The sequence below is a fragment of the Paraburkholderia sp. BR10937 genome, from assembly GCF_040965695.1.
Classification (GTDB): Bacteria; Pseudomonadota; Gammaproteobacteria; order Burkholderiales; family Burkholderiaceae; genus Paraburkholderia.
On the sequence record NZ_JBFRCL010000043.1, the window covers coordinates 1 to 55014 of the forward strand.

Annotated in this window: 60 protein-coding genes and 3 pseudogenes (1 of these 63 only partly in view); 9 read left to right on the plus strand and 54 right to left on the minus strand. The window is 64.1% G+C overall.

Going from position 1 to position 55014, the window contains the following annotated elements; genetic code table 11:
- Positions 1–451: FAD-dependent oxidoreductase (locus AB4Y44_RS29220; RefSeq protein WP_368701554.1), on the plus strand; the 451-nt coding region annotated here is incomplete at its 5' end.
- A 36-nt stretch (positions 452–487) separates the two neighbouring features.
- On the opposite strand, the gene thpR is transcribed toward AB4Y44_RS29220, so the two are convergent.
- From thpR to AB4Y44_RS29240, 4 genes and pseudogenes are all read right to left on the minus strand, one after another.
- Positions 488–1048 (minus strand): RNA 2',3'-cyclic phosphodiesterase, encoded by a 561-nt coding sequence (gene thpR / locus AB4Y44_RS29225; protein WP_368701555.1) that lies wholly within the window; start codon positions 1046–1048, stop codon positions 488–490.
- 158 nt (positions 1049–1206) lie between these two features.
- Positions 1207–2673, minus strand: coding sequence for a glutamate synthase subunit beta (locus AB4Y44_RS29230; RefSeq protein ID WP_069268240.1), 1467 nt, complete (start codon positions 2671–2673; stop codon positions 1207–1209).
- Between the two features lie 104 nt (positions 2674–2777).
- Positions 2778–7478, minus strand: coding sequence for a glutamate synthase-related protein (locus tag AB4Y44_RS29235; RefSeq protein WP_368701556.1), 4701 nt, complete (start codon positions 7476–7478; stop codon positions 2778–2780).
- A gap of 651 nt (positions 7479–8129) precedes the next feature.
- Positions 8130–8819, minus strand: a pseudogene (locus AB4Y44_RS29240) (transposase); the annotation flags it as partial.
- A 189-nt stretch (positions 8820–9008) separates the two neighbouring features.
- Between AB4Y44_RS29240 and AB4Y44_RS29245 the strand changes: the two are divergent.
- A complete protein-coding gene (locus AB4Y44_RS29245; RefSeq protein WP_368701557.1) occupies positions 9009–9728 on the plus strand; it encodes an OmpW family protein in 720 nt (239 codons plus the stop codon).
- Positions 9729–10102: 374 nt separating this feature from the next.
- Positions 10103–10477: a DUF883 domain-containing protein gene (locus AB4Y44_RS29250; protein ID WP_342924250.1), complete on the plus strand. Its 375-nt coding sequence runs from the start codon at positions 10103–10105 to the stop codon at positions 10475–10477.
- A 35-nt stretch (positions 10478–10512) separates the two neighbouring features.
- Here the strand turns inward: AB4Y44_RS29250 and ugpQ are convergent, their stop codons facing one another.
- From ugpQ to pilM, 8 genes and pseudogenes are all read right to left on the minus strand, one after another.
- Positions 10513–11271, minus strand: coding sequence for a glycerophosphodiester phosphodiesterase (gene ugpQ, locus AB4Y44_RS29255; protein WP_368701558.1), 759 nt, complete (start codon positions 11269–11271; stop codon positions 10513–10515).
- A 49-nt stretch (positions 11272–11320) separates the two neighbouring features.
- Positions 11321–12454: pseudogene (locus tag AB4Y44_RS29260) on the minus strand (deoxyguanosinetriphosphate triphosphohydrolase); the annotation flags it as partial.
- 127 nt (positions 12455–12581) lie between these two features.
- On the minus strand, positions 12582–13664 hold the full coding sequence (gene aroB / locus AB4Y44_RS29265) for a 3-dehydroquinate synthase (RefSeq protein ID WP_368701559.1): 1083 nt from the start codon (positions 13662–13664) through the stop codon (positions 12582–12584).
- Positions 13665–13739: 75 nt separating this feature from the next.
- A complete protein-coding gene (gene aroK / locus AB4Y44_RS29270; protein ID WP_342924280.1) occupies positions 13740–14294 on the minus strand; it encodes a shikimate kinase AroK in 555 nt (184 codons plus the stop codon).
- A gap of 131 nt (positions 14295–14425) precedes the next feature.
- On the minus strand, positions 14426–16051 hold the full coding sequence (locus AB4Y44_RS29275) for a type IV pilus secretin PilQ (protein WP_368701560.1): 1626 nt from the start codon (positions 16049–16051) through the stop codon (positions 14426–14428).
- Complete coding sequence (locus AB4Y44_RS29280; RefSeq protein ID WP_368701561.1) at positions 16048–16923, minus strand: hypothetical protein; 876 nt, start codon at positions 16921–16923, stop codon at positions 16048–16050. The genes AB4Y44_RS29275 and AB4Y44_RS29280 overlap by 4 nt, the downstream gene beginning before the upstream one ends.
- On the minus strand, positions 16920–17609 hold the full coding sequence (locus AB4Y44_RS29285; protein ID WP_368701562.1) for a fimbrial assembly protein: 690 nt from the start codon (positions 17607–17609) through the stop codon (positions 16920–16922). The genes AB4Y44_RS29280 and AB4Y44_RS29285 overlap by 4 nt, the downstream gene beginning before the upstream one ends.
- Positions 17606–18586 (minus strand): type IV pilus biogenesis protein PilM, encoded by a 981-nt coding sequence (gene pilM / locus AB4Y44_RS29290; RefSeq protein WP_368701563.1) that lies wholly within the window; start codon positions 18584–18586, stop codon positions 17606–17608. Before pilM ends, AB4Y44_RS29285 begins: the two co-directional genes overlap by 4 nt.
- A gap of 289 nt (positions 18587–18875) precedes the next feature.
- Here pilM and AB4Y44_RS29295 point away from each other — a divergent pair, with 289 nt between their 5' ends.
- Entirely contained in the window at positions 18876–21311 is a 2436-nt protein-coding gene (locus AB4Y44_RS29295) for a penicillin-binding protein 1A (protein ID WP_342924244.1), read from the plus strand.
- Positions 21312–21395: 84 nt separating this feature from the next.
- On the opposite strand, the gene cyaY is transcribed toward AB4Y44_RS29295, so the two are convergent.
- Positions 21396–21713 carry an iron donor protein CyaY gene (cyaY, locus tag AB4Y44_RS29300; protein WP_028206540.1) on the minus strand — a complete coding sequence of 106 codons (318 nt, stop codon included), beginning with the start codon at positions 21711–21713 and terminating at the stop codon, positions 21396–21398.
- Positions 21714–21748: 35 nt separating this feature from the next.
- On the opposite strand from cyaY, the pseudogene AB4Y44_RS29305 reads away from it, so the two are divergent.
- The 3 genes and pseudogenes from AB4Y44_RS29305 to lysA all read left to right on the plus strand — a co-directional run.
- Positions 21749–21871, plus strand: a pseudogene (locus AB4Y44_RS29305) (lipoprotein); the annotation flags it as partial.
- Positions 21872–22108 carry a hypothetical protein gene (locus AB4Y44_RS29310; protein ID WP_368701570.1) on the plus strand — a complete coding sequence of 79 codons (237 nt, stop codon included), beginning with the start codon at positions 21872–21874 and terminating at the stop codon, positions 22106–22108.
- Between the two features lie 9 nt (positions 22109–22117).
- Positions 22118–23389 (plus strand): diaminopimelate decarboxylase, encoded by a 1272-nt coding sequence (gene lysA / locus AB4Y44_RS29315; protein ID WP_368701564.1) that lies wholly within the window; start codon positions 22118–22120, stop codon positions 23387–23389.
- Positions 23390–23465: 76 nt separating this feature from the next.
- On the opposite strand, the gene msrQ is transcribed toward lysA, so the two are convergent.
- The 5 genes from msrQ to AB4Y44_RS29340 all read right to left on the minus strand — a co-directional run bounded on the left by msrQ (position 23466) and on the right by AB4Y44_RS29340 (position 29779).
- The gene (gene msrQ / locus AB4Y44_RS29320; RefSeq protein WP_342924241.1) at positions 23466–24173 is read right to left on the minus strand and encodes a protein-methionine-sulfoxide reductase heme-binding subunit MsrQ; all 708 of its coding nucleotides are present in this window, start codon (positions 24171–24173) and stop codon (positions 23466–23468) included.
- 24 nt (positions 24174–24197) lie between these two features.
- Positions 24198–25199, minus strand: coding sequence for a protein-methionine-sulfoxide reductase catalytic subunit MsrP (msrP, locus tag AB4Y44_RS29325; protein ID WP_368696492.1), 1002 nt, complete (start codon positions 25197–25199; stop codon positions 24198–24200).
- A 206-nt stretch (positions 25200–25405) separates the two neighbouring features.
- Complete coding sequence (gene ccsB / locus AB4Y44_RS29330; protein WP_342924239.1) at positions 25406–26656, minus strand: c-type cytochrome biogenesis protein CcsB; 1251 nt, start codon at positions 26654–26656, stop codon at positions 25406–25408.
- Positions 26657–26702: 46 nt separating this feature from the next.
- A complete protein-coding gene (locus AB4Y44_RS29335; RefSeq protein WP_368701565.1) occupies positions 26703–28940 on the minus strand; it encodes a cytochrome c biogenesis protein ResB in 2238 nt (745 codons plus the stop codon).
- Positions 28941–29104: 164 nt separating this feature from the next.
- A complete protein-coding gene (locus tag AB4Y44_RS29340; RefSeq protein WP_342924236.1) occupies positions 29105–29779 on the minus strand; it encodes a c-type cytochrome in 675 nt (224 codons plus the stop codon).
- A gap of 238 nt (positions 29780–30017) precedes the next feature.
- Here AB4Y44_RS29340 and yihA point away from each other — a divergent pair, with 238 nt between their 5' ends.
- Together yihA and hemB are read left to right on the plus strand one after the other, a co-directional pair.
- On the plus strand, positions 30018–30677 hold the full coding sequence (yihA, locus tag AB4Y44_RS29345; protein ID WP_342924235.1) for a ribosome biogenesis GTP-binding protein YihA/YsxC: 660 nt from the start codon (positions 30018–30020) through the stop codon (positions 30675–30677).
- Between the two features lie 395 nt (positions 30678–31072).
- On the plus strand, positions 31073–32071 hold the full coding sequence (gene hemB, locus AB4Y44_RS29350) for a porphobilinogen synthase (protein WP_342924234.1): 999 nt from the start codon (positions 31073–31075) through the stop codon (positions 32069–32071).
- Positions 32072–32176: 105 nt separating this feature from the next.
- On the opposite strand, the gene dsbD is transcribed toward hemB, so the two are convergent.
- The 36 genes from dsbD to recQ all read right to left on the minus strand — a co-directional run.
- The gene (gene dsbD / locus AB4Y44_RS29355) at positions 32177–34144 is read right to left on the minus strand and encodes a protein-disulfide reductase DsbD (RefSeq protein WP_368701566.1); all 1968 of its coding nucleotides are present in this window, start codon (positions 34142–34144) and stop codon (positions 32177–32179) included.
- Entirely contained in the window at positions 34137–34448 is a 312-nt protein-coding gene (gene cutA, locus AB4Y44_RS29360) for a divalent-cation tolerance protein CutA (protein WP_321927929.1), read from the minus strand. Before cutA ends, dsbD begins: the two co-directional genes overlap by 8 nt.
- A 248-nt stretch (positions 34449–34696) precedes the next feature.
- Positions 34697–35089: a 50S ribosomal protein L17 gene (rplQ, locus tag AB4Y44_RS29365; protein ID WP_027797304.1), complete on the minus strand. Its 393-nt coding sequence runs from the start codon at positions 35087–35089 to the stop codon at positions 34697–34699.
- Between the two features lie 128 nt (positions 35090–35217).
- Positions 35218–36195: a DNA-directed RNA polymerase subunit alpha gene (gene rpoA, locus AB4Y44_RS29370; RefSeq protein ID WP_254337073.1), complete on the minus strand. Its 978-nt coding sequence runs from the start codon at positions 36193–36195 to the stop codon at positions 35218–35220.
- A gap of 124 nt (positions 36196–36319) precedes the next feature.
- Positions 36320–36943 carry a 30S ribosomal protein S4 gene (gene rpsD / locus AB4Y44_RS29375; RefSeq protein ID WP_069268217.1) on the minus strand — a complete coding sequence of 208 codons (624 nt, stop codon included), beginning with the start codon at positions 36941–36943 and terminating at the stop codon, positions 36320–36322.
- Between the two features lie 163 nt (positions 36944–37106).
- Positions 37107–37511, minus strand: a complete 405-nt coding sequence (gene rpsK / locus AB4Y44_RS29380; protein ID WP_006052224.1) for a 30S ribosomal protein S11 — start codon at positions 37509–37511, stop codon at positions 37107–37109.
- Between the two features lie 28 nt (positions 37512–37539).
- Positions 37540–37905 (minus strand): 30S ribosomal protein S13, encoded by a 366-nt coding sequence (gene rpsM, locus AB4Y44_RS29385; RefSeq protein ID WP_028213337.1) that lies wholly within the window; start codon positions 37903–37905, stop codon positions 37540–37542.
- Positions 37906–37940: 35 nt separating this feature from the next.
- Positions 37941–38057 carry a 50S ribosomal protein L36 gene (gene rpmJ / locus AB4Y44_RS29390; protein WP_027819338.1) on the minus strand — a complete coding sequence of 39 codons (117 nt, stop codon included), beginning with the start codon at positions 38055–38057 and terminating at the stop codon, positions 37941–37943.
- A 21-nt stretch (positions 38058–38078) separates the two neighbouring features.
- Positions 38079–38297: a translation initiation factor IF-1 gene (infA, locus tag AB4Y44_RS29395; protein ID WP_004521905.1), complete on the minus strand. Its 219-nt coding sequence runs from the start codon at positions 38295–38297 to the stop codon at positions 38079–38081.
- A gap of 8 nt (positions 38298–38305) precedes the next feature.
- Positions 38306–39652, minus strand: coding sequence for a preprotein translocase subunit SecY (secY, locus tag AB4Y44_RS29400; protein WP_028206524.1), 1347 nt, complete (start codon positions 39650–39652; stop codon positions 38306–38308).
- 59 nt (positions 39653–39711) lie between these two features.
- Positions 39712–40146: a 50S ribosomal protein L15 gene (rplO, locus tag AB4Y44_RS29405; RefSeq protein ID WP_028206523.1), complete on the minus strand. Its 435-nt coding sequence runs from the start codon at positions 40144–40146 to the stop codon at positions 39712–39714.
- Positions 40147–40176: 30 nt separating this feature from the next.
- Positions 40177–40359, minus strand: a complete 183-nt coding sequence (rpmD, locus tag AB4Y44_RS29410; RefSeq protein WP_010106952.1) for a 50S ribosomal protein L30 — start codon at positions 40357–40359, stop codon at positions 40177–40179.
- An 11-nt stretch (positions 40360–40370) separates the two neighbouring features.
- Positions 40371–40889, minus strand: coding sequence for a 30S ribosomal protein S5 (gene rpsE, locus AB4Y44_RS29415; RefSeq protein WP_028206522.1), 519 nt, complete (start codon positions 40887–40889; stop codon positions 40371–40373).
- A 14-nt stretch (positions 40890–40903) separates the two neighbouring features.
- Entirely contained in the window at positions 40904–41269 is a 366-nt protein-coding gene (gene rplR / locus AB4Y44_RS29420) for a 50S ribosomal protein L18 (protein ID WP_027819343.1), read from the minus strand.
- Positions 41270–41281: 12 nt separating this feature from the next.
- Positions 41282–41812 (minus strand): 50S ribosomal protein L6, encoded by a 531-nt coding sequence (rplF, locus tag AB4Y44_RS29425; protein ID WP_368701567.1) that lies wholly within the window; start codon positions 41810–41812, stop codon positions 41282–41284.
- Between the two features lie 18 nt (positions 41813–41830).
- The gene (gene rpsH, locus AB4Y44_RS29430; protein ID WP_069268215.1) at positions 41831–42226 is read right to left on the minus strand and encodes a 30S ribosomal protein S8; all 396 of its coding nucleotides are present in this window, start codon (positions 42224–42226) and stop codon (positions 41831–41833) included.
- Between the two features lie 14 nt (positions 42227–42240).
- Positions 42241–42546, minus strand: a complete 306-nt coding sequence (rpsN, locus tag AB4Y44_RS29435; protein WP_069268214.1) for a 30S ribosomal protein S14 — start codon at positions 42544–42546, stop codon at positions 42241–42243.
- Positions 42547–42553: 7 nt separating this feature from the next.
- Complete coding sequence (rplE, locus tag AB4Y44_RS29440) at positions 42554–43093, minus strand: 50S ribosomal protein L5 (RefSeq protein WP_069268213.1); 540 nt, start codon at positions 43091–43093, stop codon at positions 42554–42556.
- Between the two features lie 16 nt (positions 43094–43109).
- Positions 43110–43418 carry a 50S ribosomal protein L24 gene (rplX, locus tag AB4Y44_RS29445; protein ID WP_103706961.1) on the minus strand — a complete coding sequence of 103 codons (309 nt, stop codon included), beginning with the start codon at positions 43416–43418 and terminating at the stop codon, positions 43110–43112.
- A 9-nt stretch (positions 43419–43427) separates the two neighbouring features.
- Positions 43428–43796: a 50S ribosomal protein L14 gene (gene rplN, locus AB4Y44_RS29450; protein ID WP_028206517.1), complete on the minus strand. Its 369-nt coding sequence runs from the start codon at positions 43794–43796 to the stop codon at positions 43428–43430.
- Between the two features lie 346 nt (positions 43797–44142).
- On the minus strand, positions 44143–44415 hold the full coding sequence (gene rpsQ, locus AB4Y44_RS29455; protein WP_028206516.1) for a 30S ribosomal protein S17: 273 nt from the start codon (positions 44413–44415) through the stop codon (positions 44143–44145).
- The gene (gene rpmC, locus AB4Y44_RS29460; protein WP_028206515.1) at positions 44412–44606 is read right to left on the minus strand and encodes a 50S ribosomal protein L29; all 195 of its coding nucleotides are present in this window, start codon (positions 44604–44606) and stop codon (positions 44412–44414) included. The genes rpsQ and rpmC overlap by 4 nt, the downstream gene beginning before the upstream one ends.
- Before the next feature lie 10 nt (positions 44607–44616).
- The gene (rplP, locus tag AB4Y44_RS29465) at positions 44617–45033 is read right to left on the minus strand and encodes a 50S ribosomal protein L16 (protein ID WP_042269753.1); all 417 of its coding nucleotides are present in this window, start codon (positions 45031–45033) and stop codon (positions 44617–44619) included.
- Between the two features lie 2 nt (positions 45034–45035).
- On the minus strand, positions 45036–45830 hold the full coding sequence (rpsC, locus tag AB4Y44_RS29470; protein WP_028213348.1) for a 30S ribosomal protein S3: 795 nt from the start codon (positions 45828–45830) through the stop codon (positions 45036–45038).
- Between the two features lie 11 nt (positions 45831–45841).
- The gene (gene rplV, locus AB4Y44_RS29475; protein WP_004199272.1) at positions 45842–46171 is read right to left on the minus strand and encodes a 50S ribosomal protein L22; all 330 of its coding nucleotides are present in this window, start codon (positions 46169–46171) and stop codon (positions 45842–45844) included.
- A gap of 12 nt (positions 46172–46183) precedes the next feature.
- Positions 46184–46459 (minus strand): 30S ribosomal protein S19, encoded by a 276-nt coding sequence (rpsS, locus tag AB4Y44_RS29480; protein WP_006998484.1) that lies wholly within the window; start codon positions 46457–46459, stop codon positions 46184–46186.
- A 10-nt stretch (positions 46460–46469) separates the two neighbouring features.
- The gene (rplB, locus tag AB4Y44_RS29485) at positions 46470–47297 is read right to left on the minus strand and encodes a 50S ribosomal protein L2 (protein ID WP_069268211.1); all 828 of its coding nucleotides are present in this window, start codon (positions 47295–47297) and stop codon (positions 46470–46472) included.
- A gap of 2 nt (positions 47298–47299) precedes the next feature.
- Positions 47300–47614 carry a 50S ribosomal protein L23 gene (gene rplW / locus AB4Y44_RS29490; RefSeq protein WP_028206513.1) on the minus strand — a complete coding sequence of 105 codons (315 nt, stop codon included), beginning with the start codon at positions 47612–47614 and terminating at the stop codon, positions 47300–47302.
- Positions 47611–48231 (minus strand): 50S ribosomal protein L4, encoded by a 621-nt coding sequence (rplD, locus tag AB4Y44_RS29495; protein WP_028206512.1) that lies wholly within the window; start codon positions 48229–48231, stop codon positions 47611–47613. Before rplD ends, rplW begins: the two co-directional genes overlap by 4 nt.
- On the minus strand, positions 48231–48890 hold the full coding sequence (gene rplC / locus AB4Y44_RS29500; protein WP_052406167.1) for a 50S ribosomal protein L3: 660 nt from the start codon (positions 48888–48890) through the stop codon (positions 48231–48233). The genes rplD and rplC overlap by 1 nt, the downstream gene beginning before the upstream one ends.
- A 199-nt stretch (positions 48891–49089) precedes the next feature.
- Positions 49090–49401: a 30S ribosomal protein S10 gene (gene rpsJ / locus AB4Y44_RS29505; RefSeq protein ID WP_017777154.1), complete on the minus strand. Its 312-nt coding sequence runs from the start codon at positions 49399–49401 to the stop codon at positions 49090–49092.
- 137 nt (positions 49402–49538) lie between these two features.
- Positions 49539–50729, minus strand: coding sequence for an elongation factor Tu (tuf, locus tag AB4Y44_RS29510; protein WP_028371383.1), 1191 nt, complete (start codon positions 50727–50729; stop codon positions 49539–49541).
- Between the two features lie 95 nt (positions 50730–50824).
- Positions 50825–52927 carry an elongation factor G gene (gene fusA / locus AB4Y44_RS29515; protein WP_342924231.1) on the minus strand — a complete coding sequence of 701 codons (2103 nt, stop codon included), beginning with the start codon at positions 52925–52927 and terminating at the stop codon, positions 50825–50827.
- 148 nt (positions 52928–53075) lie between these two features.
- Complete coding sequence (rpsG, locus tag AB4Y44_RS29520) at positions 53076–53546, minus strand: 30S ribosomal protein S7 (protein ID WP_006053291.1); 471 nt, start codon at positions 53544–53546, stop codon at positions 53076–53078.
- A 186-nt stretch (positions 53547–53732) separates the two neighbouring features.
- Positions 53733–54113 (minus strand): 30S ribosomal protein S12, encoded by a 381-nt coding sequence (rpsL, locus tag AB4Y44_RS29525; protein WP_027797953.1) that lies wholly within the window; start codon positions 54111–54113, stop codon positions 53733–53735.
- 267 nt (positions 54114–54380) lie between these two features.
- On the minus strand, positions 54381–55014 hold the 3' end of the coding sequence (gene recQ, locus AB4Y44_RS29530; RefSeq protein WP_368701568.1) for a DNA helicase RecQ. It continues 1214 nt past the right edge of the window; 634 of the gene's 1848 nt are visible here — the last part of the coding sequence; its start codon lies off the right edge, out of view — the gene reads right to left on this strand; the stop codon is at positions 54381–54383.

The window sequence follows — 55014 nt, forward strand, 5'->3', positions numbered from 1 at the left end:
GCTGTATCCGGTGAAAGGCTATTCGGCCACGCTGCCCGTGGTCGACGTGCAGAAGGCCCCGCGAGCCGCGCTCATGGACGAGTCGCTCAAGACGGCGATCACGCGCTTCGGCCCGTATCTACGTGTAGCGGGGACGGCGGAGCTGGGCGACCACCGCGCAACGCTGCGCGAGCAGGCGCTGCAAACGCTCATGAAGGTGCTCGACGACTGGTTCCCGCACGCCGCGACGCCTTCGTCGGCGCAATTCTGGGTGGGGCGCCGGCCGATGGTGCCGGACGGCGCGCCGCTGCTCGGCACGTCGGGCGTGGATGGCCTGTGGCTGAACGTCGGACACGGCTCGACGGGCTGGGCGATGTCGATGGGTTCGGGCCGCGTGCTCGCGGACCTCGTCACGCAGCGCCCGCCGGAAATCGATCTCGATGGATTGACGCTGGCGCGGTATCGCCACTGAGCGTCGGTCGAAACTCCAATGTGTGGCGCCGACGCCTCAATCGAGCGCGACGCTCGCCAGTGCCTCGTAGCGCGCGCCCTGCCTCGCCAGCGTGCTCGAATACAGCACCAGCGACTCGAAGCGCAACGGCGGCAGCGCTTCCCCGCCGCTTGGCGCCGGCGCGCCGACGGCGTCGCGCGCGAAGCGCGCAAGCGTCACGTGCGGACGGAACGCTCGCGCGTCGAGCGGCAATCCCACGTCTCCCATGAGTGAGCGCACGTGCCAGTCGAGCGCCGTGAATGCATCCGACATCGCGAGCACCGCCACCATGAGGCGCGGATGCGCGCGTCCCGGCCAGCATTCGATATGCGTGACCTGCGCGGGCGGGAGGAGCGGTGCGTGCTCGGCGAGCCGCCGCGAGAGCACGTGTCCCTGGTCGAACGACATCGCGCCGATGAACGTCACTGTCAGATGGAGTTGCGCATAGGGCACGCGCCGCGCATTGGGCGGCACGTCGAGCGCGGCGAGCGCATCGCGCGACGCCGCAGTGGGCGAAAGCGCGATGAAGCAGCGCCGCCATTGCTGCGTGTCACGATCGGTCTCGCGAGCTTCGGACATGATCGGCGGGCCTCGTTCGGTCGGGCAATCGCGTCATGGTAATCCTCTCGGGCGCAGACGTAAAAAAGCCGGGTCATCCTTGCGGATGCCCGGCTTTCCAGCTTCGTGTCTCCTGCCGTCTCCCGTGCGTCCCGTCGAATCAACGGGACACACCGGATTTAACGCGGCAACTCCGAGCTGCCCATCAGGTACGCGTCGACGGAGCGCGCGCACTGACGGCCCTCACGGATCGCCCACACCACGAGCGACTGGCCGCGGCGCATGTCACCGGCGGTGAAGACCTTGTCGACCGACGTGTAGTACGCCTTCTCGCCTTCGGTCGAGGCACGCACGTTGCCGCGCGCATCCTTCTCGACGCCGAATGCTTCGAGCACCGGCGAAACCGGCTGCGTGAAGCCCATGGCGAGCAGCACGAGATCGGCCTTCATTTCGAATTCCGAGCCCGGCACTTCGACCATCTTGCCGTCCTTCCACTCCACGCGCGCGGCGATCAGCTTCTCGATCTTGCCGTTCTTGCCTTCGAGGCGCTTGGTGGCGACCGACCAGTCGCGCGAGCAGCCTTCGTCATGCGACGACGACGTGCGCAGCTTGATCGGCCAGTACGGCCACACGAGCGGCTTGTTCTCTTCCTCGGGCGGCTGCGGCAGCAGTTCGAACTGCGTGACGCTCTTCGCGCCGTGACGGTTCGAGGTGCCCACGCAGTCGGAACCCGTATCGCCGCCGCCGATCACGACCACGTGCTTGCCCTTGGCGAGCAGCTGGTTCGGCAGCTTGTCGCCGGCGTTGACCTTGTTCTGCTGCGGGAGGAACTCCATGGCGTAGTAGATGCCTTCGAGTTCGCGGCCCGGCACGGGCAGGTCACGCGGCGTTTCCGAACCGCCCGCGATGACCACGGCGTCGAACTGGTCCTTCAGCTCGTCCGGCGAGATGGTTTCCTTCGCCGTGTTGCCGATGTACGCAGGCAGCTCGCCACGGCCGATGAACACGTTGGTGCGGAACGTCACGCCTTCGGCTTCCATCTGGCGCATGCGGCGGTCGATCAGCCACTTCTCCAGCTTGAAGTCGGGAATGCCGTAGCGCAGCAGGCCCCCGATGCGGTCGTTCTTCTCGAACACCGTCACGTCGTGACCGGCGCGTGCAAGCTGCTGGGCGGCGGCGAGGCCCGCGGGGCCCGAACCGACCACGGCAACCTTCTTGCCCGTCTTGTGCTTCGCGACTTGCGGCGCGACCCAGCCTTCGGCCCAGGCCTTGTCGATGATCGCGTGCTCGATCGACTTGATGCCGACCGGATCGTCGTTGATGCCGAGCGTGCACGCCGCTTCGCAGGGCGCCGGGCAGATGCGGCCCGTGAACTCGGGGAAATTGTTCGTGGAATGCAGGACGTCGATCGCGCTCTTCCAGTCCTGGCGGAACACGAGGTCGTTGAAGTCCGGAATGATGTTGTTGACCGGGCAGCCGTTGTTGCAGAACGGGATGCCGCAGTCCATGCAGCGTGCGCCCTGGATCTTCGCGTCGGCGTCGGAGAGCGCCGCCACGAATTCCTTGTAGTGCTTCACGCGCGTGAGCGGTGCTTCGTACGCCTCATGCTGGCGCTCGAACTCGAGAAAACCGGTTGCCTTACCCATAGGGTTCTCGTCTATCTCTATCTATTCGGTGAGGGGACCGCGCCCGCCGCCGCTTCAGTGAGCGCGGCGGGCGCTTCGTCTTCGTTCAGTCGTCGTCTTGCGGATCAGGCGGCCAGTTCTTCCTGGCTCGCCTTCTTCGCGCCGAGTTCGCTCAGTGCGCGCTTGTATTCCGTCGGGAACACCTTCACGAACTGACGGCGCGCCGCATCCCAGTTTTCGAGCAGCGCCTTGGCGCGCGGCGAGCCCGTGAACTGGAAGTGACGCTCGACGAGTCCCTTGAGCAGCGCTTCGTCGGTCTGGCCCGAGTGCCACAGTGCGCGGTCCACGGTGCGCTCCTGTTCGGCCTGCTGCAGGACCGGGTCGAGCGCGACCATCGACTTGTTGCACTTGCCGGCGAAGGTGCCGTCCGGGTCGTACACGTAGGCGATACCGCCCGACATGCCCGCCGCGAAGTTACGGCCCGTTTCGCCGAGCACGACCACCGTGCCGCCCGTCATGTATTCGCAGCCGTGGTCGCCCGTGCCTTCGACGATTGCCGTCGCGCCCGAGTTACGCACCGCGAAACGCTCGCCCGCCACGCCGCGCAGGAAGGCTTCGCCTTCGAGTGCGCCGTACATCACCGTGTTGCCGCAGATGATGTTTTCTTCGGACTTGCCGCGGAAGTCGTTGGTCGGACGGATGATGATGCGGCCGCCCGAGAGGCCCTTGCCGACGTAATCGTTGCCGTCGCCCACGAGGTCCAGTGTGATGCCGCGTGCGAGGAAGGCGCCGAAGCTCTGACCCGCCGTGCCCTTCAACTGGATATGGATCGTGTCTTCCGGCAGACCGTCGTGGCCGTATTTCTTCGCGACGACGCCCGAGAGCATCGCGCCGACCGTGCGGTTCACGTTGCGCACCGGCTGGATGAACGAGACGTGCTCGCCCGTTTCGATCGCAGCCTTGGCCTTCTCGATCAGCGTGTGATCGAGCGCGCGGTCCAGACCGTGGTCTTGCGACTCCACATGCAGGCGCGCGACTTCGGCGCCAACTTGCGGCTGGTAGAACACGCGCGAGAAGTCGAGTCCCTTCGCCTTCCAGTGCTCCACGCCACGGCGCGTGTCGAGCAGATCCGCGCGGCCGACCAGATCGTCGAACTTGCGGATACCCAGTTGCGCCATGATTTCGCGCACTTCTTCAGCGATGAAGAAGAAGAAGTTGACGACGTGCTCGGGCTGGCCCGAGAACTTCGCGCGCAGCACCGGATCTTGCGTCGCAACGCCGACCGGGCAGGTGTTCAGGTGGCACTTGCGCATCATGATGCAGCCCTGGACGACGAGCGGCGCCGTCGCAAAGCCGAATTCATCCGCGCCGAGCAGCGCGCCGATCACCACGTCGCGGCCCGTCTTCATCTGGCCGTCGGCCTGCACGCGGATGCGGCCGCGCAGCTGGTTCAGCACCAGCGTTTGCTGCGTTTCCGCCAGACCGAGTTCCCACGGCGTGCCGGCGTGCTTGAGCGACGAGAGCGGCGAGGCGCCCGTGCCGCCGTCGTGACCGGCGATCACGACGTGGTCGGCCTTGGCCTTCGCCACGCCGGCTGCCACCGTGCCCACGCCCACTTCCGACACGAGCTTCACCGAGATCGACGAAACCGGATTCACGTTCTTCAGATCGTGAATCAGCTGCGCCAGGTCTTCGATCGAGTAGATGTCGTGGTGCGGCGGCGGCGAAATGAGGCCCACGCCCGGCACCGAATAACGCAGCTTGCCGATGTATTCCGAAACCTTGTGGCCCGGCAGCTGACCGCCTTCGCCCGGCTTCGCGCCCTGCGCCATCTTGATCTGGATCTGGTCCGCCGACGACAGGTACTCCGCCGACACGCCGAAGCGGCCCGACGCGACCTGCTTGATCTTCGAGCGCAGCGAGTCGCCATCCTTGAGCGGGATGTCCTTGACGACTTCCGGCCCGATGATCGACTGCATCGTGTCGCCGTTCTTGATCGGAATGCCGCGCAGTTCGTTGCGGTAGCGCTTCTCGTCTTCGCCGCCTTCACCCGTGTTCGACTTGCCGCCGATGCGGTTCATCGCGACGGCGAGCGTAGCGTGCGCTTCGGTCGAGATCGAGCCGAGCGACATCGCGCCCGTGGCGAAGCGCTTGACGATTTCCTTGGCCGGCTCGACGTCGTCGATCGAGATCGCTCGCGCCGGGTCGAGACGGAATTCGAACAGACCGCGGAAGGTCATGTGGCGCTTCGTCTGATCGTTGATCAGGTGCGCGTATTCCTTGTACGTCTGGTACGAGTTGCTGCGCGCCGAGTGCTGGAGCTTGGCGATCGCGTCCGGCGTCCACATGTGGTCTTCGCCGCGCACACGGTAGGCATACTCGCCGCCCGCGTCGAGCATGTTGGCGAGAACCGGGTTGTCGCCGAAGGCGTCGCGGTGCAGACGGATCGCTTCTTCGGCCACTTCGAACAGGCCGATGCCGCCCACCTTCGAGGCCGTACCCTTGAAGTACTTGGCGATGAGATCGTCAGCCAGACCGACGGCTTCGAAAATCTGTGCACCCGTGTACGACATGTAGGTGGAGATGCCCATCTTCGACATCACCTTGAGCAGGCCCTTGCCCACTGCCTTGGTGAAGTTATAGACGGCCTTCTCGCCCGACAGGTCGCCCTTGAGGCCCTGCGCCATTTGCGCGAGCGTTTCCATCGCGAGGTACGGGTGCACGGCTTCCGCGCCGAAACCGGCGAGCAGCGCGAAGTGGTGCGTTTCACGCGCCGAACCCGTTTCCACGACGAGACCCGTGCTCGTGCGCAGACCGTGCTGCACGAGGTGCGAGTGGATCGCCGAGGTGGCGAGCAGCGCCGGGATCGCGACGTTGTCGCGGTCCGCGCGGCGGTCCGACACGATCAGGATGTTGTAGCCAGACTTGACCGCATCGACGGCTTCCGCGCACAGCGACGCGAGGCGCGCTTCGATGCCTTCCTTGCCCCAGGCCACCGGGTAGCAGATGTTCAGCTCGTAGCTGCTGAACTTGCCGCCCGTGTACTGCTCGATCGCGCGGATCTTCGCGATGTCCTTGAAGTCGAGCACCGGCTGCGACACTTCGAGACGCATCGGCGGGTTGATGTTGTTGGTGTCGAGCAGGTTCGGCTTCGGGCCGATGAACGACACGAGCGACATCACCATGTTTTCACGGATCGGGTCGATCGGCGGGTTCGTGACCTGCGCGAACAGCTGCTTGAAGTAGTTGTAGAGCGTCTTGTTCTTGTTGGACATGACCGCCAGCGGCGAGTCGTTGCCCATCGAACCGACCGCCTCTTCACCCGACATCGCCATCGGCGCCATCAGGAACTTGAGGTCTTCCTGCGTGTAGCCGAACGCCTGCTGACGGTCGAGCAGCGCAGCGGCTTCGGCGCGCGCGGTCGCGACGTCTTCCGCCTTCGGCTCGATCTCGTCGAGCTTGATGCGCACGGCGTCGATCCAGCTCTTGTAGGGCTTGGCGTTGGCGAGGTTGTCCTTGAGTTCCTTGTCGTCGATGATGCGGCCGTGTTCCATGTCGATCAGGAACATCTTGCCCGGCTGCAGACGCCACTTCTTGACGATCTTCGACTCGGGGATCGGCAGCGTGCCGGCTTCCGACGCCATGATGACCAGGTCGTCGTCCGTGACGATGTAGCGCGCCGGACGCAGACCGTTACGGTCGAGCGTCGCGCCGATCTGGCGGCCGTCGGTGAACGCGATCGCGGCGGGGCCGTCCCACGGCTCCATCATCGCAGCGTGGTATTCGTAGAACGCCTTGCGGTTCTCGTCCATCAGCGTGTGCTGTTCCCAGGCTTCCGGGATCATCATCATCATCGCGTGGACGAGCGGGTAGCCCGCCATCACCAGCAGTTCGAGACAGTTGTCGAACGAAGCCGTGTCGGACTGGCCCGGATAGATCAGCGGCCAGAGCTTCGGCAGGTCGTCGCCGAGCACGTGCGAGGCGATCGCGCCGGTACGGGCGTTCAGCCAGTTCACGTTGCCCTTCACGGTGTTGATTTCACCGTTGTGGGCGATCATGCGGTACGGGTGAGCCAGCTCCCACGCCGGGAACGTGTTGGTCGAGAAGCGCTGGTGCACGAGCGCCAGTGCCGAGACCACGCGCTCGTCCTGCAGGTCGCGATAGTACACGCCGACCTGGCCGGCCAGCAGCAGGCCCTTGTAGACGACCGTGCGCGCCGAGCACGACGGCACGAAGTATTCCTTGCCGTGCTTGAGCTTGAGCGCCTGAATACGGTGGCTCGCGGTCTTGCGGATGATGTACAGCTTGCGCTCGAGCGCGTCCGTGACCATCACGTCCTTGCCGCGGCCGATGAAGATCTGGCGGATCAGCGGCTCGCTCGCCTTTACCGTGGGCGAAATCGGCATGGCGTGATCGACCGGCACGTCGCGCCAGCCCAGCACGACCTGGCCTTCGGCGCGCACCGTGCGCTCGAGCTCCTGCTCGCAGGCGAGGCGCGAGGCGTGTTCCTTCGGCAGGAAGATCATGCCGACGCCATATTCGCCGAACGGCGGCAGCGTCACGCCCTGCTTGGCCATCTCTTCGCGGTAGAACGCGTCCGGAATCTGGATCAGGATGCCCGCGCCGTCGCCCATCAGCGGATCGGCGCCCACGGCGCCCCGGTGGTCGTGGTTCTCGAGAATCTTCAGGCCTTGCTGAATGATTTCGTGGCTCTTCTTGCCCTTGATATGGGCGACGAAGCCGACGCCACAGGCGTCGTGTTCGTTTTGCGGGTCATAGAGACCTTGCGCGGCGGGCACCGCGGCGCGCTGCTGGTGATCGTTCATGGGGACACCGTCAGAGTGGGGGCCGTTGCCAGCCGTTGAATCCGTTTTCTTGATTTACGCCGCTTACGTGACCGCTGTACGGCGTTGCGCGGGTACTACGTGCTTCCCGCGTTATGCGCCCAGGAGAGCCGAAAGGCGAATATACGCGACGAATCAAGGAGATGCAAATAAAACTTGATGTTCGAACCCCAATTATCGAGTTGGTGCATTCGCACATTTTTTTATTGGGGCCATATTAAAATCAGACAAAAGAAAACGGCATCCGGAGATGCCGTTTATCTCGTAAACAATTGATCCAAAAAGCAATCAGTGAGTGCCGGTGCCCGGCTTGCGCTCGTCGTGTTCCGAACTCGAACCGGAGGAGCCGCCGTTACCGGAACCCTGCGAACCACCGGAATGGCCGCTCGAGCCACCCGGATTTACACCCGATGTTGTAGCCGAACCACTACCCGCGTGGCCGCCTCCATGCGTCGAGGTCGAGCCGGCCGGATTGGCGCCGTGATGCGAAGTAGAATGGGGGCCAGATTGAGCGGCGCCATGGCCCGCCGGCTGACCGCCAGCCCCGCCCGATCCGGCCGCAGGCGTCGAAGCCGGGCTTGCGGTGGCCGCGGCGCCAATGCCGCCCGGCGTTGCCGCAGGCGTGCCCGGCGCTTCGCGCACCTTGCGCGGGCGCCCGCGTGGCAGCGGCGAGACACGCCGGTTCGCCGTGCGCGACGCCCAATCGCGGTACGTGTCGCTGCCCAGCACCCAGCCCTTGAGCGTGGCCTGCATGAGCTGCGTCGTTTCGCGTTCGTCGAGCACCTGCTCGCAGAGTTCGCGATACGCGCGCTGACGCTCGAACGGCGTGTTGCCGAGCGCCCAGTAGAGCGGATGGTCGGTGATGAGGCTGTCGACGGTCAGGCCGATGTGGTGCCGGTAGCTCGACCATCGATAGTCTTCGGGCGCCGTCACGAGGTGGCTGCGCACCGGTGCGAGCTCGACGACGCGGCTCGCCAGCAGGAAGAAGCGCTCGCCCTCGATGACCGTCGCGCGGTAGCGCCCCTCCCAGAGCGTGCCGCGACGCGCATAGCGCCGGTTGAAATGCGCCACGTAGCGCCGGCCGACCGCCTGCATTGCCTTGGGCAGGCTGGATTCGTCGGAAGGCGTGACGAGCAGTTGCACCGCGCCGGGCATCAAAACCCACGCATGCACCGCCAGATGATGATCGCGCGCCGCGGCCTTCAGGCAGTCGATGAACAGTTCGTAGTCCTGGTCATCGACGAACGCGGGCTGCTGATCGAGTCCGCGCAGGATCACATGCTGTGGCTGATCGGGAACATAAAGACGTGCAAGCCGTGCCATGCTCGATTTTCCTGGTTCCGTTGGTGAATACCCGCAGACCCGCCAGGCCCCATCAGCGCTAGTTCTCGCTGGCATGCGGCTTCGGCGGAAAGCTCGCGGCGCTTAGTAAAAAAGCTCTAACGGTCGCGTCTGGTTTGTTGCAAACGTTGTGTTCATAATGAGCGGGCCTTTCATGGAGGAGCAATTAATATGAAATTAAAACAGGCGCTGGCAGGGGTCGCCGCGCTCGCCAGTTTCACGGCAGCACACGCACAATCCGCAAACACGTTCTACGTCACCACCGGCTGGTTCCGCTTCATGCCGCAGGACACCAGCGATCCGCTCAAGATCGACAGCGTCGGCGGCACGCCCGTCAACATGGCCGTTCCGAATACGGGCGCCAGTGTCGGCTCGGCCGACACCGTGGGCTTCTCCCTCGGCTACTACATCACCGACCACTTCGCGACCGAAGCCGAACTGGGCATTCCGCCGAAGTTCGATATTTCCGGCGGCGGCAGCTTCAGCAGCTTCGGCAAGGTCGGCTCGGCGAAACTGTGGAGCCCCGCGCTGCTGTTCAAGTACTACTTCAACAGCCCGGAAGCAAAATTCCGTCCTTACCTCGGCGTCGGCGTGACCTACGCCTGGTTCACCGACGCGAAGATCACCAACGGCTCCTTCGAACAGGGTGTGCTTGGGGGTCCGACCAGTGTTTCGACGGATCGTTCCTGGGCCCCCGTGTTTAACCTGGGCTTCAACTACAACTTCACGAAGCACTGGTTCGCCGGTTTCTCGCTCTCGTACATTCCGATCAACGTGACGGCCACGTACCACACGACGCTGAACAACCAGTTCGGCACCCAGCGAGTCGCGGAATCGAAGATTCACCTGAACCCGCTCGTGACGTACCTGAAGGTCGGCTACAACTTCTAACGCGCTGCGGCGCCACGCACCACCTCGCGCCGGCCCTTCGCCTCGCCCTTGCGGCGTCTGGCGGAGGGCGGCGTTTCCCGCCCGGCCGTGCCCTTCCTGTCTTCGCGTCTCCATCGATTTTCCCCGCCTTCGCATGGGCTTATCCTGATTCTATGCCTCTGCGAAAAAGCGTGCTGTCCCCGTAATCACCTGTTTTGTCACCAGAGAGCGGAGCCCCGCCTGGCGGGCATTTGCGCCCGGCTCGCTGCGCTCGTTCAAGGCTCGGGCACTGGAATTGCGCAATACTGGCACTCCGGTCCTCGCCCTCCCGCGCCCTTTTTCGTGCGCCCCGCGGCGAGCCTTTTACCTGTGACTTTTCAACGACGGAGCCATAAATGAGCGCCTTTCCGAACACGCGAGAAGCCCTCGGAGATTCCTGGACGCGCACGAGCCGACATGCGCGGCGCATCGCGCGCCGCGGCCGCAGCGCCGCCGCCGATATCACCGACGAGTTGCGTGATCTGCTCGCCGAGCTGGAAAACACGCTGGGCGAAGGAACCCAGGCCGATGCAGCTGCGCTGCGCGCCGACATCCGCAAGCGTCTCGACGCCGCTCGCGAGCGGCTCGAAGTCGCGCGTGCCGCCGCGCGCGACCATACCGACGCGGCCATCGCCGGCGCAGACGACTACGTGCACCGCAATCCCTGGCAGGCCGTCGCGATCGCCGGCGGTGTAGCGCTGGTAGTGGGCGCGCTGCTCGCGCGCCGCTGAAGGAGGAGCCTGGCGTCGGCCGCCCGGCCTGGGCCTCAGGCGTCGAGCGCGTGCGGCCCGATCAGGTCGATGCGGTCGGTGCAGACCGTATCGACACCCCAGCTCACGAGCTGGCGAGCGCGGTCGAGGTCGTTCACCGTATAGGCGAGGATGAAAAGCCCCGCCGACTTGATGCGCTCGACGAGCGCCTCGTCCAGATGGCGATGGCTCGCATGGAGCGACACACACTCGAGCGCCGCGGTCTGCTCGCGCCAGTCGGCGGGCACCCGCTCGAATAGCAGGCCGCGCGGCAGTTGCGGCGCGCTCTCGCGCGCCGCCTCGAGCGCCGCGTAGGAAAACGACGAGAGCAAGGGCGGCATGCCCGCCTGCGTTTCCTGCTCCCACAGGCGCGCCGCTTCGGCGCCGACCATGCGCCCTGTCTCCACGTCGCGGCCCGCGCAGGGCTTGATCTCGACGTTCGCCGCAAGCCCCAGCTCACGACAGCACACTGCGACCTGAGCGAGCGTGGGCATTGGCTCGCCCGTAAAACGCGCATCCCGCCAACTGCCCGCGTCCAGCGTCGAAAGTTCCGCGTAGCGCATGCATGCCGCGGCGCCGTGCCCGTTCGATGTGCGGTTCACCGTGTCGTCGTGCAGCAGGAACGCGACGTTGTCGACGGACAGCCTGGCGTCGAACTCGACCAGCGTATGGCCGAGGCTCGCGCCCGTGCGCAGACCCGCCAGCGTGTTTTCGGGCGCGAGCGTGCCACCCCCTCGGTGCGCGGCAACGCGCGGATATGGCCAGGACTTGATCAAATGGGCTCCCGGAATCGGCAGGGGCGGTGGGAGGGGGCGAGCCGCGTCCTCAAACGTCGTCGGCGACGACGAAGAGACGGCGGTACTCCTTCAGGGCATAGCGGTCGGTCATGCCCGCAATGTAATGCGCGATCAGCCGCGGCTGCACGGCGGCGTCCTGCGTCTGGTACGGCGGCGGCAGCAGGCGCGGGTCTTCGCTGAACGCCTCGAACAGCCCCTTCACCACACGGCGCGCCTTGTTGGCCATGCGCATCACGCGATAGTGGCGGTACAGGTTGCGGTAGAGAAAGCGCTTGAGCGCAGCCGCCTGCGCGGCCACGCGCTCGCTGTGCGCGACGAGCGCGGGCGCCGCGCGCACGTCGTCGAGCGACTGCGGCGCGCACTCGGCGAGATTGCGCCGCGTCTGCCCGATCAGATCGACGATCAGCGTGTTGATGATCCGCCGCACCGTCTCGTGAACCAGCCGTCGACCCTCGATCTGCGGATATTCGTCGCGCGCGGCGTCGTAGTGCGTTTGCCAGAGTTCGACCTCGGCGAGCTGCTCGATGGTGAGCAGGCCCGAGCGCAAGCCGTCGTCGACGTCGTGGTTGTTGTAGGCGATTTCGTCGGCGATGTTGGCGATCTGCGCTTCGATGGACGGCTGCCGGCCGAGCAGAAAACGCTCGCCCAGATCGCCCAGATGGCGCGCATGCTCGCGCGAGCAGTGCTTGAGAATGCCTTCGCGCGTCTCGAAGCACAGGTTCAGGCCGTCGAACGCGCCGTAGTGCTCTTCGAGCTCGTCCACGACCGCGAGGCTCTGGAGATTGTGCTCGAAGCCACCGTGCTCGCGCATGCACTCGTTGAGCGCGTCCTGGCCCGCATGGCCGAACGGCGTATGGCCGAGGTCGTGGGCGAGCGAAATCGCCTCGACCAGATCCTCGTTCACGCGCAGGTTGCGGGCGACCGAGCGGGCGATCTGCGCGACTTCCAGGCTGTGCGTGAGCCGTGTGCGAAAGAGATCGCCCTCGTGATTCACGAACACCTGGGTCTTGTACTCCAGGCGGCGAAACGCCGTCGAGTGGACGATGCGGTCGCGGTCGCGCTGGAACTCGCTGCGCGCGGCGGGGGGCGGCTCGGGGTAGCGCCGCCCGCGCGAGCGCGAGGCGTGCGCCGCGTAAGGCGCGAGACCCGCCTCGAATGACGCGACCAGCGCGGCGCTGGCGTCGCCGCCATGCGCGTCGCTACGTTCCTGAACACTACGGGGATCACTACGGTTATCGCTGCGGGTGTCGCTCACCGTTCCTCCGCAAGGGGTTGTCGCCGGCGCCGCCTCAGTTCTGCGTCGCGGCGGCGAGCGTGGCCTGCACGGCTTCGTCGGGCGCGCGGCCGATGTGCGTCTCGCCGAAGCGCTTGAGCAGGATGAACTTGATCGCCCCGCCCTCGGCCTTCTTGTCGACCTGCATCAGCTCGACGTAGCGCTCGGCGCCGAGCGCCGGTGCACGCACCGGCAGCTTCGCGGCCTCGACCACGCGCACGAGGCGCGTGCGCGAGGCTTCGTCCAGCATGCCCATGCGCACCGAGAGGTCCGCCGCCATCACCATGCCGCAGCCCACCGCCTCGCCGTGCAGCCACTCGCCGTAGCCGAGCCCGGCCTCGATCGCATGGCCGAACGTATGGCCGAAGTTGAGGATGGCGCGCAGGCCGCCTTCGCGCTCGTCGGCGGCCACGACCGATGCCTTGATCTCGCACGAGCGCTTGACCGCGTGCGCGAGCGCTGCGGGCTCGCAACGGTGGAGCGCTTCGACGTTGGCTTCGATCCAGTCGAAGAATTCGGCGTCGGCAATCGCGCCGGTCTTGATGACCTCGGCAATGCCGGCCGCCAGTTCGCGCTCCGGCAGCGTGGCCAGCGCGCCGATGTCGGCGATCACGGCCTGCGGCTGATAGAACGCGCCGATCATGTTCTTGCCGAGCGGATGATTGATGCCCGTCTTGCCGCCCACCGACGAATCGACCTGCGAAAGCAGCGTGGTCGGCACCTGGATGAACGGCACGCCGCGCATGTAGCAGGCGGCCGCGAAGCCCGTCATGTCGCCCGTCACGCCGCCGCCCAGCGCGATGAGCGTGGTCTTGCGGTCGGCGCGCGAGGTGAGCAGCGCGTCGAAGATCTCGTTGAGCGTTTCCCAGTTCTTGTGCGCCTCGCCGTCGGGCAGCACCACCGTGTTGACGTCCTTGCCGAGCGGCGCGAGCGCGGCGCGCAGCGTCTCGCCGTAGAGCGGATCGACGACGGTGTTCGTCACGATCGTCACCGACTTGCCGGCGATATGGGGCGCGAAGAGCGCCGTCTGACCGATCAGGCCGGAGCCGATATGGATAGGGTAGGCGCGGTCGCCCAGTTCGACGTTGACGGTAATCATGCTCTGAATCTTTTGGGTTTCCGATGCGCTGCGTGCTGCACGACTCACTGCGCGACTCACCGGGCGACCTGCGCCCTACTCGCGCGCCGTGGCCCGCACGACGCCGGCCATGTCGAGCTGCATCAGCACCATGTTGACGAGTCCGTTGACGGAAGGCCGGCCGGTTTCGATCACGAAATCCGCGACTTCGCGATACAGCGGGTCGCGCACTTCGTACAGCGCTTCGAGCCGCGCCTTGGGGTCTTCGGTTTGCAGGAGCGGACGATTCTTGTCGCGCCGCGTGCGCAGCCACAGGTCGTGCGGATGCGCACGCAGATACACGACGAAGCCGCGCGCCTTGAGCGCTGCGCGATTCTCGGGCCGCAGCACCGCGCCGCCGCCCGTCGCGAGGACGATGCCTTCGCGCCCCGTGAGCTCTTCGATCACCTGGGCCTCGCGGTCGCGAAAGCCCGCTTCGCCTTCGAGTTCGAAGATCACCGGGATGCGTGCGCCCGTGCGCGCCTCGATCTCGTGATCGGAATCGAAGAACGGACGCTCCAGCCGGCGCGCGACCGCCCGGCCCACGGTCGTCTTGCCGGCGCCCATGAGCCCTACGAAAAATACATTGGCGTTTGCGTCCCGCACTTGCAGCGTTTCCTACGAAAGGTTGGTGCCGCAGCTTACTGGCAAAGCGGCGGCATTGTCGAGCCTGCGGCCCCGTTGATCGGACCCCGTAAACATGCGGCTGCCCGCTTGCGGCCGGTTTGACCGGTCAAGGAGGGTCAATTCGGCTCCACGACGCGCGGCGTGATGAAAACCACCAGCTCGCTGCGCTGATCCCGGTGCGCGCGATGCGAAAAAAGCGCGCCCAAAAACGGTATTTTGCCCAGGAGTGGCACGCGCGTCACATCATCGCGGTCATCGGTCGCGTCGATGCCGCCAATCGAGACCGTGCCGCCGTCCTCGATTTCCACGCGCGTCTGCACGTGCTTGGTGTTGATCGCAGGCCCAGCGGCCGTTTGCTCGCCGACACTGTCCTTCGCCACGTCGAGGTCGAGTATCACGCGGCCATCGGGTGTGATCTGCGGCTCGACTTCGAGTTTCAGGCTGGCGCGCCGGAATTGCACGCCCGAAACGCCCTGCCCGACCTTGGCCTGATAGGGCAGCTCGGTGCCCTGCTCGACGACGGCCTTCGTGCGGTCGGCGGTGACCACGCGCGGGCTCGACACCACGCGCCCGCGCCCTTCGGCCTCGAGCGCGCTCAACTGGATGTCGAGCAGGCGGGTGGCGCGCGCGGCCAGCAGCGTGAGCCCAAGGCCGGCGGGCTCGAAGCCGGCGATCGGGCCCGCCGCGAGGTCGTACACCGTGCCGTCGGCTTTGGTGGTCAGGCCGCGGGGGGCCGTTGCGTCCACGCTCACCGGCGTGACGCCAAGACGCACGCCCAGCTCGCGCGACAGCCCCTCGTCCCCCTCGACGATACGCGCCTCGATCAGCACCTGGCGCGCGGGCGCATCGAGCCGCCACACGAGTTCGCCGATCTGGTCGAGTCGCGCCGGCAGGTCGGTGACGAAGAGGACATTCGTGCGCGCGTCCGCCACCGCCGTGCCGCGCTTCGAGAGTGCGCGCTGTGCGCCCGTGCCGGTCAGGAAGCGGCGCAAATCCTCGGCGCGCGCGTAATGCAACTCGAACGAGCGGCTCGCGAGCGGTTCCAGCTCCGCGGCCCGGGCGTGCGCCTCGTAACGCTGCCGCTCGCGCGCCGCCACCTCCGCGGCGGGCGCGACCCAGATCACGTCGCCGATGCGCGACATCGCAAGGCCGTTTGCTTCCAGCAGCAGGTCGAACGCGGTACGCCACGGCACGCGCTCGAGGCGCAACGTCACCTGGCCGCGCGCCCGTTCGCTTGCGACGATATTGAGCTTCGTGAACTGGGCGAACGCATGCAGAACGGCCGTGAGTTCAGCGCGCTGGAAGTTGAGCGTGATCGGCCGGTTTGGCGGCAACCCATCGTTGGCCGCCGCGGCGTCGCCAAGGCGCATTGGCGCGCGCATGGGTACAGGCGGCCCTTCGAGCGGCCCGGCCGCTGGTAAGTCGCTGCCGGATTCGCGTGAAGGCTGGGCGGCGCGTTGGGACACGCCAGCGTCACCGTCCGCGTCTGCCCGCGAAACGTCTTCGGGCGCGACTTCGGTCATAGAGGCATCGCTGCCTTCTATGAACGGATTGCCGATCCACTGTTTCGCTGCGGGCTCCCCCGCCCCGTCGGGCAACGGCGGCACTTCGTAGCGCCCGAGGGCCACGGGCGAACGTGCCCACCCAGGTTGAGGCGGCGGGACCGCAGCCCATGCAGCGCACGCGGCAACGCTCATCATCAACGCGGCGAGGACAACAACGTTCCGCTCGGGCGCGCTCATTTCGCCGGCTCCGCCCAGCCGAGCGCGCGCGTCGTCCCACCCGCCGCGACGACGACCCGCGCCGGCCCGATTGCCAGCACGCGCGCATTGCCGATCGCCTCGCCCGCCTGTGCGGTCACGACGCCCTCGGGCGTTTCCAGGAGCGCGAGGATGCGCAGCCGATCCTGCAGGATGCCGGCAAGGCGCCAACCGTCTTCCGCCCTCCCGGCCGCAGCCGCATGCGTGAAGGGATCGCGAGTCGCCGCTGTGGCGGACGCCACCGCCAGCGGCACGGCGGGAAGCGCATCGTATACGCGCAACGTTGCCGAGACCGACAGACCGGTTCCCGTGCGCCGGATGGCAAGCTCGAATGGCACCGTGAGCGCCGCCTCGCGCGCCAACTCTTCGAGCAGTCGGCGCAGTTGCGCAAAGCTGCCTTGCGCGACCAGCCTGATCGACCGGAACGCCTCGGCTTGCATGCCGCCCGCGACGCCTGGCTCCAGCACTTGCAGCACGAGGCCCGATCGCGCGGCGAGTTGCGAGATGCGGCGAATGTCGTCGGCGGAATTGCCTGCACGCGGCGCACGCGAAGGCATTCGCGCCGCAGCTTCGCGCAGCGCGGGCAGACGCGCCAGGACTTGCTGGGCATCGCCGTAGCGCTTTTGAGCGGCTTCCAGCGCGGCGCTTGCCGCCTGCACGCCAAGCGGGTCCCCGACAATGCAGGCGCCGCTTGCAGTGGCGAGAGCCAGCACGGCAATCGTCAACGCGACAACCAGCCGGCGGTGCGGGCTCCACGCGTGCAGCGGCGGCCATCCGCGTAATACCGTGCCCGCGCCTGGCCAAGACGAGACGAGCGCCCGCTCCTGTCCAGCGTGCGCAGGCATCGTGCTCATGTGGCCTCCTTCGCTGCGACACCGCTCGACGCTCGCGGCGCCTCGTGCGCTCGCGGTGCGCCGGCCCTGGGCACGGTACTCGCGCCTTGCCAGACGAGATGAGCCGCCACGCGAATCGGTTCGCCGTCGGACGCACGCTCGCGTGCGGCGCCGGCCGGCGCGCCACGCTTGAGTTCGCGCACGCTCACGGCCTCGATATCGGGCAGCGAGCGCAGCCGTCCGAGCCAGGCCGCAGCCGCCGATTCGTCCGCCGCGCTCGCCTGCAGATCGGTTTCATCGGCGAACTGCGCGAGGTGCTGCAATCCGACGCCCGGCAGAGGGTCGCTTGCCAACGCGTCCGCGAGAGCGAAAAAGCGCGCCGTAGCCAGCGCGTGCTGCCGGGCGAGTCGCTCGCCGTCACGCCGCGCTTCGCTCTCCAGCGTGAGGCGCTGCGCTTCGGCGAGCGGTGCACGCCACTGCGCCAGCGGTCGCTCCAGCACCGCGCGCCGAGCCTCGAGCGCGCTGCATTCGACGCGCTGCCAGAGCACGACACCCAGCGCACACGCGCCCCCGCCTAGCGCCGCTGCGCCCCATTCGAGCAGGCGCCAGCAACGCCGCCTGCGAATGGCGCGCTGCCGCCACGGCAGCAGATTGAATCCGCCGACGGCCCGGCGCGGTAACTCGCGCACGGCGCGCGCGAGCGTCATTCCGCCACCCCGCGCAACGCGAGTCCGAACGCCACCGCGCACGCCGGATCATGCAACAGCGCCGCCGCGAGCGGCCACTCGATGTCGGCCAGCGGTGCGCATTCGAAGGGCAGCACTGGCGCGCCCAGCGCGTCGCCGATGTCGGCCATCGTGAAGTTCGCGCCGCGCAGCATGGCAAGCTCGCCCGAGACCTGCACGCAGCCGGCCTGCTCGCCGTCGACGAGGTCGCGCAGCGCCTCCACGAGATCGGCATGTTCGAGCGCGGGAAAGCGCATGTGCCGGATGATCGAATCGTCGACGAGCAACCAGCCGTGCACGCCTTCCGGGCCGACCCAGATCGCCACCCAGGGTTCGTGCGGCGGCAACTCGTAGACCGCCGCGTGCCGCATCGCGCGCAACGCGGCGTGCGCCTCGCCGTCCACGGCACACAACGTAATGCCCGCCATGGCCGCGCATTCGATGCGCGCTTCGAGATGTTGCCGCGCCGTCGCCGCGATCGTCACCTGCGCTTCGTGGCTGCGCGGCGTGGCCGGCAGCACGCTCCAGTCGACCGCCAGCTCGCCGCGCTCCACGCCCGCCACGCGTTCCGCCTCCGCCAGCACGAGCGGCTCGAGCGCCGCGTGAATACCCGACTCGTCCATTGCACCCACCGGCGCAAGACGCGCGAGCGGCACGGTCGCGACGAGCGTCGCGCTCGCGGGCAGCGCCATGGCGCAACGCAGCGACGCCGCGGCGCTGGCGCGCGGCAACTCGCCAAACACGCCGCGAAGCGCCGCGACGATGGCCGCCCGGTCGACGATCTCCGCGCCGGCGAGCGCCTCGCGCGCGAGCGGCGCGCCCGCCAGCCATTCGAGGCGGACCGGCCCCGCCCCGACAATACGCTGGCTCAACACCACCAGCGTGACCCCGCGCGCGCTTAAATCCACACCCGCGGCAAAGCGGCGAGCGCCCAACAACAGCGGATTCCCGAAACCCATCGCATCCCTCCCGTCTGTCCGCGCGCCGCAAACCGTTCGCAGCGCGTCGATGGAGAAATTGTGCGAACCAGAGCGGCGCACGAATACTCGGCCGAACGGCCAACGATCGCCACCAGCGCTATTCACGCGCGAGGGGCACGTCTACAGTGCGAATATCAGCAATAAGCGTCAGCAGACGCGTCGACAGAAACAGCGGGTTGCGTGCTCGCATGCGCCGTCCATGTAAGCATCTCGAAAGCCCGCGAGCGAGCGGCGGCTATAATCGCGGGACCGTTTTTCTGGTGTTCGTATGCAAGATCAGCTTCCTTCGTCCGTACCGCCTTCCACGCCGCCCGAGCCGCCCCGGCGGCGCAAGCGCCCGTGGTGGGCCACGCTGCTGATCGCCTTTTTCGGCCTCATCTTCGCTGGCGTGGTGTGCGTCGCGCTGGTGCTCGGCTACGCGCTCGTCGTGGCGACGCCCAACCTGCCGTCGCTCGAGGCGCTCACCGACTATCGTCCGAAGGTGCCGCTGCGCATCTACACGCGCGACCACGTGCTGATCGGCGAATTCGGCGAGGAGCGGCGCGACATCGTCCATTTCAGGGACGTGCCCGACAACCTCAAGAAGGCCATTCTGGCCATCGAAGACGCGCGCTTCTACGATCACGGCGGCGTCGATCTCGCCGGCATCGCGCGCGCGGGCTTCGTCGCGCTCACCAATGGCCACGCCACCCAGGGCGCCAGCACGATCACCATGCAGGTGGCGCGCAACTTCTTCCTTTCGAGCGAAAAGACCTACACGCGCAAGATTTACGAGATGCTGCTCGCCTACAAGATCGAGTCGAAGCTCTCGAAGGATCAGATTCTCGAGGTGTACATGAATCAGATCTATCTGGGCCAGCGCGCGTATGGCTTCGCGAGCGCCGCGCGCGTGTACTTCGGCAAGGATCTGAAAGACCTCACGCTCGCCGAGTGCGCGATGCTGGCCGGGCTGCCCAAGGCGCCGTCGGCCTACAACCCGGTCGTCAACCCGAAGCGGGCGAAGGTGCGCCAGGAGTACATTCTCCAGCGCATGCTCGAGCTGCACTACATCACCCAGCAGCAGTACGACGAGGCTGCGGCGCAGCCGCTCGTCGTCAAGGGCGCGGGCAAGGAATTCAGCGTCCACGCCGAGTACGTCGCGGAAATGGTGCGCCAGATGATGTACGCGCAGTACCACGAGGAGGCGTACACGCGCGGACTGAACGTCGTCACCACCATCGACTCCGCCGACCAGGACGTCGCCTATCGGGCGCTGCGCAAGGGGCTGATGGACTACGAGCGGCGCCACGGCTACCGCGGGCCCGAGGCGTTCATCGACCTGCCCTCGGACAGCGACGAGCGCGAGCAGGCCATCGACGACGCGCTCGTCGAGCACCCCGACAACGGTGAACTCGTGGCGGCGGTCGTGACGGCGGCTAGCCCGAAGGAAGTACGGGTCACGTTCATGGACGGCAACACCACGAGCATCACCGGCGACGGGCTGCGCTTCGCGCAGTTCGCGCTCTCCGCGCGCGCGCAGCCGTCGCAGAAGATCCGGCCCGGCGCCATCATCCGCCTCGCGCGCAACAACGCGGGCGAGTGGTCGATCACGCAGTTGCCCCAAATCGAAGGCGCGTTCATCTCGATCGTGCCGCAGGACGGCGCGATCCGCGCGCTCGTCGGCGGCTTCGACTTCAACAAGAACAAGTTCAACCACGTCACCCAGGCGTGGCGCCAGCCGGGTTCGAGCTTCAAGCCGTTCATCTACTCGGCGTCGCTCGACAAGGGGCTCGGGCCGGCGACCGTCATCAACGACGCGCCGCTCTTCTTCAGCGCCGCCGAAACGGGCGGGCAGCCGTGGGAGCCGAAGAACTATGGCGGCGGCTTCGACGGCCCGATGAGCATGCGCACGGCGCTCATGAAGTCAAAGAACCTCGTGTCGATCCGCATCCTCAACCACATCGGCACGAAGTACGCGCAGCAGTACATCACGCACTTCGGCTTCGACGCCGACCGGCACCCCGCCTACCTGCCGATGGCGCTCGGCGCCGGTCTCGTCACGCCCCTGCAGATGGCCGCCGGCTACTCGGTATTCGCCAACGGCGGGTATCGCGTGAATCCGTATCTGATCGCCGAGGTCACCGACCAGCGCGGCATGGTGGTCGCCCAGGCCCAGCCGCTCGTGGCCGAGCGGAACGCGCCGCGCGCCATCGACCCGCGCAACGCGTACATCATGAACAGCCTCTTGCAGAGCGTCGCGCAGCGCGGCACGGGCGCGAAGTCGAACGCCCTCAAGCGCACCGACCTGGGCGGCAAGACCGGCACGACCAACGACTCGCGCGACGCGTGGTTCGCGGGCTATCAGCACACGCTGGCCGCGATCGCGTGGATCGGCTACGACAACCCGCGCAGCCTCGGCGACAAGGAAACGGGCGGCGGTCTCGCGCTGCCGGTCTGGATCGACTACATGCAGAAGGCGCTCAACGGCGTGCCCGAGTACAGGATGGCGATGCCGGACGGCATCGTCACACTCGGCGACGAGCTCTACTACGCCGACGCCACGCCGGGCCACGGCTTCGTCTCGACCGTGGGCATCAGCCAGGCAGCGCTCGAGGCGTCGGCGAGCGGTGCATCGGGCGCGGACGATGCGGGCGCCGCGCCTGCCCCGGAGCACGTGAATGCGAAGGAGAAGGAAGACATCATGAATCTGTTCCGCGGGCACTGAGGCTCGCGGCAACGGTGGCAATGAAAAACGGGCGCCAGTTTTTCGACTGGCGCCCGTTTCTTTTACGAACTCACACTTGCGAGCTTATGGCTCGAACCGCACCGGCTCGCCCGCCTGCTCCGTTGCATACGCCGTGAGCGCCGAGAAGAATTCGGTGCCCGTGCGCGTGTCGCGCCATTCGCCATCGATGAAGCGATAGTGGAAACCGCCTGCCTTCGCCGCGATCCAGATTTCGCGCATCGGCGGCTGCAAATTCACGATGATCTTCGTGCGATTCTCGAATTCGAGCGTCAGAACGTTGCCGCTGCGCTCCAGTTCGATGTCGGCTTCCGCCTCGTCCACGGCGCGCTCCACGGCCGCCAGCACGGCCTCCGCGCGGCTCAGGTAGTCATTGTCTGGCATGCTAAACTCCACCGGTTATTCATTCAGGGACAATTATGCGTGTCATTTCCCGGACGCGCGCAGCGGCCCCCAGCGCATGGACGCCCCGCGCGATTCTAGCGGCTTTTGCGATCGGCGCCGTCGCCCTTGCAGGCTGCGGCCAGCGCGGCGCGCTCTACATGCCCACCGTGCCGCCGCTTCCGCCCAAGCCCAATTTCGAAACCACGCAGCCGGAAACCGGCGCGACGCCTGCAGGCGCGCCCGCGAGTGCGCCCGAATCGGCATCGGCGCCCGTCGGCACGATCCCGGACACCTCCGGCACGCCGCTGTCGTTGTCCCCGGACACCGAACTCGGCACCCCGCCCGCGACCAACGGCAGCCCGCAACCGGCTTCCGACGCCACGCCAACCCAGTAAAACACTCGCATGACCCAGTCCGCTTTTCACCGCGATAACGGCACGCTCTTCGTAGAAGGCGTCTCGGCCGCAGATCTCGCCGCACAGTACGGCACGCCGCTCTATGTGTATTCGCGCGCGGCGCTCACCGCCGCATGGCACGCCTACGCCGACGCCTGCGCCGGCCGCCGCGCCAAGGTGCACGTCGCGGTCAAGGCGAACAGCAACCTCGCCGTGCTCAACGTGTTCGCTCGCGAAGGCGCGGGCTTCGACATCGTTTCGGCGGGCGAGCTCGCCCGCGTGCTCGCGGCAGGCGGCAAGGCAGAGGACGTGGTGTTCTCGGGCGTTGGCAAGACCGCCGGTGAAATGCGCGAGGCGCTCGAAGCGGGCGTGAAGTGCTTCAACGTCGAATCGATTCCCGAACTCGACCGCCTCAACGACGTGGCGGGCAAGCTCGGCAAGAAGGCGCCGGTTTCGCTGCGCGTGAACCCGGACGTCGATCCGAAAACGCACCCGTACATTTCCACCGGTCTGAAGGCCAACAAGTTCGGCGTGGCGTTCGAGGAAGCACGCGCGACCTATCGCACCGCCGCGGCCATGGCACACCTGGACGTGGTCGGCATCGACTGCCACATCGGCTCGCAGATCACCGAAATCGCGCCGTATCTCGACGCCATCGACAAGCTGCTCGAACTCGTCGACCAGATCGAAGCCGACGGCGTGAGCATCCGCCACATCGACGTGGGCGGCGGCCTCGGCATCACCTACGACGACGAAACGCCGCCCGACATCGGCGAGTTCGTGCGCACGGTGCTCGACCGCATCGAGGCGTATGGCGCGAAAACGGGCAAGGCGCGCGAGGTGTACTTCGAGCCGGGCCGCTCGCTCGTGGGCAATGCGGGCATCCTGCTCACCACGGTCGAGTTCCTGAAGCCGGGCTCGGAGAAGAACTTCGCGATCGTCGACGCCGCGATGAACGACCTCGCCCGTCCCGCCATGTACGACGCGTATCACGCGATGGAGCCGGTCGTTGCGCGCCAGTCGGCACCGCAAACCTACGACGTGGTCGGCCCGGTGTGCGAAAGCGGCGACTGGCTGGGCCGCGCCCGCTCGCTCGCGATCGAACCGGGCGACGTGCTCGCGATCCGCTCCGCGGGCGCCTACGGCTTCGTGATGAGCTCGAACTACAACACGCGGGCGCGCGCAGCCGAGGTGATGGTCGACGGCAAACGCGTGCATCTCGCGCGCGAGCGCGAAAGCGTGGCGCAGTTGTTCGCGAGTGAACGCGTGCTGCCGGACTGAGTCTGTCGTCCGCCCGCCCATGAAAAAAGCGACGCTACGGCGTCGCTTTTTGTTTGCCTGCCTGCGCGCGCTGCGCCTACGCGGCGCCCGCCCCCGCGCGCGCGGCACGCCAGCGCGCAAGCAGCCACACAGCCACACGCCAGCCGAGCAGCGCCAGCATGATCGCGCCGTAGAGCTTGGGCAGCACGAGGTCGTGCTTGCCCGCCTTCATCCACCAGAAGTGCAGGATCGCCAGCACGCCGATCGCGTAGATGAGCCGATGCAGCATCTGCCAGCGGCGTCCGAGCCGGCGCGCCATCGCGCGCGTGGACGTCACGGCGAGCGGAATCAGCAGCACGAACGCCGCGAAACCCACCGTGATGAACGGCCGCTTGCCCACGTCCTTGAGCATCGCGGCGACGTCGAACCACTTGTCGAACCAGATGTAGGTCGTGAAGTGCAGCGTCGCGTAGAAAAACGCGAAGAGGCCCAGCATGCGCCGAAAGCGGACCAGCGTATTCCAGCCCGTGAGTCGTCGCAGCGGCGTGACCGCGAGCGTGATGCAGAGGAACACCAGCGTCCACAGGCCCGTGGAGCGTGTGATGAACTCGATCGGATTCGCACCGAGCCCGTCCGTGAAGCCGAACAGCACGAGGCGCGCGAGCGGATACAGCGCCGCGACGAACACCGCCACCTTCGCCCACGGCAGCCAGCGCGGACCCGTCACGCTCCCCGCCTTTCGCGCAGGACGCGCCTGGCCCGCCCCCACGCGCGCGGCGGCCTGTGGTGTCGTCGTCGATTCCATCTCTCGCTCCATCTAGCGCGTTGCTCAGAAGTTCTTGCGCAGATCCATGCCCTGATACATCGACGCGACGAGGTCGCCGTAGCCGTTGTACATGAGCGTCTTGCGCTTGGGCTGGAAGAAGCCGTCCTCGCCGATGCGCCGCTCCGTGGCCTGGCTCCAGCGCGGGTGATCGACGTTCGGATTCACGTTCGAATAAAAGCCGTATTCGTTCGGCGCGTACTTGTTCCAGCTGGTGGGCGGCTGGTTCTCGACGAAGCGGATCTTCACCAGCGACTTCGCGCTCTTGAAGCCGTACTTCCACGGCACCATCACCCGCACGGGCGCGCCGTTCTGGTTCGGCAGCACTTGCCCGTAGAGGCCGACCGTGAGCAGCGTGAGCGGATTCATCGCTTCGTCCATGCGCAGGCCTTCGGAATACGGCCAGTCGAGAATCGGCTCGGCGAGGCCCGGCATTTGCGAGGGGTCGGCGAGCGTGATGAACTGCACGTAGCGTGCGTTGCCCGTGGGCTGGGCGCGGCGGATCAGTTCGGAAAGCGAAACACCGATCCACGGCACGACGATCGACCAGCCCTCCACACAACGATGCCGGTACACGCGCTCTTCGAGCGGCGCGAGCTTGAGGATCTCGTCGATGTCGTAGACCTTCGGGTTCTTCACCTCGCCCTCGACGCTCAGCTTCCACGGGCGCGGCCGCAGCGTGTGCGCGTTTTGAGCCGGATCGCCCTTGTCCGTGCCGAACTCGTAGAAGTTGTTATAGGTCGTGATGTCCTTGTACGGCGTGACCTTGTCGAGCGCGACGAACTTCGTGTTCGTCTGCGCGGCGAGCTTCTGCGCCTTCGGGTCGCCGGGGGCGTATTCCGCAAGCGCCTGCGTCGCACCGAACGGCCCCGCGATACCGCCGAGCGCGAGCGCGCCGGCTGCGCGCAGAATGCGCCGACGCTGTTCGTACACCTTTTGCGGCGTGATTTCGCTCGCGGGGATGTCGTCACCGTTGAGCAAGATCCTGCTGCTCCGCTTGATCCACATATCGCTGCTCCTGCTTCTTGCGTGGCGTGCGCCGCCAGCACATTGATCGTATCTCGACCCGTCCCGCCGTGCTGTGCACGACGTGGATCGACTGGATGACCTCAAGCGGGCAAACGCGCAATTCGCAGAAAACTTCCCGGCGGACGAAAAAAAACCGTCGGAGCGCGAGGCATCCGACGGTTAATTCGTCTTGCGGGCCGATTCGGTTACAGCTTGCCGTAGCTGTGCAGGCCCGAAAGGAACATGTTCACGCCGAGGAACGCGAAGGTCGTGACGAGCAGACCCGTGAGCGCCCACCAGGCCGCCACGCCGCCACGCAGGCCCTTCATGAGGCGCATGTGCAGCCAGGCGGCGTAGTTGAGCCACACGATCAGCGCCCAGGTTTCCTTCGGGTCCCAGCTCCAGTAGCCGCCCCAGGCTTGCGCCGCCCACAGCGCGCCAAGAATGGTCGCGATGGTGAAGAACGCGAAACCCACGGCGATCGACTTGTACATGACGTCGTCGAGCACCTCGAGCGCGGGCAGGCGGTCCGCCAGCACGCCGCGCTCCTTCATGATGTACGCCACGCCCACCATGGCCGAAAGCGCGAAGCTGCCGTAGCCGATGAAGTTCGCCGGCACGTGGATCTTCATCCACCAGCTCTGCAGCGCGGGCACGAGCGGCTGGATCTGCTGCGCGTCGCGCGAGATCGAGTACCACATCAGGAAGCCCACGGCCGCGCTGATCACGAGCAGCACGAACGCGCCGAGCGCGCGCGTGTCGTAGTGCCTTTCGTAATACAGATAGAAGAGCGCGGTGATGAGGCTGAACAGCACGAACACTTCGTAGAGGTTCGAGATGGGAATGTGCCCGACGTCCGCGCCGATGAGGTAGGACTCGTACCAGCGCACCATCAGGCCGACGAAGCCCATGAGCACCGCCGCCCACGTGAGCTTCGAGCCGATCGAGCCGCCCGAGGGCGAGCGCGAGAGCAGGCCGATCCAGTAGAACAGCGTGGCGAGCACGAACAGCGCGCTCATCCACAGGATGGCCGACTGGCTGGAGAGGAAATACTTGAGGAAGAACGCCTGGTCCGCGCGCGCGAGGTCGCCCTGATAGATCTGGATCGCAAAAATCGCGAGCACCGCGATGCCGGCCATGAGCAGCCGCGCCGGCTTCCAGCGCCAGCCCAGCACGACGAGCGCCGGCGTCGTGCCGCACAGCACCAGCTTGTCGTAGTAGTTCATGTGCGCGTGGTAGCGCGAGAGCGCGAAGCCCGCGCCCGCCACGAGCGCCAGCGCGAACAGCCAGTCCACCACCGTCAGGCGGCGCAGAAAGGGGCGTTCGTCGAACAGGCCGTCGGCGAGGGGATCGCGGTCGCGGGCAGTCGCGGCGCCATGCGCCACAGCGGCATTGGCCACCTGCGCACGTTCGGCGCGGCGGGCCTTCGCGGAGGAGGAAACCTGAGACAAGTCCATGGGCTTACCGGTGTTGATCGTGAGTGGCTGCAATCACGTGCGTGGATCAGGGCGCACGGTCCGTGCCGCTGCCGTTCGTGTCGCCCGCATTGTCCGCGGTGCCCGTTTGCGGCGCCGCGCCTAGCGCACGGCCGACCGCGTCGCGGGTACGGGCGAACTCCTTCTCGAAGTCGAGGGTACGGCGGGCGGTCGACATCGCCATGATGACGTCGACGCCGTGGTCCTGACCGTCCTGACCCTTCCGGTCCTTCAGCCAGAACCACAGACGCCGCTCACGCACGTAGAACATCGAGAAGATGCCGAGCACGAGCAACAGGCTGCCAAGATACACGACTTTCTTGCCCGGCGCGCGCGTCAACTGAAATACCGAAGCTTGCACCTGCTTGAATGAATCGAGCTGTAGATAGACAGGAGATCCATACAGGAAACTGTCGGAAATTGCGTTGATCGAGTCCTGTACGAAGCGCGCGGCGTCGGCATCGGGCTTCAGGTCGGGCTCGCCGGCCTGCTCGCGCGCGAGCTGCCAGAGGTCCCATGTCGCACCCTCGAGCATGCGCAGCAGAAGGCTCGCCGCCTTTTCCTGCTGCTCCTTCGGCACCGACTTGTCGATGAACGCGGCCACGGCCTGGAAGCCGCCTGCGGCGCCCGCAGCACCCGCAGCGCCTGCCTGCGGGGCGTCCGATCCCGCGAACAGGGTCAAGACGCGCTCGGCGCTGTCTTCGAGATGCTGTTGCAGCTCGCGGTTCGAATCGGGAACCGAGCGCGCGGCGAAGCGCTTCGCGGCCTGCGCGCGCAAGGCGGGGTCCTCGAAGGCCGCGCGCAGCATCATCCACTCCTTCGGCGTGCCGCCGGTGTCGGCGGGAATACGCAGGTAGCGGAACGGATCGTCGGGATTCTCGCGCATGCCCGCAAGGAACATGCGATCGCCGCCGCCCACGTCCACGGGCAGCATGTAGTTGTTGTACTCGCGCGCCTGGCCGTTCTTGTCGCGCACCTTGTACTGCACCGAGGGGCCGACGTTGTGCAGGTCGAGCGGCTTCGAGCTCTTCGCACCGGAGCCGAGGCGCTCGTCGAACGCTTCCTTGAGCGACTGGTGCGCCACGCCGCGCGCGTCGTTCGCGCCGCTGCCGTTCGAGATGTTCTCGACGTTGATCGCGCGGAAGTCCGCGAATTCGATGGTCTGACCATCCACGCCCGGCACCGTCTGGCCAGCGGGCACCGCGAGCGGCGCCGAATTGCCGATCGTGCCGCCGAACGGGAAGTGCTTCGCGCTGGCGCCCGACATGGGCCACGCCGTCATCGACATCTGCGAGCCGCCGTCCTGGAAGCTCGACTGATAGATCGACACGCCGTCGTACTCGAACGGCTCGTTCACCTCGATGCGCGCCGGAATGCGCTGGCCCGTCTTGTGGTCGATCACGACGATGTCGCTCGCGAACAGCTTGGGCATGCCGGTCGAGTAGTAATCGACGATGAACTTGTTGAGCTGGATCGAGAACGGCAAGTCCTGGATCAGCGAGCCGTCGGGCTGGTTGAGGATGGCCGTGGAGACGAACTGGCCCTCGGGCACCCAGGCGTAGCCGCGGAACGTTGGGTTCGACTGCGAGAGCCGGTGCTCGGGCGCAATGTCGTTGATGACCGCGTTGCTGCGGATCGGCGTCTTGTCGAACAGCCACATCTGGAATTTGATCGGCAGATTGCTGTCCAGCAGGCCGCCGAGGCAAATGATCACGATCGCGAGGTGCGCGAAGATGTAGCCGATCTTCGTGAGCGCACCGCGCTTGGCCGCGATCAGCGTGGCGCCCTCGCTCTCGCGCGTGACGAACCGGTAGCCCATGCGCACCGCCAGCTTGCCGAGCGTGGCGGCCGTTTGCTCGCGCGAGCCGCCCTCCACCGCGAACTCGCCCTTGTGATGGAACGCGCGCAGGCTGCCTTCGCGGACCTTGTCCTTCCAGCTCTTCATGTCGGCGAGCATCTTCGGCGCGTTGCGGATCACGCACAGCGAGACCGACACCACGAGAAAGCCGAGGATCGTCATGAACCACCACGCGCTGTAGACCGTATAGAGGCTCAGCGAGCGGAAGATATCGGCCCAGAAGGGGCCGAACTGGTTGACGTAGTTCGGGTACGGGTCGTCCTGCGTGAGTACCGTGCCGACGATGCTCGCGATGGCGAGCACGACGAGCAGCGCAATCGCGAAGCGCATCGAGCTGATCAGCTCGACGGCGCTTTTCACCGCCTTCTGGCGAACATTCAACTGCAAACCCTGCGTGGTGACGCTCATTCAAACTCCGCTTTTTCGCTCTTGCTGCTTTCTTGCCGATCAGGCGCTACAGCAAAAAAGGGTGCAGGCGCGCCGTCAGCGTGACGACGCCCTCACCCTTTTCTTGTTTTCCGGCCGGCCGCGCCGTGAAACTGCTGATCAACCGCGCGGCAAACCTGCTGCGCTCAATGCAGGCCGGCCGCGTAATCGGCAACGGCCTTGATCTCGTCGTCCGAGAGCCGGTGCGCGATGGTTCGCATCGGATCGTTATTGTTACGCGTGCCCTGCTGGAAAGCATTGAGCTGTGCAACGATATACTCCGACCACTGGCCCGAGAGGCGCGGATACTGGATCGGAATCCCCTGACCCGTGGGTCCGTGGCACGCCGCACAGGCCGGCACTCCCTTGTCGGCGATGCCGCCCCGCCAGATCGACCGGCCGAACGGCACGGTCTTCGCGTCGCGCGCGTAGCCGGGTTTGGGTGTCTGGGAGGCGAACCAGGCTGCGACGTTGATCATATCCTGGTCTGACAGGGCGGCAGCGAAGCCGGCCATGATGGGGTTTGCGCGCGCCGCCGGCTTGCCGCCGGGCTGCGGTTTGAAGTCCTTGAGTTGCTTGACGAGATAGTCGGCGTGCTGGCCGGCGAGCTTGGGATACGCGCCGCCGGTGCTGTTGCCGTCGGCCGCGTGACAGGCCGCGCACACCTGCGCGGCAATGGCTTGCCCCCGGGCGACGTCGGGCTTGGCCGGCGTTCCCTGATCCGCCGCGTTTGCCTGCCCCGCCATCATGAATAAACCTGCTGTAAGACCTGACGCTATCGCACTCTCGAACACCTTCAAGCACTTGCCCAGTCGATTCATTCGCGCACCTTGTTTCGTCTTGTGGGAATCAGGTTCTGCAATGTACGACAGCGACCGATCTACCTCGAAAGGCCCGCGCCGGCCTTGCTGGTATTCAGTAAACCATCGCATTGTACAATAGCGCGCAAGGCGCCACGGCGCCAGTCGGGCCTGCCCCCGATATCCCAGAATCCATCCCGGGCACTTCCGGGCCCGGCGGGCCACCCGCCGCGTTGTCTCACATTGTGGTCCTTTTCCGATGGCCTTCCTGCTGCACCAAGCCCGCTTCTTCACGACGGTGAATCATCTGCGCGACGTGCCCGCTACGGCGCGGCCCGAGGTTGCGTTCGCCGGCCGTTCGAACGCCGGCAAGTCCACCGCCATCAATCTGCTGTGCAACCAGAAGCGGCTCGCCTTCGCCTCGAAGACGCCAGGCCGCACCCAGCATATCAACTACTTCTCGGTCGGCCCCGCCGACGAACCCGCGGGCTATCTCGTCGACTTGCCCGGCTACGGCTACGCCGAAGTGCCGGCCGCTGCGAAGGCGCACTGGGAGCAGTTGCTTTCGCTTTATCTGCAAACGCGCGCGCAACTCTCCGGCCTCATCCTGATGATGGACGCCCGCCGCCCGCTCACCGACCTCGACCGCCGCATGATCGAGTGGTTCGCGCCTACGGGCAAACCGATCCACGCACTCCTTACGAAGTGCGACAAATTGACGCGTCAGGAAAGCGTGCTCGCGCTGCGTACGACCAGCAAGGCGTTCGACGAGTACAGCAAGCAAGGTTACGAAGGGAAGCTGAGCGCCCAGCTCTTTTCGGCGCTCAAGCGCGTGGGGCTCGACGAGGCGCACGCCGTGATCGAGAGCTGGATCGTGCCGCAGGCATCTGTCGGCGAAACCGACGCGCAAGCGGAGTAACGCCCCTCGGGTCAGTCGCTTCAGGCCGGCCCTCAATCGTGCAAAAGCCCACACCGTCGGGCTTTTCACGCGCATTCATCAGATCTTTTCGCAGCGCCGGCGCGGCATCTGCCGCGTTATGTGCGCTAGCGCACACAGACCACGCCAACGCCGGGCATAAGCGCCCTTTCCGGCCTGCGCCGCGGGTCTTGCTACGCCCCTTCCGGCGCACATAAAAAAACCCGCCGTGGTTTCCGGCGGGTTAAACAGCCTTATCGAAAAACGACAGGCACCCGCTCAGGGAGGAGAAGCGGGGAGCTCGGCGCCAGGCGCCTCGCTCGATCGGTATGATATACCATTGTCCCGAAAAGTTTCCTGCGCCCCGGGACCCATCCCGTTTCAAGATATCCGCCGACATGAGCTTCTATCCGCATCATCGTCCGCGCCGCATGCGACGTGACGATTTCTCGCGCCGTCTGATGCGCGAAAACCTCCTCACCACGAACGACCTGATCTACCCCGTATTCGTTATTGCGGGCAACAACGTGCGCGAAGCCGTGCCGTCGATGCCCGGCGTCGAACGCGTGTCGATCGATCTGCTGATGGGCGTCGCCGAACAGTGCGTCGAACTCGGCATTCCGGTGCTGTCGCTCTTCCCCGTTGTCGATCCGGCGCTCAAGACGCCCGATGGCATCGAGGCGACGAACCCCGACGGCGTGATTCCGCGCGCCGTGCGCGAACTGAAGAAGCGTTTCCCCGAGCTCGGCGTGCTGTGCGACGTCGCGCTCGACCCGTACACGAGCCACGGCCAGGACGGCGTGCTCGACGAGAACGGTTACGTCATCAACGACGAGACCATCGAGATCCTCGTCGCGCAGGCACGCGCCCAGGCGGAAGCCGGCGTCGATATCGTCGCGCCTTCGGACATGATGGACGGGCGCATCGGTGCGATCCGCGAGATGCTCGAAAGCGAGAACCACATCCACACGCGCATCATGGCGTACTCGGCCAAATACGCTTCGGCGTTCTATGGTCCGTTCCGCGATGCCGTGGGCTCGGCATCGAATCTGGGCAAGGGCAACAAGATGACCTACCAGATGGACCCGTCGAACTCCGACGAGGCGCTGCGCGAAGTGCGCCTCGACATCGAGGAAGGCGCCGACATGGTGATGGTGAAGCCCGGCATGCCGTATCTCGACATCGTGCGCCGCGTGAAGGATGAATTCCGCTTCCCGACCTACGTGTACCAGGTGAGCGGCGAGTACGCCATGCTCAAGGCCGCCGCGCAGAACGGCTGGCTCGATCACGACAAGGTGATGATGGAATCGCTGCTCGCGTTCAAGCGCGCGGGCGCCGACGGCATCCTCACGTATTTTGCGCTCGACGCCGCGCGTTTGCTGCGCGCACAGAAGTAAGCGCCGCACGCATCGCATGAAAAAAAGGCACGTCCGCGGACGTGCCTTGTTGCTTTTGGGCCGATGCGCGTTCTCGCACACGCGCAAGGCCGCCGGTCAGGCCAATCAGGTCGATGGCGCTGCTGGCGTCTGCGGCGCCGGCGCCGCCACGCGATCGAGGCGCGCGAGGAAGCGGTCGGCATTCTCGTAGCCGACCACGCGCAGTACTTCGTGCCCTTGCGTATCGAAGAAGATGATGCCCGGCGGTCCGAAGAGGCCGAAGCGCTTGAGCAGTGCCTGGTCGTCCGAATTGTTGGCGGTCACATCGGCGCGCAGCAGCCCCAGCTCCGCGAGGCGCGCCTGCACACGCGGGTCGCTGAACGTGAACTTCTCCATTTCCTTGCAGCTCACGCACCAGTCGGCGTAGAAGTCGAGCATCGACGGCTTGCCCGCGGTCTTGAGCGCCGCGTCGAGTTGCGCAGGCGAGCGCACGGGCGCGAAGACCAACGCGTTCGCTTCGTTGGCGCCGGCGGACTGCGCCGCGCCGGCAGCGGCAACATCGCTCGCGCCGCCCACGCGCGCGGCCAGCACCGCGAGCGGACGCAGCGGATCCGTCGAACCCGCCGCAAGACCGACGATCAGCGTCGCGGCCCAGATCGCGAACGCCGCGCCGAGACCACGCCCAAGGCGCCGCCAGACGTTAACCGCACCTGCGTTCGGCGTGAAAAGCCCGAGCGCGGCGGCCGCGAGCAGCAGCCAGAGGGCGGCGAGCAGCATCTGCGCGGTGGCGCCGAGCACCGGCCAGACGATCCACAGCGCGGCCGCGAGCAGCACGACGCCGAAGAACACCTTCACGCCATCCATCCATGTGCCCGCACGCGGCAGCAGCGAACCCGCGCCGAGGCCGAGGATCATCAGCGGGACGCCGAGACCGAGGCCCATGGCAAAGAGTGCCGCGCCGCCCAGCACGGCGTTGCCCGTGTGCGCGATGAACGCCAGCACCGCGAAGAGCGGCGCGGTCATGCAGGCGCCCACCACGAGCGCGGAAAGCGCGCCCATCACGGCGACGGCGGCGAATTTGCCGCCGGAACGGCCCTGGGTGGCGCGCGAGGCGCCGTCCTGCCAGCGCTGCGGCAGCGCGATGTCGTAGCCGGCGATCAGCATGACGGCGAACGCGGTCAGGAGCACCGCGAACACGCCCAGCACCCACGGGTTCTGCAGCCAAGCGCCAAGGCTCTGGCCGACCAGCGCAGCGGCAATGCCCAGCACCGTGTAGACGAGCGCCATGCCGAGCACGTAGACGAACGAGAGCGCGAAGCCGCGCGAGCGCGTGACGCGGGCGCCCTCACCGACGATGATCGCCGACAGGATCGGGATCATCGGGTACGAGCAGGGCAAGAGGCTCAGCACCATGCCGGCCACGAAGTACAGGCCGACCACGGCGAAAAAGCCGCCGCCTTGTAGCAGCGATTGCGCGTAGTCGGCGCTCGTGGCGCGCTCGTACCAGGGCTCCTCGGTGTCGCCTGCTGCGGGTGCTGCGCTGGTGTGCGGCTGGGGCGTGGGCGTCGGGTTCGCTGCGCCCGGCACGGGGCTCTGGCCAGCCGTCGCGGCCTGCAAAGCCGCGCCGCTGACGTGGAACACGTGTTCCGCGGGTGGATAACAGATGCCCGCATCGGCGCAGCCCTGCGATGTCACCGCGAGATCGAACGGACCGCTCGCCTTTTGCACCGGCACGCGGATCGTCAGCTCGCCTCGATAGGTTTCGACGTTCTTCTGGAAGGTCGGATCGAACTTCACGTGGCCGGGCGGGATCTGCGCCTCGCCCAGTTGTGCCGTGCCGTTGCGCGCGACGAAGGCGAAGCGCTCGCGGTACATGTAGTAGCCGTCGGCGATCTTGAAGTGCACGTCGACCATGCCCGGCGCTTCGCTCGCGCTGAACGTAAAGGCCTGGTCGGGCGGCAGGAAGTCGTCGTCGGCCGCACGCGCGAGCGACGCACCGATCAGCATCGGCAGCAGAGCGCAGACGAGCAGGAGAAAGCCGGACAGCGAAGCGTACGGCGCGGCGCGCGAGCGCCGATCGAAGCGGTTAGACATGAAGGGTGCGCTGAGTCTCGGCATTGACCCATTGCCCGTAGGCATTCGACGCCGTGGCTTGCCACGAGAGAATCTCGGGCGTCTCGTAGGGATGCTGGGTCTGGATGAACTGTTCGAGCTCGGCCGCGCGGGCGAGGCTCGTCTTGAAGAGCAGCTGGATCTCGTTGCCCGACTCGATGTTGCCCTGCCAGTGATACTGCGAGTGGACGGCGCCCAGGCGCGTCACGCACGCGGCGAGGCGCTGCGCGAGCGCCCCGGCGGCGAGCGTTTCGGCGGCGCCCTCGTCGGGCACCGTAGTCAGCATCAGGGTCACATTGAGGGTCACGACGAACTCCGGCGTGGCGCCCGCGTGCGACGGCAAACGGGCTTCGGGGCAGAACGTAATCGTACCATCGGCGCCGACCGGCTTCTCTCGTGCACCGTGAGGCAAAAGGGGACTGCAACCGGTAAACACGCTTCAACGCACTTTCATCCGCGCCCGAAAACAAAAAAGCCAGGCTAGGCCTGGCTTTTTCGCATGCCGCTCAATCCGGGGATCGAGCGACGGAAAGCTTATTCCGCTTCCTGGACGTTCTCTTCCGCGACTTCCGGACGGTCGAGCAGTTCGACCAGTGCCATCGGTGCGTTGTCGCCAACACGGAAACCGAACTTCAGGATACGCAGGTAGCCGCCCGGACGGTTCGCGAAACGCGGACCGAGCACGTCGAACAGCTTCGTGACCGAGTCACGATCGCGCAGGCGGTTGAACGCCAGACGACGGTTTGCGAGCGACGGCTTCTTGCCCAGCGTGATGAGGGGCTCGACAACCTTACGGAGTTCCTTCGCCTTCGGCAGCGTCGTCTTGATGACTTCGTGCTCGATGAGCGAGTTGGACATGTTACGGAGCATTGCCAGACGGTGGCTGCTCGTGCGGTTCAGTTTCCGCAGACCATGACGGTGACGCATTTCAATTTCCTTGAAACAAAGTTTTGGTCCAGCTCTTCTATCGCCTCGCAACTATCGAGGCACGGGCCGGTACGTGAAAAAGGCAAGACGCGGATTCTAAAGGAAAATCCGCGTCCGTGCCAGACTTCTTACTTGTCGAGACCAGCCGGCGGCCAGTTTTCGAGCTTCATGCCGAGCGTGAGACCGCGCGAAGCGAGCACTTCCTTGATCTCGTTGAGCGACTTGCGGCCCAGGTTCGGGGTCTTGAGCAGCTCGTTCTCGGTGCGCTGGATCAGATCGCCGATGTAGTAGATGTTCTCGGCCTTCAGGCAGTTCGCCGAGCGAACCGTGAGTTCGAGATCGTCCACCGGACGCAGCAGGATCGGGTCGATCTGCGGGGCGCGCGAAGGCGCTTCCGCGGCCGTTTCCGTGCCTTCCAGCGCCGCGAACACCGACAGCTGATCCACGAGGATGCGGGCCGACTGGCGGATCGCTTCCTCAGGCGAGATCACGCCGTTGGTTTCGATGTTCATCACGAGCTTGTCGAGGTCGGTACGCTGTTCGACACGCGCGCTTTCCACGGCGTAGCTCACGCGGCGAACCGGCGAGAACGACGCGTCCAGCACGATGCGGCCGATGATCTTGGCCGACTCGTCGCCGTAACGGCGCACGTTGCCCGGCACGTAGCCACGGCCCTTTTCGATCTTGATCTGCACGTCGAGCTTGCCGCCCTTCGTCAGATGCGCAACCACGTGATCCGGGTTGATCACTTCGCAGTCGTGCGAGAGTTCGATGTCGCCAGCGGTGACAACGCCTTCGCCTTCCTTGCGCAGCGTAACCGTCACTTCGTCACGGTTATGCAGCTTGAAAACGACACCCTTCAGGTTCAGCAGCAGGTTGACCACATCCTCTTGCACACCATCGAGCGTCGAGTATTCGTGCACGACGCCTGCGATCGTCACTTCGGTCGGCGCGTAGCCCACCATCGACGACAGCAGCACGCGCCGGAGCGCGTTACCCAAGGTGTGGCCATAACCGCGTTCGAACGGCTCCATGACCACTTTCGCGTGGTTGTCGCCGAGCGATTCCACAGCGATGATCTTGGGTTTCAGCAAACTGGTTTGCATAGGTTTTCCTTTTCAATACCCTCGGCTCGTTACACCGATAAGGCTGAGATGGCAACAACCTGAAAAAAACGGCCGAGGCCGCCTCCTGCGCGAAGCACAGAGGTTACCCCGGCCGTCAATCCGATTACCGCGAATACAATTCGACGATCAGGCTTTCGTTGATGTCGCCAGCGATGTCGCTGCGCTCAGGCATGCTCTTGAACGTGCCTTCGAACTTCTTCGCGTCGACCGACACCCAACCTGCCATGCCGCCTTGCTCTGCGAGCGAGAGGGCTTCGACGATACGCGCCTGCTTCTTCGCCTTTTCGCGAATTGCGACGACGTCGCCAGCCTTCACTTGCATCGACGGGATGTTCGAAACGACGCCGTTCACCGTGAGCGCCTTGTGGCTCACGAGCTGACGCGCTTCAGCGCGGGTCGAAGCGAAGCCCATGCGGTACACGACGTTGTCGAGACGCGATTCGAGCAGTTGCAGCAGGTTTTCGCCGGTGTTGCCCTTGATACGGTCAGCTTCCGCGAAGTAGCGGCGGAACTGGCGCTCGAGCACGCCGTAGATGCGCTTCACTTTCTGCTTTTCGCGGAGCTGCGTGCCGTAGTCGGACGTACGTGCGCCCGAGGTGCGGCCGTGCTGACCCGGCTTGCTGTCGAGCTTGCACTTGTCGGCGAGCGAGCGGCGTGCGCTCTTCAGGAAGAGGTCGGTGCCTTCACGGCGGGACAGCTTGGCCTTCGGGCCGATATAACGTGCCACGTTGCTTTCCTTCGATAATTGATCACGCGAGGGCTAAACGGGAAAACCCGGCCTTCGCGCTAGTCCGGCTCTTTGAACCGAACGGTGGACTTAGTCAATTCAATAACGCCGAGAGCCTGGGTCGCCGTTTCCGGCGGCTCAGGCGTTCGGCTAAAACGACGCCTTAGATACGGCGGCGCTTCGGCGGACGGCAGCCGTTGTGCGGGACCGGCGTAACGTCGGAGATCGCGGTGATCTTGATGCCAAGACCATGCAGCGCGCGCACCGCCGATTCGCGACCCGGGCCGGGGCCCTTGATACGCACTTCGAGGTTCTTGACGCCGTATTCCATTGCAACACGGCCAGCCGATTCGGCTGCGACCTGAGCTGCGAAGGGCGTCGACTTACGCGAACCCTTGAAGCCCTGACCGCCCGACGTTGCCCAGGCAAGCGCGTTGCCTTGACGGTCGGTGATCGTGATGATCGTGTTGTTGAACGACGCGTGAACGTGAACCACGCCCTCGGCGACGTTCTTCTTAACCTTCTTGCGAACGCGTTGCGCCGCGGAGTTGTTCGAAGCCTTAGCCATTACGTTTTCCTGTAACTTTCAGTTCCGCTTACTTCTTCAGCGACTGTGCTGCGCGGCGCGGACCCTTACGCGTACGTGCGTTGGTACGCGTACGCTGGCCACGCAGGGGCAGGCCCTTGCGATGGCGCACGCCGCGGTAGCAGCCGAGGTCCATCAGGCGCTTGATGTTCATCGTCACTTCACGGCGGAGATCGCCTTCGACGACAAACTTGCCCACTTCCTCACGCAGCTTTTCCAGATCCGCGTCGTTCAGGTCCTTGACCTTCTTGTTGAACGGCACACCGGCGGCCACGCAGATGTTGCGCGAACGCGTGCGGCCAACACCAAAAATTGCCGTCAGGCCGATTTCGGTGTGCTGGTGGTTCGGGATGTTAACCCCTGCAATACGAGCCATTGTTTTTCCTCAAACAAAAAGCGCAAGCGCGCTAATCAGCCTTGGCGCTGCTTGTGGCGCGGGTCCGAGCTGCAGATCACGCGAACGACGCCGTTGCGCTTGATGATTTTGCAGTTGCGGCAAATGCGCTTTACCGATGCCATCACTTTCATGATATTACCCTTTTTCCTAAATCACTTCGCCCGGAACACGATCCGCGCACGCGACAGATCGTAAGGCGTCAACTCAACCGTCACCTTGTCGCCCGGGAGGATGCGGATGTAGTGCATCCGCATCTTTCCGGAAATATGTCCCAGAACGACATGGCCGTTTTCCAGCTTCACCCGGAAGGTCGCGTTGGGGAGGTTTTCGATAACCTCGCCTTGCATCTGGATTACATCGTCTTTGGCCATAGGTCCTTTTAACGCATCGGGACGCCGCCGCCCTTGAAGTTGGCCTTCTTGAGCAGCGATTCATATTGTTGCGACATCACGTACGACTGCACCTGCGCCATGAAGTCCATTGTGACGACGACAATGATCAGCAGCGACGTTCCACCAAAATAAAACGGCACATTCCAGCGCAGCACCAGAAACTCCGGCAGCAGGCAAACGAACACGATATAGATCGCACCGGCCAGCGTCAGACGCGTGAGGATGCGGTCGATATAGCGTGCCGTCTGATCGCCCGGACGGATGCCAGGTACGAACGCGCCACTCTTTTTCAGGTTGTCGGCCGTTTCCCTGCTGTTGAACACCAGTGCGGTGTAGAAGAAGCAGAAGAACACGATCGCCAACGCATACAGCAACACGTACACGGGCTGGCCAGGCTTGAGGGCTTCGGCCACATTGTGCAGCGTGTCCGCAAACCAGCCGGTTCGCGAACCCGAACTGAACCAGTTCAGGATGGTTGCCGGGAACAGGATGATCGACGACGCGAAGATCGGCGGAATCACACCCGACATGTTCAGCTTGAGCGGCAGGTGGGACGACTGCCCGCCGTAAATCTTGTTACCGACCTGGCGCTTCGCATAGTTCACGAGGATCTTGCGCTGGCCGCGTTCGATGAACACCACCAGGTACGTCACGGCTGCGATCAGAACGACCACGATGATCGCCGAGATGATGCTCATCGAGCCGGTGCGAACCAGTTCGAAAAGCCCACCGAGCGCATTCGGGAAGCCTGCCGCGATCCCGCCGAAGATGATGATCGAGATACCGTTGCCAAGCCCGCGTTCCGTGATCTGCTCACCAAGCCACATCAGGAACATCGTGCCCGTTACGAGCGTCACGACCGTCGTCAAGCGGAACACCATGCCCGGATCGATCACGAGGCCGGGCTGGTTTTCCAGCGCGACCGCGATGCCGAACGCCTGAAACGTCGCCAGCACCACCGTGAAGATCCGCGTGTACTGCGTGATCTTGCGTTGTCCAGCCTGCCCTTCTTTCTTCAGCGCTTCCAGCTGCGGCGAGACGATCGCCATCAGCTGCAGGATGATCGACGCCGAAATATACGGCATCACACCCAGCGCGAAGATCGTGAACCGAGACAGTGCGCCACCCGAGAACATGTTGAACATGCCAAGGATGCCGCCCGACTGGCTCTGAAAGAGCTTCGCCAGTTGGTCCGGATCGATACCCGGAACCGGAATATGCGCGCCGATACGATAAACGACCAGCGCCAGCAGCAGGAACACTGCACGCCGACGCAGGTCGCCGAACTTCGGTGCGCTGCGACCGGTTTTTGCGAGACTCGGGCTGTTAGCCAAGTAGCTTCTCCGATGCAGATGCTAGTGACGGCGGGCAAGCCCGCACGCACCACTCACAATCACTCGGCAAAAGAACCGCCTGCTGCTTCAATCGCAGCACGCGCATTCTTCGTCGCACCCAGACCCTTGACGACGACCTTACGCTTGATCTCGCCGGTAGCGATGATCTTCGCGCTGCGGGTCAGTTCGCCAACGAGGCCTGCCTGCTTGAGAGCCAGCAGATCGATTTCGTCGACCGGCAGCTTCTCGATGTCGGCGAGGCGCACTTCACCGACGAATTCCTTCGTCAGCGAGGTGAAGCCACGCTTCGGCAGACGACGCTGCAGCGGCATTTGACCGCCTTCGAAGCCAACCTTGTGAAAGCCGCCCGAACGCGATTTCTGACCCTTGTGACCACGGCCAGCGGTCTTGCCGAGGCCGGAGCCGATGCCGCGGCCGACGCGACGCTTTGCGTGCTTCGCGCCTTCTGCCGGCTTCAGGTTATTCAATTCCATTTTCAACTCCTGGAGTCTTTGGTCGACCGCTTAGCCGATGACCTTAACGAGGTACGAGACCTTGTTGATCATGCCGCGCACAGCCGGCGTGTCCTGCAGCTCGGAGACCGAGTTCAGGCGGCGCAGGCCGAGACCGCGCACAGTGGCACGGTGCGTTTCGCGGGTCCCAATCAGGCTCTTGACGAGCTGAACCTTGACAGTTTTTTCAGACATGGTGCCCACCCTTAGCCCAGAATGTCTTCGACGGACTTGCCGCGCTTCGCCGCGATGTCAGCCGGGGTCGACTGCTTGCGCAGACCGTCCAGCGTGGCGCGAACGAGGTTGTACGGGTTCGTCGAACCGTGGCTCTTGGCCACGACGTTCTGCACGCCCATCACGTCGAACACTGCGCGCATCGGGCCGCCGGCGATCACGCCCGTACCTGCCTTCGCCGGAGCGAGGAGGACGACCGATGCGCCATGCTTGCCGTGCACTTCGTGTTGCAGGGTGCCGTTCTTCAGGGGCACCTTGAACATGTTGCGGCGAGCTTGTTCCATCGCCTTCTGGACAGCAACGGGCACTTCCTTCGACTTGCCCTTGCCCATACCGACGCGGCCATCACCGTCGCCAACCACGGTCAGTGCGGCGAAGCCGAGAATACGGCCACCCTTCACGACCTTGGTCACGCGATTGACCGAAATCATTTTTTCGCGGAGGCCGTCGTCGCGTTCGTCAGCCTGAACTTTCGCTTGCATCTTTGCCATGACGAATTCCTTCCTTAGAACTTGAGCCCGGCTTCGCGCGCAGCATCAGCCAGCGCCTTGACGCGGCCGTGATAGCGGAAACCCGAGCGGTCAAAGGCGACGGATTCGATGCCGGCGGCCTTAGCCTTTTCTGCGATACGCTTGCCGATCAGCGAGGCTGCGGCGACATTGCCGCCCTTGCCCGACTGGTCAGCCAGTTGCGCACGCACTTCAGCTTCGAGCGTCGACGCGCTGGCCAGCACCTTGGTGCCGCAGGGCGAGAACACTTGTGCATAGATGTGCGTGTTCGTGCGATGCACGGCCAGACGCGCGACCTGCAGCTCAGCGATCTTGAGACGCGTCTGACGAGCGCGGCGCAGGCGAGATTGAGTCTTATCCATGATTGCGCACCCTTACTTCTTCTTCGTTTCTTTGAGGATCACAACCTCGTTGGCGTAGCGCACACCCTTGCCCTTATAGGGCTCCGGCGGGCGGTAGCCGCGGACTTCCGCAGCGACCTGGCCAACTTGTTGCTTGTCGATCCCCTTGATCACGATTTCCGTTTGCGACGGGGTTTCAGCCTTCACGCCTTGCGGCATCTGGTGCACCACGGGGTGCGAGAAACCCAGCGACAGGTTCAGCTTGTCGCCTTGCGCTTGAGCACGATAACCAACGCCAACCAGCGTCAGCTTGCGCTCGAAACCCTTCGTCACGCCTTGCACCATGTTCGCGACAATCGCGCGCATCGTGCCCGACATCGCATTGGCTTCGCGGCTTTCGTCGGTCGGCTCGAACTTGAGCGCACCGTTGTCGTTCACCACCTTCACGAGGCGGTTCGCAGCTTGCGAAATCGTACCCAGCGGGCCCTTGACGGTAATCTTCTCGTCGCTGAGCGTCGCTTCTGCGCCTTGCAGCGCGATCGGGCTCTTACCTACTCGAGACATGTTTCTTCTCCTTAGGCCTTAAGCGACGTAGCAGATAACTTCGCCGCCGACGCCAGTAGCGCGCGCCTTGCGGTCCGTCATCACACCCTTCGGCGTCGACACGATCGCCACACCAAGGCCGTTCATGACCTGGGGGATTTCGTTGCGGCCGCGGTACACGCGCAGACCCGGCTTCGAGACGCGTTCGATGCGCTCGATAACGGGACGGCCAGCGTAGTACTTCAACGCAATGTTCAATTCCGACTTCGCACCTTCGGTCTTCACCGCGAAGTCGTCGATATAACCTTCGTCCTTCAGAACCTGCGCAATCGCAATCTTCACTTTCGACGAGGGCATAGCAACCGAAACCTTCTCGACCATCTGCGCATTGCGGATGCGAGTCAGCATATCGGCGATAGGATCACTCATGCTCATTTATGTTTCTCCTATTACCAGCTCGCCTTGGTGATGCCAGGGATCTCACCACGGAACGCGATTTCACGAATCTTGTTACGTGCGAGACCGAATTTGCGGAACGTGCCACGCGGACGACCCGTGAGCGCGCAGCGGTTACGCTTGCGAGTCGGGTTCGAGTTGCGGGGCAATTGTTGCAGTTCCAGGCGAGCCGAATAGCGCTCTTCTTCCGACTTGCTTTGGTCGTCGATGATCGCCTTCAGCGCTGCGCGCTTCGGCGCGAATTTCGCTGCCAGACGAGCGCGCTTCTTTTCACGTTCGATCAGTGCCAGTTTAGCCACGGTAACCTCAGTTTCTGAACGGGAACTTGAAGCCGGCGAGCAGTGCCTTTGCTTCTTCGTCGGTCTTCGCGGTCGTCGTGATGCTGATGTTCAGCCCACGCAGCGCGTCGATCTTGTCGTAGTCGATTTCGGGGAAAATGATCTGCTCTTTCACACCGATGTTGTAGTTACCACGGCCGTCGAACGCCTTGCCCGACACGCCACGGAAGTCGCGCACGCGGGGCAGCGCAACCGTCACGAAACGGTCCAGGAATTCGTACATGGCATTGCCACGCAGCGTAACCATCGTGCCGATCGGGTAGCCTTCGCGAATCTTGAAGCCGGCGATTGCCTTGCGCGACTTCGTGATGACGGGCTTCTGGCCGGCGATCTTCGTGAGGTCGCCAACGGCGTGCTCGAGGACCTTCTTGTCAGCGACGGCTTCACCAACACCCATGTTCAGGGTGATCTTGGTGAGGCGCGGCACTTCCATGACCGACTTGTAACCGAACTTCTCGATCAGGCCAGGAACGACCTTCTCTTTATAAAATTCTTGCAAACGTGCCATTTTTTACTCCGCAGCGTCAGGCGCTCAGAACAGCACCGGTCGTCTTCAGGAAACGAACCTTCTTGTCCCCTTCGACCTTGATGCCCACGCGCGACGGCTTACCGTTCGCGTCGACCAGTGCGACGTTCGAGATAGCCAGCGGCATTGCCTTGGCTTCCACGCCACCCGTCGTACCCTTCATGGGGTTCGGCTTCACATGCTTCTTCGCGATGTTGATGCCTTCGACAGTGACGCGCTCTGCGCCGATGGCCAGCACGACGCCGCGCTTGCCCTTGTCTTTGCCGGTAACGACGATAACTTCGTCACCCTTGCGAATCTTGTTCATCGCGGCTCCTTACAGCACTTCCGGCGCCAGCGAAACGATCTTCATGAATCGTTCGCTACGCAGCTCACGCGTAACCGGCCCGAAAATGCGGGTGCCGATCGGCTCAAGCTTGGTATTCAAAAGCACGGCGGCATTGCCATCGAACTTGATCAGCGAGCCGTCTTGACGGCGCACGCCCTTCGCAGTGCGAACCACAACAGCGTTGTAGATTTCGCCCTTCTTTACGCGCCCGCGCGGCGTTGCTTCCTTGACGCTCACCTTGATGATGTCGCCAATGCTGGCATAACGACGCTTCGAGCCGCCGAGCACCTTGATGCACAGGACTTCACGTGCACCCGTGTTGTCGGCTACTTCAAGCCGAGTTTCGGTCTGGATCATGGTTTATCTTTCCCAACTTAATCCGGTCGCGCCACCATGGCACATCCGGTCAGTCTTGGTCCCGTCAGCCGCGCCGCCACTAGAACGACCGCTCAGCTGCTTGGGTAAGAACAGCAGCGACGGCAAACGAAACCGGCCATCGCATTCCGGTGAATCTTGCTAACCCGGACTGGCGCCCGGATCTGCTTCCCCACCTATTTCCGCCTGCCGCTTTGCCAACAGCAAACCCATAAAGAGGGAAGACCAAGACTATAACTCGATAATCTTGGTCTAGCAAGCGAAATCTTCAGCGATTTCAATTACTTCTACACCCCGGGAAGTTGCTCCCCGGGGTGTTGCGCCACTTTTAGATGACGCGTGCTGCTTCGATCAGCTTCGACACGGTCCAGGCCTTCGTCTTCGAGAGAGGACGGGTTTCCTGGATTTCAACGAGGTCACCCTCGTTGTACGTGTTCGCTTCGTCGTGAGCGTGGTACTTCTTCGACTGCACGACGTACTTGCCGTAGATCGGGTGCTTGACGCGGCGCTCGACCAGGACGGTGACCGTCTTGTCCATCTTGTTGCTGACGACCTTGCCGACCAGCGTCCGCTTAAGCGAGGTTTTCACGCTTTCGTTCATTTCTGGTTCGCCTTCTGAGTCAGGACGGTCCGCACACGTGCGATATCGCGACGAACCTTCTTCAGCTGGCTCGTGTTCGTGAGCTGCTGGGTCGCGAGTTGCATGCGCAGGCCGAATTGCGCCTTCAAGAGGTCCGACAGCTCTTTGTCGAGCGCGGCCTTGTCTTTCTGAAGAAGTTCAGATGCCTTCATCAATCACTCCTTAGGCGCCGAGCTGGCGAACCATGAAGACCGTCTTCAGCGGCAGCTTGGCTGCAGCCAGACGGAAGGCTTCACGGGCCAGTTCTTCGGACACACCATCCATTTCATACAGCATCTTGCCCGGCTGAATCTCGGCGACGTAGTACTCAGGGTTACCCTTACCGTTACCCATACGCACTTCCGCCGGCTTTTGCGAGATCGGCTTGTCCGGGAAGATACGGATCCAGATGCGGCCGCCACGCTTGATGTGACGCGTCATCGCACGACGCGCTGCTTCAATCTGACGCGCGGTCAGGCGACCACGACCGATAGCCTTCAGACCGTATTCACCAAACGAAACGGCGTTGCCGCGCGTTGCGATACCGGTGTTACGACCCTTCTGCTCTTTGCGATACTTCCTGCGTTTCGGTTGCAGCATCGTTATTCTCCACTCTTGCCGTCACCGCCGGCGGCGCCACGGCGCGGTGCGCCACGACGGGCACCCGGTGCGCCTTCGCCATCACGACGCGGACGACGATCGCCCGGACGCGCATTGCGGCGCGGACGCTTTTCTTCGGCGACTTCTTCCACCACCGGTGCGTCGTTGCGGCCGAGCGTGTCGCCCTTGTAGACCCAAACCTTCACGCCGATGATGCCGTACGTCGTCTTCGCTTCCGAAGTTGCGTAGTCGATGTCGGCACGCAGCGTGTGAAGCGGCACTCGACCTTCGCGGTACCACTCGGTACGTGCGATTTCGATACCGTTCAGACGGCCGGCGCTCATGATCTTGATGCCCTGGGCACCCAGACGCATTGCGTTCTGCATCGCGCGCTTCATTGCGCGACGGAACATGATGCGGCGCTCGAGCTGCTGCGTGATCGAATCGGCGATCAGCTGAGCATCGGTTTCCGGCTTGCGGATTTCCTCGATGTTCACGTGAACCGGAACGCCCATGCGCTTCTGGAGTTCGGCCTTGAGGAGTTCGATGTCCTCGCCCTTCTTGCCGATCACCACACCCGGGCGCGAGCTGTAAATCGTGATGCGAGCGTTCTTTGCCGGACGCTCGATCACAACACGGCCCACCGAAGCGTTCTTCAGCTTCTTCTTCAGGTATTCACGAACACCGATGTCTTCCTTCAACATCGCCGCGAAATTGTTGTTGTTCGCGTACCAACGCGAAGCCCAATTGCGGCTGACGGCCAAACGGAAGCCAGTCGGATGAATTTTCTGTCCCATCGTATGGCTCCTTAATTCCCGACCGTCACAGTGATGTGACAGGATTGCTTCTCGATGCGGTTGCCGCGGCCCTTGGCGCGCGCGGTGAAACGCTTCAGCGAAGCTGCCTTGTCGACGTAGATGCTCTTGATCTTGAGCTCGTCGATATCAGCACCTTCGTTGTGTTCCGCGTTTGCGATCGCCGAGAGCACAACCTTTTTCACGATGCCAGCCGCTTTCTTCGGCGAGAACGTCAGAACGTTCAGTGCCTTGTCGACCGGCAGACCGCGGATCTGGTCAGCCACAAGGCGCGTCTTCTGCGCCGAGATGCGGGCACCGCGATGAATTGCCTTCACTTCCATCTTGATTGCCCCTTATTTCTTGGCCTTCTTGTCGGCCGCGTGACCCTTGAACGTACGGGTCAGTGCGAACTCGCCAAGCTTGTGGCCGACCATGTTTTCCGTGACATACACCGGAACGTGTTGACGGCCGTTGTGCACGGCGATCGTCAGGCCGATGAAGTCCGGCAGGATCGTCGAGCGACGCGACCAGGTCTTGATCGGTTTCTTGTCACGCGATGCTGCAGCCGCCTCAACCTTCTTCAGCAAATGGGCGTCGCAGAACGGACCTTTCTTAATAGAACGTGCCATTGCCTACTCCTTAACGCTTGTGACGGCGCTGGACGATCATGCTCGTCGTGCGCTTGTTGCTGCGGGTGCGATAGCCCTTCGTCGGCGTGCCCCACGGGCTCACCGGGTCGCGACCAGCCGCAGTCTTGCCTTCGCCACCACCGTGCGGGTGGTCGACCGGGTTCATTGCAACGCCACGGACCGTCGGGCGGATACCGCGCCAGCGGTTCGCGCCAGCCTTGCCGATTTGACGGAGGCTGTGCTCTTCGTTGCCGACTTCACCGATCGTTGCGCGGCATTCGACGTGCACGCGGCGGATTTCGCCCGAACGCAGACGAACCTGCGCGTAGACGCCTTCACGTGCCAGCAGCATTGCCGACGTGCCAGCCGAACGCGCCATTTGCGCGCCCTTGCCCGGCAGCATTTCGATGCAGTGGATCGTCGTACCGACCGGAATGTTGCGGATCGGCAGCGTGTTGCCTGCACGGATCGGCGCTTCCGAACCCGACATCAGCTGCGTGCCAACCGTCACGCCCTTCGGCGCGATGATGTAGCGGCGCTCGCCGTCTGCGTAAAGAACCAGCGCAATGTTCGCGCTACGGTTCGGGTCATACTCGAGACGCTCCACCTTCGCGGGGATGCCATCCTTCGTACGACGGAAATCGATCACACGGTAGTGCTGCTTGTGACCGCCACCCTGGTGACGCGTCGTGATGCGACCGTTGTTGTTACGGCCAGCCGTCGAGGACTTCTTTTCGAGCAGCGCCGCGAACGGTGCGCCCTTATGGAGGTCCTTGTTGACGATCTTGACCATCGCGCGGCGACCCGGCGAGGTCGGCTTAACTTTCACGATTGCCATGATTACTTGGCCTCCGCTTCAAAGTTGATTTCCTGGCCGGGCTTCAAGCAGACATACGCCTTCTTCACGTCCTTGCGCTTGCCGTTGAAGCGGCCAAAGCGCTTGGCTTTGCCCTTCTGGACCAGCACGTTGACGGACTCGACTTCCACCTTGAACAGCAGCTCGACAGCAGCCTTGACTTCCTGCTTGTTCGCGTCCGGCGCGACTTCGAAGACGACTTGTTCGTTCTTCTCCGCAACCAGCGTCGCCTTTTCGGAGATCACCGGTGCGAGCAGGACCTGCATCAAACGATGATCGTTCTTGCGAATCTCGCTCATGACAGCAACTCCTCGATCTGGGCGACCGCTGCCTTCGTGATCAGGATCTTCTTGAAGTAGATCAGCGAGAGCGGGTCGGCAAAACGCGGCTCAACGACTGCCACGTGGGGCAGGTTGCGCGACGCGAGATACAGGTTCTCGTCGACCGTGTCGGTGATGACCAGCACGGATTCGAGACCCATGGCCTTGAACTTTTCGGCCAGCAGCTTCGTCTTCGGCGCTTCGAGCGAGAGCTCTTCGACGACCGAGATGCGGCCTTCGCGGGCCAGCTGCGAGAAGATCGAGCAGAGACCTGCGCGATGCATCTTCTTGTTGACCTTGTGCGAGAAGTTTTCTTCCGGCGAATTCGGGAAGATGCGACCACCGCCACGCCACAGCGGGCTCGACGACATACCGGCACGAGCGCGGCCCGTACCCTTCTGACGCCACGGCTTCTTGGTGGTGTGCTTGACCTGTTCGCGGTCCTTCTGCGCGCGGTTACCGCTGCGCGCGTTCGCCTGGTAGGCGATAACGATCTGGTGGATCAGCGCTTCGTTGTAGTCACGGCCGAACACGACGTCCGACGCGTTAACAGCTGCGCCTTCCTGACCATTGGCGTTCAGGAGCTTCAGTTCCATTATTGCGCTCCTTTCTTGGCGCGCGCCTTGACGGCGGGCGTCACGAAAACCTTGCCGCCCTTTGCACCCGGCACGGCACCCTTGACCAGCAGCAGCTTGCGCTCTGCGTCGATACGGGCGATTTCGAGGTTTTGCACCGTCACGGTTTCGTCACCCATGTGACCGGTCATGCGCTTGCCCGGGAACACGCGACCCGGATCCTGCGCCATACCGATCGAGCCCGGCACATTGTGCGAGCGCGAGTTACCGTGCGAAGCACGACCCGAAGCGAAGTTGTAACGCTTGATGGTACCGGCGTAGCCCTTACCGATCGAGGTGCCTTGCACGTCGATCTTCTGGCCTTCTTCGAAGAGTTCCACACCGATCACGGCGCCAGCGGACAGTTCGGCGGCCTTAGCGGCGTCGATCTGGAATTCCTTGAGGATTTCACCGGCTTGAACGCCAGCTTTGGCGAGATGACCTGCGAGCGGCTTCGTCACGCGCGATGCGCGGCGAGTACCGAAAGCAACCTGCACGGCCGTGTAGCCGTCGGTTTCAACAGTCTTGATCTGCGTCACGCGGTTGTCGGACACGTCCAGCACGGTCACGGGAATCGAATCCCCTTCGGCCGTGAAGATACGGGTCATGCCAACCTTGCGACCTACGAGTCCAAGGCTCATCGTTTTCTCCATTCCCGACTGCGATTGGTCGGGGCTAATTTACAAAGTACCGGCATGTTTACGAGGTAAAGGCTCGAAGGGACACACCGATTTTTTGCGCAAACGCGCGAAAAGACGTCAAGTATAACGTCCTTCCTCGTTTTCCGCAAGCAATCAAAGACTTAGCACCACCCGAAGATTCTGGCGGCGCTGGAGGCTCTTACTGCAGCTTGATTTCGACGTCCACGCCAGCCGGGAGGTCCAGCTTCATCAGCGCGTCAACGGTCTTGTCCGTCGGGTCGACGATGTCCATCAGGCGCAGGTGCGTGCGGATTTCGAGCTGATCGCGCGACGTCTTGTTGACGTGCGGCGAACGCAGGATGTCGAAACGCTGGATACGCGTCGGCAGCGGCACCGGACCGCGGACGATGGCGCCCGTGCGCTTCGCCGTATCGACGATTTCAGCAGCCGACTGGTCGATCAGACGGTAGTCGAAAGCCTTCAGACGGATACGGATTTTTTGGTTCTGCATGATGATTCCTTGAAAAGAGCGAGGCGGACTTGCGCCGCCAGACGATATAAAGAGCGCAGGACCACCTCGCGGCAAGGCGCCGCGAGGTGGTCCCTGGGTACATCAACTTCTACAGCGAGCCGAGTATTCTACTCGATTTACTCGATGATCTTTGCAACCACGCCGGCGCCGACGGTACGGCCACCTTCGCGGATTGCGAAGCGCAGACCTTCTTCCATCGCGATCGGAGCGATCAGCTTCACCGTGATCGACACGTTGTCGCCCGGCATGACCATTTCCTTGTCCTTCGGCAGCTCGATCGAGCCCGTCACGTCCGTCGTACGGAAGTAGAACTGCGGACGGTAGTTGTTGAAGAACGGCGTGTGACGGCCGCCTTCGTCCTTGCTCAGCACGTACACTTCAGCCGTGAAGTGCGTGTGCGGCGTGATCGAACCCGGCTTGGCCAGCACCTGGCCACGCTCCACGTCTTCACGCTTCGTGCCGCGCAGCAGGATACCCACGTTGTCGCCTGCCTGACCCTGGTCGAGCAGCTTGCGGAACATTTCCACGCCCGTGCAGGTCGTCTTCACCGTCGGCTTGATACCGACGATTTCGATTTCCTCGCCGACCTTGACGATGCCGCGCTCGACGCGACCCGTCACCACCGTGCCGCGACCCGAGATCGAGAACACGTCTTCCACCGGCATCAGGAACGCGCCGTCAACTGCGCGCTCCGGCGTCGGGATGTACGTGTCCAGTGCGTCGGCCAGGTTCATGATCGCCACTTCACCCAGTTCGCCCTTGTCGCCTTCCAGCGCCAGCTTGGCCGAACCCTTGATGATCGGCGTGTCGTCGCCCGGGAAGTCGTACTTCGACAGGAGCTCGCGCACTTCCATTTCGACCAGCTCGAGCAGCTCGGCGTCGTCGACCATGTCGCACTTGTTCAGGAACACGATGATGTAAGGCACGCCGACCTGACGGGCGAGCAGGATGTGCTCACGCGTTTGCGGCATCGGGCCGTCAGCGGCCGAGCACACCAGGATCGCGCCGTCCATCTGCGCCGCGCCCGTGATCATGTTCTTCACGTAGTCAGCGTGGCCCGGGCAGTCGACGTGTGCGTAGTGGCGGTTAGCCGTTTCGTACTCGACGTGCGCGGTGTTGATGGTAATACCACGTGCCTTTTCTTCCGGCGCTGCGTCGATCTGGTCGTACGCCTTCGCTTCGCCGCCGAACTTCGCGGTCAGAACCGTCGTGATCGCTGCCGTCAGCGTGGTCTTGCCGTGGTCAACGTGACCGATCGTGCCCACGTTCACGTGCGGCTTGGTCCGTTCGAATTTACCTTTTGCCATGTTTCTCTTCTTTCAAAAAAGTGATGAATCGGTGACTGTGCTACGCGGGCCCAGTCCATGCCGGGCCCGCTGCGTGCTCAAATGAGCGCCGATGCTTACTTCGCCTTCGCGCTGATGATCGCGTCGGCCACGTTACGCGGTGCTTCTGCGTAGTGCTTGAATTCCATCGTGTACGTTGCACGACCTTGCGTCAGCGAGCGCAGCGACGTCGAGTAGCCGAACATTTCCGACAGCGGCACTTCAGCGCGAACGATCTTGCCGCCGCCAACCATGTCTTCCATGCCCTGGACGATACCGCGACGGCCCGACAGGTCGCCCATCACGTTGCCCATGTAGTCTTCCGGCGTTTCGACTTCCACAGCCATCATCGGTTCGAGGATGACCGGCTGCGCCTTGCGCATTGCTTCCTTGAACGCCATCGAACCAGCCATGCGGAACGCATTTTCGTTCGAGTCAACGTCGTGGTACGAACCGAACGTCAGGTGAACCTTCACGTCGACGACTGGGAAGCCCGCCAGCACGCCAGCCTTCAGCGTTTCCTGGATACCCTTGTCCACCGCCGGGATGAATTCGCGCGGAATCACACCGCCCTTGATCTCGTCCAGGAACTCGTAGCCCTTGCCCTGCTCGTTCGGCTCAAGCGTGATGACAGCGTGGCCGAACTGGCCGCGACCGCCCGACTGCTTGACGAACTTGCCTTCGACGTCCTTCGCCGTGGCGCGGATCGTTTCGCGGTACGCAACCTGCGGCTTGCCGACGGTCGCTTCCACGTTGAATTCGCGCTTCATGCGATCGACCAGAATTTCGAGGTGGAGCTCGCCCATGCCCGAAATGATGGTCTGGCCCGATTCCTCGTCCGTCTGGACGCGGAACGACGGGTCTTCCTGCGCCAGGCGGTTCAGGGCGAGGCCCATCTTTTCCTGGTCAGCCTTGGTCTTCGGCTCGACGGCCTGCGAAATCACCGGCTCCGGGAACACCATGCGTTCCAGGATGATCGGGTTCGCCGGGTCGCACAGCGTGTCGCCCGTGGTTGCTTCCTTCAGGCCAACGGCTGCGGCGATGTCGCCTGCACGAACTTCCTTGATTTCTTCGCGGTTGTTCGCGTGCATCTGCAGAATACGGCCGAGGCGTTCCTTCTTGCCCTTGGTCGAGTTCAGCACGGTGTCACCCGAGTTGACGACGCCCGAGTACGCGCGGAAGAAGATCAGCTGGCCGACGAACGGGTCGGTCATGATCTTGAACGCGAGTGCCGAGAACTTCTCGTCGTCGGATGCGCGGCGCTCTGCCTTCTCGCCGTTTTCGAGTTCGCCCGTGACCGGGGGAATGTCCACCGGCGACGGCAGGAAGTCGATCACGGCGTCCAGCATACGCTGCACGCCCTTGTTCTTGAACGCGGTGCCGCACAGCATCGGCTGGATTTCGCAAGCGATGGTCCGGTCGCGGATCGCCTTGACGATTTCCGCCTCGGACAGCTCTTCGCCGCCGAGGTACTTTTCCATCAGCTCTTCGCTGGCTTCAGCAGCCGACTCGATCATCTTTTCGCGCCACTCGTTGCACGTGTCAACGAGTTCGGCCGGGATGTCGACGTAGTCGAACTTCGTGCCTTGCGAGGCCTCGTCCCAAATGATCGCCTTCATCTTCAGGAGGTCGACGACGCCCTTGAAGTTTTCTTCAGCGCCGATCGGCACCACGACCGGAACCGGGTTCGCCTTCAGGCGGTTCTTCAGCTGGTCGTAGACCTTGAAGAAGTTCGCGCCGGTACGGTCCATCTTGTTGACGAACGCGAGACGGGGAACCTTGTACTTGTTCGCCTGACGCCACACCGTTTCCGACTGCGGCTGCACGCCGCCCACGGCGCAGTAGACCATGCACGCGCCGTCGAGCACGCGCATCGAGCGCTCGACTTCAATCGTGAAGTCGACGTGACCCGGGGTGTCGATGATGTTGATGCGGTGCTCGGGGTAGTTGCCGCCCATGCCCTTCCAGAACGCGGTCGTAGCAGCGGACGTGATCGTGATACCACGCTCCTGTTCCTGCTCCATCCAGTCCATGGTCGCGGCGCCGTCGTGAACTTCACCAATCTTGTGGTTCACGCCGGTGTAAAACAGAATGCGCTCGGTCGTCGTCGTCTTGCCGGCGTCGATGTGAGCGCTAATACCGATGTTGCGGTAGCGCTCGATAGGAGTCTTGCGTGCCACTTTGATCCTCTATCGGGAGGTGCGCGCCGGATCGATCCCGACCGGGTTGATCCCAACGCGCCTGAACACAAACGGGCGAGGCGCTCGATAAGCGCACCCGCCCGGAATTTTTTCCGTTTCTTGAGCAAGCCCCGGTAAGGGCTTTCTCTTAGAAGCGGAAGTGCGAGAACGCCTTGTTCGCTTCTGCCATCCGGTGAACTTCGTCGCGCTTCTTCATCGCGCCGCCACGGCCTTCGGCCGCTTCGGAGAGTTCACCTGCCAGACGCAGGGCCATCGACTTCTCGCTGCGCTTCTTCGCGGCTTCACGCAGCCAACGCATCGCCAATGCCATACGACGCGAGGGGCGCACTTCGACCGGAACCTGATAGTTCGCACCACCAACGCGGCGGCTCTTCACTTCCACCACCGGCTTCACGTTGTTGAGCGCGACAGTGAACACTTCCAGCGGGTCCTTGCCACCCTTGGTCTGGATCTGTTCGAAAGCGCCGTACACGATACGCTCGGCAACCGACTTCTTGCCGGAGAGCATCAGCACGTTCATGAACTTGGCTACATCAACGTTGCCGAACTTCGGATCCGGCAACACTTCCCGCTTGGGGACTTCGCGACGACGCGGCATGTTTCTTCCTTTAACTTTTCAGTTGAAGCGTGGATTGAACCCTACGCTCCGCGGCCACCAACTAACCCGATTCATCCATTACGACTTACCAGCCTGGTCGGGTGACCACTTACTCGACAGCACCGGCCAATCCGGCACCTGTCGCTTTTATCGCCGGCACTCGAAAGCGCAGACGACGCTTGACTCTTACTTCGCAGCCTTCGCGCGCTTCGCGCCGTACTTCGAACGAGCCTGCTTACGATCCTTGACGCCCTGGGTATCCAGCGAGCCACGAACCATGTGGTAACGCACACCCGGCAAGTCCTTCACACGGCCGCCGCGGATCAGCACGACCGAGTGTTCCTGCAGGTTGTGGCCTTCACCACCGATGTACGAAATGACTTCGAAGCCGTTCGTCAGGCGCACCTTGGCGACCTTACGGAGTGCCGAGTTCGGCTTCTTCGGCGTCGTCGTGTACACACGGGTGCACACGCCGCGACGCTGCGGGCAGTCCTGCAGGGCCGGCGACTTGCTCTTCGTAGCTTCCGAAGCGCGGCCTTTGCGAACCAGTTGATTGATGGTTGGCATTGTTTATTCCTGAAATTGAACAAAATCGACGCACTTATTTCCGGGCAAAGCGGAAAACCATACGTATCGAGCTCCGGAACTGGTTATTTGACGTTAGTTTTCGTCAAATCGATTGACGAGCACAGACATCCCAAAGACCGGAACCCAGCATGATATTCCGAAAAGGCCAAGCGAGTCAATGGCTTGCGACATTTCGGACGACAGAGGAAGTGACAGCGCCGTGACATTCCGGCGGCGTCCGGAATACCCGGCGGGGAACAGCGCGCCTTATTCGTCGCCGACGACCTCGACGAGCTCCTCGCCAAAGCGCTCGAGCTTGCGCGCCCCGATGCCCGGGATGTCACGCAGCTCGTCCACTGACTCCGGGCCGTTGCGCGCGATTTCCGCCAGCGTGGCGTCGTGGAAGATGACGTAGGCCGGCACGCCCTCGCTCTTCGCGGTCTCGGTGCGCCACAGGCGCAGGCGCTCCCAGCGCGAGCGCTGGCGCGGGCTCATGCCAAGGGTCGGATCGGCGCGCTCGCTGGTGCGGCTCGACGACGTGCGCGTACGCGTGGGCTTCACATAGCGGCGCATCGTGACATTCTGCTCGCCCTTGAGGACCGCCTTGCTCGCCTCGGTGAGCACGAGCGAGCCGTAGCCGTCGTGGTCGACGGTGAGATAACCGAACGCCACCAGTTGCCGGAAGATCGCGCGCCATTCCGGCTCCGAAAGCGCGGAGCCGATGCCGAAGGTCGAGATTTTTTCGTGCCCGCGCTGCAGGATCTTGTCGTTGCGGTTGCCGCGCAGGATGTCGATCAGGTGGCCGGCGCCGAAATTGAAGCCGCTCGCCCGCTGCGCGCGGAACACGCACGAGAGCGCCATTTGCGCCTCGCGTGTAGCGTCCCACGTGGCGGGCGGCTCG

Bases quoted from the DNA above. Each gene is read 5' to 3' on its own strand.
- rpoA (WP_254337073.1), bottom strand. From the start codon at position 36,195: ATGCAAACCAGTTTGCTGAAACCCAAGATCATCGCTGTGGAATCGCTC.
- msrP (WP_368696492.1), bottom strand. From the start codon at position 25,199: ATGTGGATCAAGCGGAGCAGCAGGATCTTGCTCAACGGTGACGACATC.
- AB4Y44_RS29340 (WP_342924236.1), bottom strand. From the start codon at position 29,779: ATGAATCGACTGGGCAAGTGCTTGAAGGTGTTCGAGAGTGCGATAGCG.
- AB4Y44_RS29230 (WP_069268240.1), bottom strand. From the start codon at position 2,673: ATGGGTAAGGCAACCGGTTTTCTCGAGTTCGAGCGCCAGCATGAGGCG.
- thpR (WP_368701555.1), bottom strand. From the start codon at position 1,048: ATGTCCGAAGCTCGCGAGACCGATCGTGACACGCAGCAATGGCGGCGC.
- AB4Y44_RS29245 (WP_368701557.1), top strand. From the start codon at position 9,009: ATGAAATTAAAACAGGCGCTGGCAGGGGTCGCCGCGCTCGCCAGTTTC.
- rpmC (WP_028206515.1), bottom strand. From the start codon at position 44,606: ATGAAGGCATCTGAACTTCTTCAGAAAGACAAGGCCGCGCTCGACAAA.
- rplR (WP_027819343.1), bottom strand. From the start codon at position 41,269: ATGGATAAGACTCAATCTCGCCTGCGCCGCGCTCGTCAGACGCGTCTC.
- msrQ (WP_342924241.1), bottom strand. From the start codon at position 24,173: ATGGAATCGACGACGACACCACAGGCCGCCGCGCGCGTGGGGGCGGGC.
- AB4Y44_RS29285 (WP_368701562.1), bottom strand. From the start codon at position 17,609: ATGACGCTCGCGCGCGCCGTGCGCGAGTTACCGCGCCGGGCCGTCGGC.
- ccsB (WP_342924239.1), bottom strand. From the start codon at position 26,656: ATGGACTTGTCTCAGGTTTCCTCCTCCGCGAAGGCCCGCCGCGCCGAA.
- rplQ (WP_027797304.1), bottom strand. From the start codon at position 35,089: ATGCGTCACCGTCATGGTCTGCGGAAACTGAACCGCACGAGCAGCCAC.
- AB4Y44_RS29335 (WP_368701565.1), bottom strand. From the start codon at position 28,940: ATGAGCGTCACCACGCAGGGTTTGCAGTTGAATGTTCGCCAGAAGGCG.
- rplD (WP_028206512.1), bottom strand. From the start codon at position 48,231: ATGGAACTGAAGCTCCTGAACGCCAATGGTCAGGAAGGCGCAGCTGTT.
- rpmD (WP_010106952.1), bottom strand. From the start codon at position 40,359: ATGTCTGAAAAAACTGTCAAGGTTCAGCTCGTCAAGAGCCTGATTGGG.
- AB4Y44_RS29235 (WP_368701556.1), bottom strand. From the start codon at position 7,478: ATGAACGATCACCAGCAGCGCGCCGCGGTGCCCGCCGCGCAAGGTCTC.
- rpsC (WP_028213348.1), bottom strand. From the start codon at position 45,830: ATGGGACAGAAAATTCATCCGACTGGCTTCCGTTTGGCCGTCAGCCGC.
- cutA (WP_321927929.1), bottom strand. From the start codon at position 34,448: ATGCTGACTACGGTGCCCGACGAGGGCGCCGCCGAAACGCTCGCCGCC.
- dsbD (WP_368701566.1), bottom strand. From the start codon at position 34,144: ATGTCTAACCGCTTCGATCGGCGCTCGCGCGCCGCGCCGTACGCTTCG.
- rpsE (WP_028206522.1), bottom strand. From the start codon at position 40,889: ATGGCAAAGATGCAAGCGAAAGTTCAGGCTGACGAACGCGACGACGGC.
- rpsQ (WP_028206516.1), bottom strand. From the start codon at position 44,415: ATGAACGAAAGCGTGAAAACCTCGCTTAAGCGGACGCTGGTCGGCAAG.
- aroB (WP_368701559.1), bottom strand. From the start codon at position 13,664: ATGATTACCGTCAACGTCGAACTGGGCGACCGCGCCTACCCTATCCAT.
- rpsG (WP_006053291.1), bottom strand. From the start codon at position 53,546: ATGCCGCGTCGTCGCGAAGTCCCCAAGCGGGAAGTGTTGCCGGATCCG.
- cyaY (WP_028206540.1), bottom strand. From the start codon at position 21,713: ATGCCAGACAATGACTACCTGAGCCGCGCGGAGGCCGTGCTGGCGGCC.
- AB4Y44_RS29275 (WP_368701560.1), bottom strand. From the start codon at position 16,051: ATGAGCGCGCCCGAGCGGAACGTTGTTGTCCTCGCCGCGTTGATGATG.
- infA (WP_004521905.1), bottom strand. From the start codon at position 38,297: ATGGCCAAAGACGATGTAATCCAGATGCAAGGCGAGGTTATCGAAAAC.
- rplN (WP_028206517.1), bottom strand. From the start codon at position 43,796: ATGATCCAGACCGAAACTCGGCTTGAAGTAGCCGACAACACGGGTGCA.
- hemB (WP_342924234.1), top strand. From the start codon at position 31,073: ATGAGCTTCTATCCGCATCATCGTCCGCGCCGCATGCGACGTGACGAT.
- AB4Y44_RS29295 (WP_342924244.1), top strand. From the start codon at position 18,876: ATGCAAGATCAGCTTCCTTCGTCCGTACCGCCTTCCACGCCGCCCGAG.
- lysA (WP_368701564.1), top strand. From the start codon at position 22,118: ATGACCCAGTCCGCTTTTCACCGCGATAACGGCACGCTCTTCGTAGAA.
- rpsS (WP_006998484.1), bottom strand. From the start codon at position 46,459: ATGGCACGTTCTATTAAGAAAGGTCCGTTCTGCGACGCCCATTTGCTG.
- AB4Y44_RS29250 (WP_342924250.1), top strand. From the start codon at position 10,103: ATGAGCGCCTTTCCGAACACGCGAGAAGCCCTCGGAGATTCCTGGACG.
- rplF (WP_368701567.1), bottom strand. From the start codon at position 41,812: ATGTCTCGAGTAGGTAAGAGCCCGATCGCGCTGCAAGGCGCAGAAGCG.
- AB4Y44_RS29280 (WP_368701561.1), bottom strand. From the start codon at position 16,923: ATGAGCACGATGCCTGCGCACGCTGGACAGGAGCGGGCGCTCGTCTCG.
- rplX (WP_103706961.1), bottom strand. From the start codon at position 43,418: ATGAACAAGATTCGCAAGGGTGACGAAGTTATCGTCGTTACCGGCAAA.
- pilM (WP_368701563.1), bottom strand. From the start codon at position 18,586: ATGGGTTTCGGGAATCCGCTGTTGTTGGGCGCTCGCCGCTTTGCCGCG.
- rpsL (WP_027797953.1), bottom strand. From the start codon at position 54,113: ATGCCAACCATCAATCAACTGGTTCGCAAAGGCCGCGCTTCGGAAGCT.
- rplE (WP_069268213.1), bottom strand. From the start codon at position 43,093: ATGGCACGTTTGCAAGAATTTTATAAAGAGAAGGTCGTTCCTGGCCTG.
- rplC (WP_052406167.1), bottom strand. From the start codon at position 48,890: ATGAGCCTTGGACTCGTAGGTCGCAAGGTTGGCATGACCCGTATCTTC.
- tuf (WP_028371383.1), bottom strand. From the start codon at position 50,729: ATGGCAAAAGGTAAATTCGAACGGACCAAGCCGCACGTGAACGTGGGC.
- yihA (WP_342924235.1), top strand. From the start codon at position 30,018: ATGGCCTTCCTGCTGCACCAAGCCCGCTTCTTCACGACGGTGAATCAT.
- rplW (WP_028206513.1), bottom strand. From the start codon at position 47,614: ATGAGCGAGATTCGCAAGAACGATCATCGTTTGATGCAGGTCCTGCTC.
- AB4Y44_RS29310 (WP_368701570.1), top strand. From the start codon at position 21,872: ATGCCCACCGTGCCGCCGCTTCCGCCCAAGCCCAATTTCGAAACCACG.
- rpsM (WP_028213337.1), bottom strand. From the start codon at position 37,905: ATGGCTCGTATTGCAGGGGTTAACATCCCGAACCACCAGCACACCGAA.
- rplB (WP_069268211.1), bottom strand. From the start codon at position 47,297: ATGGCAATCGTGAAAGTTAAGCCGACCTCGCCGGGTCGCCGCGCGATG.
- rpsK (WP_006052224.1), bottom strand. From the start codon at position 37,511: ATGGCTAAGGCTTCGAACAACTCCGCGGCGCAACGCGTTCGCAAGAAG.
- rplV (WP_004199272.1), bottom strand. From the start codon at position 46,171: ATGGAAGTGAAGGCAATTCATCGCGGTGCCCGCATCTCGGCGCAGAAG.
- rpmJ (WP_027819338.1), bottom strand. From the start codon at position 38,057: ATGAAAGTGATGGCATCGGTAAAGCGCATTTGCCGCAACTGCAAAATC.
- rplP (WP_042269753.1), bottom strand. From the start codon at position 45,033: ATGCTGCAACCGAAACGCAGGAAGTATCGCAAAGAGCAGAAGGGTCGT.
- rpsJ (WP_017777154.1), bottom strand. From the start codon at position 49,401: ATGCAGAACCAAAAAATCCGTATCCGTCTGAAGGCTTTCGACTACCGT.
- rpsH (WP_069268215.1), bottom strand. From the start codon at position 42,226: ATGAGCATGAGTGATCCTATCGCCGATATGCTGACTCGCATCCGCAAT.
- rplO (WP_028206523.1), bottom strand. From the start codon at position 40,146: ATGGAATTGAATAACCTGAAGCCGGCAGAAGGCGCGAAGCACGCAAAG.